Origin of the sequence: Pedobacter sp. UBA5917 (assembly GCF_002432345.1) — a bacterium.
Lineage (GTDB): Bacteria > Bacteroidota > Bacteroidia > Sphingobacteriales > Sphingobacteriaceae > Pedobacter.
Window position 1 is genome coordinate 1 of record NZ_DJDT01000315.1, and the last position, 49,828, is coordinate 49,828.

Annotated in this window: 47 protein-coding genes, 1 tRNA gene and 1 riboswitch; of the genes, 29 read left to right on the forward strand and 19 right to left on the reverse strand. The window is 39.5% G+C overall.

The features are described from left to right. Both B2V92_RS21850 and B2V92_RS21855 read right to left on the reverse strand, forming a co-directional pair. Positions 1-398: ParB/RepB/Spo0J family partition protein (locus tag B2V92_RS21850; RefSeq protein WP_293312122.1), on the reverse strand; the 398-nt coding region annotated here is incomplete at its 3' end. 7 nt (positions 399-405) lie between these two features. Then, positions 406-1,209, reverse strand: coding sequence for a ParA family protein (locus B2V92_RS21855; RefSeq protein ID WP_293312123.1), 804 nt, complete (start codon positions 1,207-1,209; stop codon positions 406-408). Positions 1,210-1,391: 182 nt separating this feature from the next. Here B2V92_RS21855 and B2V92_RS21860 point away from each other — a divergent pair, with 182 nt between their 5' ends. From B2V92_RS21860 to B2V92_RS21870, 3 genes are all read left to right on the forward strand, one after another. Continuing rightward, positions 1,392-1,913 carry an NADPH-dependent FMN reductase gene (locus B2V92_RS21860; protein ID WP_293312124.1) on the forward strand — a complete coding sequence of 174 codons (522 nt, stop codon included), beginning with the start codon at positions 1,392-1,394 and terminating at the stop codon, positions 1,911-1,913. A 638-nt stretch (positions 1,914-2,551) separates the two neighbouring features. Then, complete coding sequence (locus B2V92_RS21865) at positions 2,552-4,303, forward strand: HAMP domain-containing sensor histidine kinase (protein ID WP_293312125.1); 1,752 nt, start codon at positions 2,552-2,554, stop codon at positions 4,301-4,303. Positions 4,304-4,451: 148 nt separating this feature from the next. Beyond that, positions 4,452-5,672 (forward strand): hypothetical protein, encoded by a 1,221-nt coding sequence (locus B2V92_RS21870; RefSeq protein WP_293312126.1) that lies wholly within the window; start codon positions 4,452-4,454, stop codon positions 5,670-5,672. Positions 5,673-5,846: 174 nt separating this feature from the next. On the opposite strand, the gene B2V92_RS21875 is transcribed toward B2V92_RS21870, so the two are convergent. From B2V92_RS21875 to B2V92_RS21900, 6 genes are all read right to left on the reverse strand, one after another. Further along, positions 5,847-6,683 carry a DUF4249 family protein gene (locus B2V92_RS21875; RefSeq protein ID WP_293312127.1) on the reverse strand — a complete coding sequence of 279 codons (837 nt, stop codon included), beginning with the start codon at positions 6,681-6,683 and terminating at the stop codon, positions 5,847-5,849. 1 nt (position 6,684) lies between these two features. Next, entirely contained in the window at positions 6,685-8,973 is a 2,289-nt protein-coding gene (locus tag B2V92_RS21880; protein ID WP_293312128.1) for a TonB-dependent receptor plug domain-containing protein, read from the reverse strand. 239 nt (positions 8,974-9,212) lie between these two features. Next, a complete protein-coding gene (locus B2V92_RS21885) occupies positions 9,213-9,692 on the reverse strand; it encodes an acyl-CoA thioesterase (RefSeq protein WP_293312129.1) in 480 nt (159 codons plus the stop codon). Positions 9,693-10,061: 369 nt separating this feature from the next. Beyond that, positions 10,062-12,206, reverse strand: coding sequence for a glycoside hydrolase family 97 protein (locus tag B2V92_RS21890; protein WP_293312131.1), 2,145 nt, complete (start codon positions 12,204-12,206; stop codon positions 10,062-10,064). Positions 12,207-12,800: 594 nt separating this feature from the next. After that, positions 12,801-14,054: a DUF2130 domain-containing protein gene (locus B2V92_RS21895; RefSeq protein ID WP_293312133.1), complete on the reverse strand. Its 1,254-nt coding sequence runs from the start codon at positions 14,052-14,054 to the stop codon at positions 12,801-12,803. An 89-nt stretch (positions 14,055-14,143) separates the two neighbouring features. Further along, positions 14,144-14,524, reverse strand: coding sequence for an OsmC family protein (locus B2V92_RS21900; RefSeq protein ID WP_293312135.1), 381 nt, complete (start codon positions 14,522-14,524; stop codon positions 14,144-14,146). 114 nt (positions 14,525-14,638) lie between these two features. On the opposite strand from B2V92_RS21900, the gene B2V92_RS21905 reads away from it, so the two are divergent. The 10 genes from B2V92_RS21905 to B2V92_RS21950 all read left to right on the forward strand — a co-directional run bounded on the left by B2V92_RS21905 (position 14,639) and on the right by B2V92_RS21950 (position 21,828). Then, on the forward strand, positions 14,639-15,004 hold the full coding sequence (locus tag B2V92_RS21905; protein WP_293312136.1) for a YtxH domain-containing protein: 366 nt from the start codon (positions 14,639-14,641) through the stop codon (positions 15,002-15,004). Between the two features lie 553 nt (positions 15,005-15,557). After that, complete coding sequence (locus B2V92_RS21910; protein ID WP_293312138.1) at positions 15,558-16,304, forward strand: YdcF family protein; 747 nt, start codon at positions 15,558-15,560, stop codon at positions 16,302-16,304. 315 nt (positions 16,305-16,619) lie between these two features. Continuing rightward, positions 16,620-17,156, forward strand: coding sequence for a hypothetical protein (locus B2V92_RS21915; protein ID WP_293312140.1), 537 nt, complete (start codon positions 16,620-16,622; stop codon positions 17,154-17,156). A gap of 21 nt (positions 17,157-17,177) precedes the next feature. Further along, on the forward strand, positions 17,178-17,843 hold the full coding sequence (locus B2V92_RS21920; RefSeq protein WP_293312142.1) for a hypothetical protein: 666 nt from the start codon (positions 17,178-17,180) through the stop codon (positions 17,841-17,843). Continuing rightward, on the forward strand, positions 17,824-18,621 hold the full coding sequence (locus B2V92_RS21925; RefSeq protein WP_293312144.1) for a sensor histidine kinase: 798 nt from the start codon (positions 17,824-17,826) through the stop codon (positions 18,619-18,621). Before B2V92_RS21920 ends, B2V92_RS21925 begins: the two co-directional genes overlap by 20 nt. 122 nt (positions 18,622-18,743) lie before the next feature. Next, complete coding sequence (locus B2V92_RS21930; RefSeq protein WP_293312146.1) at positions 18,744-19,397, forward strand: response regulator transcription factor; 654 nt, start codon at positions 18,744-18,746, stop codon at positions 19,395-19,397. Between the two features lie 285 nt (positions 19,398-19,682). Next, positions 19,683-19,988: a hypothetical protein gene (locus B2V92_RS21935; protein ID WP_293312148.1), complete on the forward strand. Its 306-nt coding sequence runs from the start codon at positions 19,683-19,685 to the stop codon at positions 19,986-19,988. A gap of 55 nt (positions 19,989-20,043) precedes the next feature. Then, on the forward strand, positions 20,044-20,595 hold the full coding sequence (locus tag B2V92_RS21940; RefSeq protein ID WP_293312150.1) for a hypothetical protein: 552 nt from the start codon (positions 20,044-20,046) through the stop codon (positions 20,593-20,595). A gap of 7 nt (positions 20,596-20,602) precedes the next feature. Beyond that, on the forward strand, positions 20,603-21,424 hold the full coding sequence (locus B2V92_RS21945; protein ID WP_293312152.1) for a hypothetical protein: 822 nt from the start codon (positions 20,603-20,605) through the stop codon (positions 21,422-21,424). Next, entirely contained in the window at positions 21,409-21,828 is a 420-nt protein-coding gene (locus B2V92_RS21950; protein ID WP_293312154.1) for a thiol-disulfide oxidoreductase DCC family protein, read from the forward strand. The genes B2V92_RS21945 and B2V92_RS21950 overlap by 16 nt, the downstream gene beginning before the upstream one ends. 165 nt (positions 21,829-21,993) lie before the next feature. Here the strand turns inward: B2V92_RS21950 and obgE are convergent, their stop codons facing one another. After that, on the reverse strand, positions 21,994-22,989 hold the full coding sequence (gene obgE / locus B2V92_RS21955) for a GTPase ObgE (protein WP_293312197.1): 996 nt from the start codon (positions 22,987-22,989) through the stop codon (positions 21,994-21,996). A gap of 193 nt (positions 22,990-23,182) precedes the next feature. Continuing rightward, positions 23,183-23,758, reverse strand: coding sequence for an adenylate kinase (locus B2V92_RS21960; RefSeq protein ID WP_293312156.1), 576 nt, complete (start codon positions 23,756-23,758; stop codon positions 23,183-23,185). A 343-nt stretch (positions 23,759-24,101) separates the two neighbouring features. Between B2V92_RS21960 and B2V92_RS21965 the strand changes: the two genes are divergently transcribed. Both B2V92_RS21965 and B2V92_RS21970 read left to right on the forward strand, forming a co-directional pair. Next, positions 24,102-24,686, forward strand: a complete 585-nt coding sequence (locus tag B2V92_RS21965) for a hypothetical protein (protein ID WP_293312158.1) — start codon at positions 24,102-24,104, stop codon at positions 24,684-24,686. A 24-nt stretch (positions 24,687-24,710) separates the two neighbouring features. After that, complete coding sequence (locus B2V92_RS21970) at positions 24,711-25,115, forward strand: nuclear transport factor 2 family protein (protein ID WP_293312160.1); 405 nt, start codon at positions 24,711-24,713, stop codon at positions 25,113-25,115. 167 nt (positions 25,116-25,282) lie between these two features. Here B2V92_RS21970 and B2V92_RS21975 read toward each other — a convergent pair whose 3' ends face one another. Genes B2V92_RS21975 through B2V92_RS21990 form a run of 4 tightly spaced genes read right to left on the reverse strand, consistent with a single transcriptional unit; the run spans position 25,283 to position 29,468 of the window. Continuing rightward, positions 25,283-26,386, reverse strand: a complete 1,104-nt coding sequence (locus B2V92_RS21975) for an alkene reductase (RefSeq protein ID WP_293312162.1) — start codon at positions 26,384-26,386, stop codon at positions 25,283-25,285. A gap of 4 nt (positions 26,387-26,390) precedes the next feature. Beyond that, positions 26,391-27,386, reverse strand: a complete 996-nt coding sequence (locus tag B2V92_RS21980; protein WP_293312163.1) for a bile acid:sodium symporter family protein — start codon at positions 27,384-27,386, stop codon at positions 26,391-26,393. A gap of 16 nt (positions 27,387-27,402) precedes the next feature. Continuing rightward, a complete protein-coding gene (locus B2V92_RS21985; protein WP_293312165.1) occupies positions 27,403-28,437 on the reverse strand; it encodes a methionine synthase in 1,035 nt (344 codons plus the stop codon). Positions 28,438-28,463: 26 nt separating this feature from the next. Further along, on the reverse strand, positions 28,464-29,468 hold the full coding sequence (locus tag B2V92_RS21990; RefSeq protein ID WP_293312167.1) for a DUF1852 domain-containing protein: 1,005 nt from the start codon (positions 29,466-29,468) through the stop codon (positions 28,464-28,466). Positions 29,469-29,648: 180 nt separating this feature from the next. Continuing rightward, positions 29,649-29,830: riboswitch (cobalamin riboswitch) on the reverse strand. 174 nt (positions 29,831-30,004) lie between these two features. On the opposite strand from B2V92_RS21990, the gene B2V92_RS21995 reads away from it, so the two are divergent. After that, the gene (locus tag B2V92_RS21995; RefSeq protein WP_293312169.1) at positions 30,005-30,466 is read left to right on the forward strand and encodes an Lrp/AsnC family transcriptional regulator; all 462 of its coding nucleotides are present in this window, start codon (positions 30,005-30,007) and stop codon (positions 30,464-30,466) included. 154 nt (positions 30,467-30,620) lie between these two features. Here the strand turns inward: B2V92_RS21995 and B2V92_RS22000 are convergent, their stop codons facing one another. Continuing rightward, entirely contained in the window at positions 30,621-32,234 is a 1,614-nt protein-coding gene (locus B2V92_RS22000; protein WP_293312170.1) for a Na+/H+ antiporter, read from the reverse strand. A gap of 384 nt (positions 32,235-32,618) precedes the next feature. On the opposite strand from B2V92_RS22000, the gene B2V92_RS22005 reads away from it, so the two are divergent. After that, positions 32,619-33,434 carry an alpha/beta fold hydrolase gene (locus B2V92_RS22005; protein ID WP_293312171.1) on the forward strand — a complete coding sequence of 272 codons (816 nt, stop codon included), beginning with the start codon at positions 32,619-32,621 and terminating at the stop codon, positions 33,432-33,434. 1,136 nt (positions 33,435-34,570) lie between these two features. Here the strand turns inward: B2V92_RS22005 and B2V92_RS22010 are convergent. The 3 genes from B2V92_RS22010 to B2V92_RS22020 all read right to left on the reverse strand — a co-directional run bounded on the left by B2V92_RS22010 (position 34,571) and on the right by B2V92_RS22020 (position 36,200). Continuing rightward, positions 34,571-34,644, reverse strand: a tRNA-Arg gene (locus B2V92_RS22010). Between the two features lie 99 nt (positions 34,645-34,743). Next, entirely contained in the window at positions 34,744-35,208 is a 465-nt protein-coding gene (locus B2V92_RS22015; protein ID WP_293312172.1) for a redoxin domain-containing protein, read from the reverse strand. Positions 35,209-35,297: 89 nt separating this feature from the next. After that, complete coding sequence (locus B2V92_RS22020; RefSeq protein WP_293312174.1) at positions 35,298-36,200, reverse strand: SDR family oxidoreductase; 903 nt, start codon at positions 36,198-36,200, stop codon at positions 35,298-35,300. Positions 36,201-36,295: 95 nt separating this feature from the next. Between B2V92_RS22020 and B2V92_RS22025 the strand changes: the two genes are divergently transcribed. The 3 genes from B2V92_RS22025 to atpC all read left to right on the forward strand — a co-directional run bounded on the left by B2V92_RS22025 (position 36,296) and on the right by atpC (position 38,846). Next, on the forward strand, positions 36,296-36,814 hold the full coding sequence (locus tag B2V92_RS22025; RefSeq protein ID WP_293312175.1) for a hypothetical protein: 519 nt from the start codon (positions 36,296-36,298) through the stop codon (positions 36,812-36,814). A 202-nt stretch (positions 36,815-37,016) separates the two neighbouring features. Next, positions 37,017-38,519, forward strand: coding sequence for a F0F1 ATP synthase subunit beta (gene atpD / locus B2V92_RS22030; protein WP_113950938.1), 1,503 nt, complete (start codon positions 37,017-37,019; stop codon positions 38,517-38,519). 81 nt (positions 38,520-38,600) lie between these two features. Next, positions 38,601-38,846 carry an ATP synthase F1 subunit epsilon gene (atpC, locus tag B2V92_RS22035; RefSeq protein ID WP_293312177.1) on the forward strand — a complete coding sequence of 82 codons (246 nt, stop codon included), beginning with the start codon at positions 38,601-38,603 and terminating at the stop codon, positions 38,844-38,846. A 205-nt stretch (positions 38,847-39,051) separates the two neighbouring features. Here the strand turns inward: atpC and B2V92_RS22040 are convergent, their stop codons facing one another. Beyond that, positions 39,052-40,002 carry an alpha/beta fold hydrolase gene (locus B2V92_RS22040; RefSeq protein ID WP_293312179.1) on the reverse strand — a complete coding sequence of 317 codons (951 nt, stop codon included), beginning with the start codon at positions 40,000-40,002 and terminating at the stop codon, positions 39,052-39,054. A 593-nt stretch (positions 40,003-40,595) separates the two neighbouring features. Between B2V92_RS22040 and ilvE the strand changes: the two genes are divergently transcribed. From ilvE to ilvC, 9 genes are all read left to right on the forward strand, one after another. After that, the gene (gene ilvE / locus B2V92_RS22045) at positions 40,596-41,486 is read left to right on the forward strand and encodes a branched-chain-amino-acid transaminase (protein ID WP_293312181.1); all 891 of its coding nucleotides are present in this window, start codon (positions 40,596-40,598) and stop codon (positions 41,484-41,486) included. Between the two features lie 132 nt (positions 41,487-41,618). Then, on the forward strand, positions 41,619-42,197 hold the full coding sequence (locus tag B2V92_RS22050; protein WP_293312183.1) for an O-methyltransferase: 579 nt from the start codon (positions 41,619-41,621) through the stop codon (positions 42,195-42,197). A gap of 241 nt (positions 42,198-42,438) precedes the next feature. After that, positions 42,439-44,121 (forward strand): dihydroxy-acid dehydratase, encoded by a 1,683-nt coding sequence (ilvD, locus tag B2V92_RS22055; RefSeq protein WP_293312184.1) that lies wholly within the window; start codon positions 42,439-42,441, stop codon positions 44,119-44,121. A gap of 48 nt (positions 44,122-44,169) precedes the next feature. Then, complete coding sequence (locus tag B2V92_RS22060; RefSeq protein WP_293312186.1) at positions 44,170-44,760, forward strand: ORF6N domain-containing protein; 591 nt, start codon at positions 44,170-44,172, stop codon at positions 44,758-44,760. A 21-nt stretch (positions 44,761-44,781) separates the two neighbouring features. Continuing rightward, positions 44,782-46,530 (forward strand): biosynthetic-type acetolactate synthase large subunit, encoded by a 1,749-nt coding sequence (ilvB, locus tag B2V92_RS22065; protein ID WP_293312188.1) that lies wholly within the window; start codon positions 44,782-44,784, stop codon positions 46,528-46,530. A gap of 46 nt (positions 46,531-46,576) precedes the next feature. Beyond that, the gene (gene ilvN, locus B2V92_RS22070) at positions 46,577-47,215 is read left to right on the forward strand and encodes an acetolactate synthase small subunit (protein ID WP_293312190.1); all 639 of its coding nucleotides are present in this window, start codon (positions 46,577-46,579) and stop codon (positions 47,213-47,215) included. A 60-nt stretch (positions 47,216-47,275) separates the two neighbouring features. Then, on the forward strand, positions 47,276-47,686 hold the full coding sequence (locus B2V92_RS22075; protein WP_293312192.1) for a glyoxalase superfamily protein: 411 nt from the start codon (positions 47,276-47,278) through the stop codon (positions 47,684-47,686). A gap of 13 nt (positions 47,687-47,699) precedes the next feature. Continuing rightward, the gene (locus tag B2V92_RS22080) at positions 47,700-48,161 is read left to right on the forward strand and encodes a DinB family protein (protein ID WP_293312194.1); all 462 of its coding nucleotides are present in this window, start codon (positions 47,700-47,702) and stop codon (positions 48,159-48,161) included. 149 nt (positions 48,162-48,310) lie between these two features. After that, positions 48,311-49,792 (forward strand): ketol-acid reductoisomerase, encoded by a 1,482-nt coding sequence (ilvC, locus tag B2V92_RS22085; RefSeq protein WP_293312195.1) that lies wholly within the window; start codon positions 48,311-48,313, stop codon positions 49,790-49,792. Positions 49,793-49,828: the final 36 nt, after the last annotated feature.

Here is a 49,828-nt window from a genome sequence, read left to right on the forward strand (position 1 = left end):
TTCTCGATCAATGCCATTTCCAGCATCTGCTGATCGTTGGCACTGCGGATATAGGCAGGAATCTGTGCTAAACCGGCCAGTTTCGAAGCCCTGAACCTGCGTTCGCCCGAAATGAGCTGATATTTATTGGCGCCCAGTTTCCTAACCGTAATCGGCTGGATGAGGCCCTGTACTTTTATCGAATCGGCCAGCTCGTTTAAAGCTACCTGATCGAACTCGGTACGTGGCTGGTATGGATTGGTTTCAACCTCGGTTAAACTCACGTGACTGATATTGCCAATCTGCTCGGTTTCGCTCACAGCATTTACCTGCTGTTTCGGCGGGTGAGAAGATTCGCTATCATCTAAAAGCGCACTTAACCCTCTTCCTAAACCTGTTTTTCGCTGAAAAGATGTCATCTATAGTTTATAAAGTTGCTGTTCCAATATTTTCTTCCTCCTTTAACAGGCCATTTTTCTTTACAATTTCGCGGGCAAGGTTAAGGTAGTTAATGGCACCTTTACAGTTGGCATCGTGCATAATTACCGAAACACCATAACTAGGCGCCTCACTTAAACGGGTATTACGCTGGATAATGGTATCAAAAACCAGTTCGTTAAAGTGTGTTTTCACTTCTTCTACCACCTGGTTCGATAAACGTAAACGTACATCGTACATGGTTAACAGAATACCTTCAATTTCCAGATCGGTATTTAAACGGTTCTGTACAATTTTAATTGTATTCAACAATTTGCCCAAACCTTCCAAAGCGAAATACTCGCATTGTACCGGGATAATAACCGAATCTGCGGCGGTTAAAGCATTAATGGTAATTAAACCTAACGATGGAGAACAATCGATAATGATAAAATCGTACTGATCTTTAATTTTCTCCAGAACCGCTTTCATTTTATACTCGCGGTTGTTCAGGTTAATCATCTCGATTTCCGCACCAACCAGATCGATGTGGGCAGGCAGTAAATCTAAATTAGGTGTATCCGTTTTCTGTATGGCCTGTAAAGGATCAATATCATTAATGATACACTCATAAATACTATCTTTAATATTCCGGGGATCGAAACCGATACCTGAAGTCGAATTTGCCTGAGGATCAGCATCAACCAGTAAAGTTTTGTATTCTAGTACGGCCAAACTCGCAGCCAGGTTTATAGATGAAGTTGTTTTACCAACACCACCTTTTTGATTTGCTAATGCAATAATTTTGCTCATCGTATGTATCCGAAATTTACTAAACGTTTATTTGGGCTGTGTTATTTATGCGTTAAAATTGTTAAAAAGTTCTATTTTTGCCTTGTTTACGGCCTTTTTCACAATCAGCTAAGATACAAACTATATGGCAATTTTAGCAAGAAGCGCGTTTGGGTTTTACACATCTTATCAACAATTTGTACATGATCACAATTATAGCCGCAACCAACAGGCCCAATAGCAATACGCTAAAAGTTGCCAAATATTACCAAAGGCAGTTAAAAGAAAAAAGTATTGATGCCCATCTGTTCAGTTTGGAGCACCTGCCTATTGATGTGCTGAATACCGACATGTATGGCAAAAGATCGGAAGCTTTCCAGGAAATCCAGGACATGATTTACAAAACGGAAAAGTTCCTTTTCGTCATGCCCGAATACAACGGCAGTTACCCCGGTGTGTTAAAAGTGTTGATCGATGCCAGTAATTTCCCTGATAGCTTTTACGATAAAAAAGCTGCCTTAGTGGGCATTTCTTCTGGTAAATATGGTAATATCCGTGGTGTAGATCATTTTACGGGCGTTTGCCATTACATCCACCTTAATATTTTACCCTTACGCCTGCATATCCCCAATATCAAAACCGAATTAGACGCGGAAGGTAATTTTACCCATCCCGACACGATAAAATTCACCAACGAACAAATCGAAAAGTTTATCAATTTTTAATAAGGGCCTTTTTCCGTGCTTTGAAAGGCCGCATGCCGTTCCGTAGGAACGATTCATGGGTAGCCAATTGCAAAATTGGCGTTTGGTGATTTAAACATTCATATTTTTACCGGCCGTGCCACCTAAACCTGATGGTAGCGGCACGCAGTAAAGCGTACAGCAGGACTACATTAACCTAAATACCACTGAACCTGCTTTCCAAAAAAGAAAAAACCCTTTATTCGTCCGGCGTGAAGCCGGACGCTAACATGTTTACGGATATATTTCAAAATGGAAAAAAGCCTTCCAAAATGAAAAGGTTTATTTGTACCAAAAAGCAGCACAAAAACCGTATCTAACTCAAAAACAACAATTTAAAACATAACAATATTCACTGGCATAACAATTGGCAACAAGCTATCGAGATGCTATTTATTTAACCTTTGTTATGTAAATTAGTTGATCAGGAAACAGATTTAATTATAACCTATTTTTACCACAGAAAAGGAGAGAAAAATCGCTTTGCGAACCTTAGCGAAAAACTTTCCGTCCTTTGCGGTTAAACTATAAGATCATGAAACCATCAATGATTTTCAAATATCACACCATAAATAAGCAAATCATGATCGCTTCATCACCATTAAAAAAAATATAAACAGATGAAAATAAAAACCAAGCTCCGCCTCGGATTCGGGTTTCTCTTTATAATCGTTTTATCCTTCGGGTTAATTGCCGTCTTTTTTTTGAACGAGCTATCGGATAAATCGAAAGTAATCCTTAAAGACAACTACAAATCGCTGAAATATGTTGCCGCTATGCGCAATATCATTGATCAGAACCAATTTCCACTAAACAGTCAGCAAGAGACTCTTTTTTCTGAAAACTTAAAAAACGAGGGTAAAAACATTACCGAACCAGGGGAAAAAGCTGCCTTCAACCAATTGGAAACCGCTTTTACCCAATTAAACGGCACACCACCATCTACCTCCAAAGAACATACCATTAGGGATTTACGCATCGCATTTCAAAACATCGAGCAGGTAAACATGAAGGCCATTTACGATAAAAACGAACTGGCCAATCAAGCTTCGTCAAGGGCAAACCTGTACATTATGATTGCCGCTACTTTAAGTTTTATTATCCTATTTACATTTATCGTCAACTTTCCGGGTTTTGTGGCCAACCCCCTTGCCGAATTCAGCGCAGCCATTAAGCAGATCAGCCGAAAAAACTATAAACAACGCTTGCATTTCGAGAACGGCGATGAATTTACCGAACTAGCCGACTCGTTTAACGGCATGGTGCTCAAATTAAATGAATGGGAAAATAGCAATTTATCGAAAATAAAGTCGGAAAAATCGCGTATCGAAGCCATTATCGCACAGATGCAGGATGCCATTATCGGTTTGAACGAAAAAGGCGAAGTGTTGTTTTTAAACCACCTGGCAGCAAAACTGATGAACCTTGATGAGGATAAAATAATCGGACAGAATGTTGCCGAACTGATGCAAAAAAATGAACTCTTAAAACGCATTATCAAACCGGAAACAGATGATAAAACCTTAAAGATATACGCTGATGATAAAGAGTCTTATTTCCTTTTAGAAAACCGCGAAATTATTATCCCGAACTATGAGGAACAGGAAGAAAAAACCTTAATTGAATCATCAAAATCAGCCGGCAGTGTTTATATTTTGAAAAACATTACCCAGTTTAAAGAGCTGGATGAAGCCAAAACCAATTTTATAGCTACGGTTTCGCACGAATTAAAAACGCCCCTATCTTCTATCAAAATGAGCTTAAAACTGCTTAATGATGAACGTGTAGGCAGCATGAACGAGGAACAGCACGAACTGCTGAACCATATTAAGGAAGATAGCGACAGACTTTTAAAAATTACCAGCGAGCTGCTCGATCTTTCGCAGGTGGAAACCGGAAACCTGAAGCTCACTTTTGCCTTAACCAAACCTGAAGATATTGTACAATACGCTATAGATGCGGTTAAATTTCAGGCCGAGCAAAAATCCATCAAGCTCGAATTAAACTGCGATAATAACCTGCCCCATGTAAATGCCGATATCCAAAAAACAGCATGGGTAATGGTCAACTTTTTATCCAATGCGCTACGCTATAGTTCCGAAAAATCGAAAGTGGTGATTGATGTGCTGCAGAAAGACGATTTTATCGAGTTTTCGGTACAGGATTTTGGGAAAGGAATTGACGAAAAATACCAGAAACGTTTATTCGACAGGTATTTCCAGGTACCAACCGATGGTCAGAACAAATCGGGATCAGGTTTAGGATTGGCCATTTCAAAAGATTTTATCGAAGCAGAACAAGGAAAAATATGGGTTGTTAGTGCCATTGGCGAAGGCAGTAAATTCTGTTTCAATTTACCGGTTGTAGCGTAAAAAATATATTTCCGTATATAATGAATATTACGGAAATATATTCTACTGAGAAACAACTATTTACTAAGTTAATAGTTAAAATTGAACGAAACAATTAGTTGTATTGACCTAATATTTTTATTTTCGGCCTTTAAAATAAAACCGAAAAATGAAAAAACGTCTCTTAATTTTAACTGCTTCTGCAGTTATCCTGGCTTCTTCGTGCAAAAAAGAAACCGAAGAAGAAAAGCCCGTTGAACCTGTAAAACTGGAGTATTCTAACCTTAGTGTTGAAGAACACAAAAAAACACTCGAAAAAAACGGCACTGATTTTATCGCATCAATTAACACATTACCTGACGAAAAATTTATTAGTGTATTAAAGTATTTTTTCCAGCTTGATGGCGATGTACCTACCTACACCCTACCTTTCAGTTCGCTGTTCTCTGTATATAGTTCTGCACAGAGCGGAAATTTATATGGGATTTTCAATGCAGTAGTTACACCGAATACCAAAAACCTAAGTGAGTATTATGCTACCTACACCTGGGATTTTACACAGAAGAGATGGGTTAAAACCGCTTCATCAAACAAACTCGAAATCAAGTTTCCTTCAAACAAAGATTCGAAAACCAACAATGCTGTGTTATCTTTCACTTATACCCCTTCTACCATTACATCAACCATTGAAGGCCAAAAGTATAACCTGCCAAGCAACACCCTTATATCATTAACTGTTGATAATAAGGAAGAAGTTAAGTTTACCGGCGATTATGCTTACAAAAGTGATGGTAACCCAACAAAAGCTGATATTAAATTGGCAATGGGATCGTTTAACCTAAACGTTGGTGTAAGCAGTGATGTTAAAAACGTAAGCTCTACTTTAACTTTAACCAAAGGCAATACCAGCTTGTTAAGTTTAAAAACCGAGGGTAACGGTAACGCCGATGTAAACTCGATTATTAATGCAACTAAAATTGATGGTATTTTGGATAAAGCCAACGCTACCTTCGAAATTATGAACATTAAACTTGTTGGTGTAGTGGATAGCAAATCGATCACCACCGAACAAGCTGCCATTTTTAATTTAACGGGCGAAGCAAAAAACATTAAAAATGTAGATATACTTAACAAGTACACCTCTATTTATGCTGCCTATAAAAATGAAAATGCCATTATTGCAAAGGTAGCTTTTGCGCCAATTACCGATACATACACTTATAGCTACTGGGATGGCACTAAAATAGTTAACTATAGCTACTCAAGGTATACCAACGAGCCACGTTTGGTTTTTAAAGATGGTTCGAAACTTAGTTTAGAGGTATTTACCGATACAGGTTTCAGCAAGTTGATTACCGAATTGGAAAATTATGGTAAACGTTTCGAATAATATTTGATAATAAAGTTATTGATACAAAAACTTCTAGTCGTAGCGCACTGCTACGACTTTTTTTATACTTAATAGTTCCCAGTAGGTGTTTCCTGTAGATTAAAGTGCAAAAGAAATCAAGTTTCAGGACATATTGCTTATTTAAAACTTGACTTTTTAGCTTATCAAAACCATTTATTTCGCGGTGATGCGGTAAATTGTACTTCCATAACCGCACCAAATCCCTATCCCGTTTCCTTCAATATTCGATTTTAATGCATTTGTACTCCCCATTAAGGGATTGGCAGCATTGAGCAGTTCGTTTTGGAATCCCTGCCAAAAATCGAACCCACTTTTCGGCAGGGTAGCAAATTTGAGTTCAACCACGTCGCCAGCAACGAAATAAGAATCGTATTCCTGCGTAAGGTTGTTATAAGCTCCCCTGTTTAATTTAAGATCGAGCGTTTTGCCGTCAAAATACTGATCATCCTGATTGGATAACAGGGTACGCGTAAAAGCAGGATCTTTTTCAAGTCTGGTGTAAATTTTATAATAATTTTTCTCGTTCGGAGTATCGGTAAACCGGATGCAGAGCTGCCGATCCATTCCATCACGGTTTTCGAACCAGATGCTATCCAGGTTTTTCCGTGCCGGCACCATGGTTTCGGCTGTTAGGATATTCCCGGCGTATTCTATTTTCAGTTTGTAATTTCTACCTGCTTTTCCTTTTAAGCTAGAGCCTTTGTAAAAGAAATAAGGGAACAGTTTTCTATCGTAACTCCCCGTAAGGATCTCTTCTTCCAGCCCATCGCTAACCGTAACCTTCGCATATTTGATGATAATTTCTTCAATCTGTGCCGAATCCAAACGTGTATAAAATGGCAGGTTGTGCGTAATACTGATATTGGCATAACCATCCTGTTCAATACTACCCTCCACCACAAACCTGGGCTGATAACCTTCGGTTTTTGTTTCCTTTTTACAGGAAAGAACGATAGCTAAAAGTACAATTGCAATGATATATTTTCTCATTTTAGAACGAAATTTTATAGGCAACTGCCGGTAAAACAGGAAGAAGGGCAATTGATTTTTTTTGGATAGAAACTGAAGACTTTAAATCCCCCGAAAACTGGAAATAATCGAAAATCGGATTTTTACGGTTGTAAACATTATACACGGAAAATGAAAGTTCGCTTTTGTATTTTTTCCTTTTCTGAAACTGGTAGGTAGCAGCAACATCCAATCGGTGATAAGCCGGCATTCTTGCTCCATTAAAAGCCCCATACTCGTTTATAATACTACCTGCTACAATATATCTACCTACGGGTGCAGTATAGGCATTACCCGTTGAATAGGTAAAAAACGAGCTTAAATTCCATTTTTTTGATATCGGATAGTTTGCAGATAAGTTTAGCTCATGTGTGCGATCGTACCTGAAAGGAAATTCTGTACCATTGTTGATATCCGGAAATGATCTCCGGTTCCGGGAAATGGTGTAGCCCAGTGTTCCGGTAATTTTACCGATGTTTTTTTTAAGAAAAAATTCTGCTCCCAACACATACCCTTTACCCGAAAAGGCATTTTCTTCTATCTGTAGATTATCCAACAAGTTGCTGAGGCCGCCATTAAATTCGATGATGTGATTCATTCGTTTATAGTAAAAATCAACATAACCCTCAAAAGCATTGCCCCAGTTTTTAAATAATCCTAAACTCAGTTGTATTCCCTTTTGGGGCACCAGTTTATTGGTACTTGGCATCCAGAAATCGACAGGGAAATTAGATGCGGCAACAGGGATAAGGTGCGCAGTTTGGATATTCCTCGAAAAAGAAAGTTTAATATCGGTTGCCCCGTTCAGTTTGTACTGAACATTAAAACTCGGCTCCCAAAATAAAGTATTAAAATCAGGTTCGTTAATTTTGTCGTCAACCTGTTTAACAACATGGTAATAGGTGAACCTGCTGCCTAGCAAAAAGCTAAAATATTGGCCCAGATCAAATTTATCGCTAAAAAAAAGTGCTGTTTCTGAAGAATGATACACATTGGCAGCACCGAAATCGAGCTTTACACTACCGGTAGCAACATCTGGGGTATTTGGAACGAAACGATGAGACGTGTGGGCTATTCCCAGTTTAATATGCTGTTTTTTTAAGGTTAATCCAAGGGTAGATTGCAGATCAAAATCGCGGATGGCAGAATTGATTCTGGCATTTGTGCCATCCTGATCGAGCCTGAAATTAAACCTGTAATCCGAATAGGCAGCGGTGGTATTTAAAGTGCTATTTTTAAACGGCTCGGTTTTCCATTCAACAGATCCTGACCGGTTCCGCCAATCAACTGCATTTGCAATCCCGAACCGGCCAAGTTCAAAACCGAAACGATCGCCCCCGATATAAAAAGTTGCAAAAACATTGTTTTGTGTATCCAATTGTAAACTACTGGAAAAATTTACATCGTAAAAATCATAACCCAGGTTATTCAAAGATGTACGTTCTTTAGAAAAGCTGTTAACAATAGGCCAGATGGAATAATTCATAAAGGTTTTTCTTAATGAGGTTTTTATGGTCCACCGTTTGGTTAAAGGAACCGACAAATGAGCATCAGCTGCCAGAAAACTTACCGCAGCACTTCCCGATAAAGTATCGGCGATACTTTTATCACTGCCTACATCTACCACTGCGGCTAATCTGCCTGCATATTCAGCAGGTATGCCTGATTTGTAAACCTTTGCCTCGTTAACGGCCGAAGTATTAAAAACAGAAAAAAAACCTAAAAGGTGCGAAGGATTATAAATGGTAGCATGATTAAACAAAACCAGATTCTGCCCTGAAGAACCTCCCCTGATGTACAAACCCGAATTTCCTTCGCCCCCATTGGTTACACCTGGTAGTGTTTTAATTTCATTTAACAGATCGGGATTCGCAAACAAACCAGGCTTTTTGCCCAGATCGCTATGGGTAATCAACTCATAATTATTCAGCCTGGCTGCATTGCGGCTCCGGTTTACCTGAACCTGATCTAAAAGGTTTTCCTTGGGGATTAAATAAATATCTCTCTTAAGTACCGAATCTTTCGGCACAATAATTACAAGCGTTTTATAAGATAAGTGTTTAAAGGAAATCTCGACTGTACCAGATCCGATTTCAAATTTAAATCCCCCTTCTTTATCCGAATAAAATACCTGGTTATGGTATTTGATCATCACTTCTGGTATCGGTGCCCTGGTAGATAAATCGAGTGCCCTCCCCGAAAAGGTTTTGGTTTGTGCAAAAGTAAAACAGACGAAAAGTGAAAATATTAACGAAAAAGAGAGTTTGAGCATTAACTAGTTTTGTTTGGGCAGCGTTAAAACTACAAAGATAGTTATTTTAAGATGAAAAATGGAAGAGGTAAGATGGAAAATGGATGATAGGCTGGAACCAATGAACCAAAATCAGTTTACAGTGGGCAGTTTTCAGTTAAAAATTTAACAATCCTGCAATTAAACAATTTAACTAATGACCAATGAACTAGTGAACCGATTTAAACACATTAACCCACAGCACGCCAAACGCTGCCCGCTTAGCGCTCTACATACGGCTCCATTTCCTTATCTATGCTTTTACGCAGTTCCATTAGTTTAATGGCATAGCCATGCATCGCGATTTCTTTCTCGGTTTTCGGTTTAAAATCCGGGATTGGTTGGGGGTGTCCGTTATCATCAACAGCTACAAAAACGATAATGCAGTGCGTATTTTTAACGAAATCGCCTTTACCAACAGGTTTAGAAAAAGCATCAACAGCAATATGCATACTGGTTTTGCCCGTGTAGATAATTCTAGCTTCCATTTTAACCAGATGACCGATATGCACCGGATGGAAAAAACGGATACCACCCACATATACCGTTACACAATAACTCTGGCTCCATTGCAGGGCACAGGCAAAAGCAGCCTGATCGATCCATTTCATCATCATACCTCCATGCACCTTACCACCGTAATTAACATCAGAAGGTTCGCTTAAAAATTGAAGTTCGATATGGTTTTTAGTTTTTGGCATGATGGTATTTTGCTTGGTTTAATGGTGTTGCTAAGATATTATAAATTAGATGAGCCACAAAATCATTTAACCACAGATGGAGATACTTAATCCGTGTTTCTCCGTGGCAAAAAAATAGCCATGAGATTAGAAAAGCGTCAGTTGGTAACAACTGACGTCACGGATAAAATAAGAAAGTCGTAGCGAGACGCTACGACTAAGGTAAAGAGACACTTGATCCGTGTTTATCTGTGTCTATCCGTGGCAAAAAATAAACATGAGATTAGAAAAAACGTCAGTTGGTAACAACTGACGCCACTGATAAAATAAAAAGTCGTAGCGAGACGCTACGACTAGGGTAGTGTCAATTGGCAACAACTGACACCACGTTTACTTCGCCATAATACTAATCGCATATCCCCCACCTGGTGCACAATACTGCGTCAATCTCGTTTTGCTGGTTACCTCCATTTTACGGATGGTATAAGCTTTCGGATTGGTTTCGTAATGCGCATCCTTTGCATCAGCATAAATGGTTGCAGTATATTTTTTCCCCGGATCAAGGAAACTGAAATCTATTTTAGAAGTGCGTGCCTCTTCATCATTGGTACGGCCAACAAACCAGTTATTTTTTCCTTTGGCTTTACGCGCAAAAGTGATGTAATCGCCCGGTTCTGCTTCCAAAACTTTGGTATCGTCCCAATCTACCGCCACATCTTTAATAAACTGGAAAGCATCCATATACTTATTATACGTTTCGGGCAGGTCGGCAGCCATTTGCAGCGGACTGTACATGGTAACATAAAGCGCAAGCTGACGGGCGAGCGTGCTGTGTACGAAAGAAGTATTTTCAGGGTTATAGGCACTTACCTTCGTTTCGAAAATACCCGGAGTATAATCCATTGGTCCGCCGATTAACCGTGTAAATGGTAAAATGGTGGTATGATCGGCATTGTTACCGCCAAAAGCTTCATATTCGGTTCCCCTGGCCGATTCGTTCCCGATCAGGTTCGGGTAAGTACGTGCCAAACCGGTTGGACGAACAGCCTCATGCGCATTTACCATAATTTTATATTCAGCTGCCTTTTGAATGGCATACAGGTAATGGTTGTTTAACCACTGACCATAATGGTGTTCTCCCCTTGGGATCATATTGCCTACATAACCACTTTTAACCGCATCGTAACCATTGGCTTTCATAAATTTATAAGCGGTATCTAAATGACGCTCGTAATTACGTACCGACGAAGAAGTTTCGTGGTGCATAATCATTTTAATGCCTTTACTGGCAGCATAACGGTGCAGCTCCTGCACATCGAAATCAGGGTAAGGTGTTACAAAATCAAAAACATAATCTTTTGTTTTACCGAACCAGTCTTCCCAGCCTTCGTTCCATCCTTCTACCAAAACCGCATCGAGTCCGTTTTTAGCAGCAAAATCAATGTATTCTTTTACATGGGCAGTATTTGCGGCATGTTTTCCATTGGGCTTTGTTTTCGAGTAATCGGTTACCCCCAATTGCACACTGGTTAAATCGTTATAGGCCCAGGTACTTTTCCCGGTAATCATTTCCCACCAAACACCAACATATTTAGTCGGTTTTATCCACGATACATCTTTAAATTTTGTGGGCTCGTTAAGGTTATAGGTGATTTTAGAAGTTAAAATATCGGCAGCTTTATCGCTCACAATAATGGTACGCCATGGCGATACGCAAGGCGCCTGCATGTAACCTTTATCGCCAACCGCATCGGGCGTTAACCACGATTCTAAAACCATGTTTTTATCATCAAGATTTAACGACATTAAAGAATAATTGACCAAAGCAGCTTCGTGGATATTGATATATAAGCCATCTTTACTTTTCATCATCAATGGTGTTTGTAAACCTGTTGGCGAAAAAGTAGTTTGTGACGCATTTGGTGTTACCGCAGCTTTCATTTTACCCCTAACTTCTGATAAGTTCGAAGTTACCGTGCTATATTCCTGTGTATCATAATCGCCCGGAAGCCAGAATGCTTTATGATCTCCGGCCAATGCAAACTGTGTTTTCTCTTCCTTTATGACAAAATAATCTAAATTTTTCTGCTCCGGGAATTCATATCTAAAGCCTAAACCATCGTTAAATAAACGCAAACGTACAATAATGTAATGGTTGGTTTCTTTTTGGCTTAGGGTTACGGCCAGTTCATTGTAATGGTTTACAATTTCTTTTACTTCGCCCCAAACCGGTTTCCAGGTTTCGTTAAAAGTGCTGGTTTTGGTATCGCTAATAGCGAAACCATCCAATAACGATTTACCTTCTTTAAGTGCTAACCCGAGTTTGCTGGTTTTAATCACATCCCTGCCCTTATATTTTAGGCTATAGGTAGGTACTCCCCCTTCGGCCAAAGCAAACCTGGCTATCAGATTACCATCCGGCGACTTCAATTCTTTTTCGGGAACGTTCCCGAAAACATTGCCAAAAAAAAGCAGCGCGAATATTAAAGTAAGAATTTTAGAGGGGTTAAAAAATTGGTTTAGTTTTTTATTCATGTCATCGTTTATTTATCATTATTACTGTTTATATCAATTAGAAATTGATTGTTTTGGTTTCTCTACTACTAAAATACTTACTATGCTCCGGTTCGTGTCGCCACAAACCATTTTCTAAGTTTTTGCTTTCTTTAACACTCCAAATGTATTTAATTAAATACAAATCATATCAAAGAAGACTCGAAACGTATCTAATTAGATACAAATTATATCAAAAAAGACTGAATTCATATCAAACAACACTCAAAACGTATTTAATTACATACAAATCGAATCAAGCAAGACTCTAAACGTATCTAATTAGATACAAATTATATCAAAGAATACTGAATTCATATCAAACAACACACTTCTGGTTGTAGCGTCCCGCTACGGCCTCCGTTATCAATTAGCATTGTCTAAGTGCAAAATGGATCCTGAAACAGGTTCAGGATGACGATTTCGCATTTCTGATTGTAGCGTCTCGCTACGACCTCAGTTAGCAATTATCATAGTCTTAGTGCAAAATGGATCCTGAAACAAGTTCAGGATGACGATTTCCATACCAATTCCAGACCTCGCAGGTTTTTGAAACCTGCGAGGTCAAAATCAACATTACTCCAAAAGCAATGCATCATCATCTTCATCCGTTAAGCTCAGCTGAATACTATCACTGCCGGCAATACCTTCTATCGAACCCCGGATGTGTGTTGCATTTAACAATACTTTTTCCAGTTGTTTTTCGCGCGCTTTCCATAAACGTTCCATCGCATCACGCTCACGCTGGATGGATAATTTCATGCTCATAAAGCCTTCCCTAATCGCTTTCCACTGTTCAGAAAACTCTGCTCCGGTTAAATAATCGTACAGCATGTGCATTTTATCGCCACGGTTTTCCTGCGATTTCATTGCGCTCGATAAGCGTAAAATCCCATCACGCAACACATAAGCTACCGCATTTACCTCTTCGAACGAACAGATCCAAACACCATCGCGCTGGCCGAAACTGCTCATGCCTTTAGGATAACACTGACTTACAATTACCGCAACATCAACGCCCATGCTCCGCATGTCTTTTTTCAGTTTTTCAATCCAGTCGCCACCAAAATCCTTGGTGCGTTTACTTTCATAGATAATTTTACCACATTCCTGTCCAAACTGGTTGCGCACCACCTGTACACAATCGGCACCACGTACACCCTTGCCTACCTCTTCAATTAAATCGAAGGGAAAATTACTGCGGAGCAGTTCTTCCAAAATCAGTTCCTGTACCTCGCCCTGTAACTGCATACTGCCCTGCTCGGCCTTACGTTTCATCTCTTCGGCAAGTTTTTTCTGGTCGTCGAGCTGTTTTTCAAGTTCCTTTAAACGCAGTTGATGTTCGGTATCTTTAATGCTGTTTTTTTCGGCTTCCTGTTTACGGATCTGCTCTACCAGTTCGTTGCGCTGCTCCTGCATTTTACGCTGAAAAGCCAGTTCCATTTCCTCCTCTTTTACCTTTAAACTTTCTTCGCGGCGCAAAAACTCCAGTTCTTTCTCCCTTGCAAGCCTTAATTTTTCGGCATTATCTTTTGCATTGCCTTCCAGCATCTGCAGTTTGGTTTCAAAATCGGCCGAAATACTTTTACGCAGATTTTCTTCCAGGTTATCTTTAAGCCTGGTTTTCTCTTCGGCAAGTTTAACATCAAAAGCTTTTAACTGCTGCTGTTTCTCTGATTCGAAAACCTGCAGTTTGCGCTGGTACTCTTCATCTTTCTGCCTTGCATAAGCAGCCGCTTTCTCACGTAATTCCTTTTTATAATCTTCGGCCATAGCTTCTTCCATCGGAAAAACATGGGCACAGTTGGGGCATTTTATTTCGGTAGGCATAAATTATTTATTTTCGAAAGCAGATACTGCATTCACAAAGATATTAAAGCTTTTTCACGATTGGATAGGCGAGTTTTGCACCATTTTCCTTAAAGTACTTTCGATCTTACTTCGTGGCCAACTGTCAGGATTTTACTTACCGGACATTTACCCGCAATATCTTCCAACCTGCTTTTTTGTTCATCGGTGAGCTGTCCGGTACAGGTAATTTCTTCAAAAAATACCATTTCGCCGTTTTCGGTATCGGTATTTACCACAACCTCTATTTTATCAACCGGCCATTCTTTCCGATCAACATACATTCTTAAAGTAATGGCCACACACGATGCCAAAGAGGCCATCAATAATCCCTTAGGTGCAAAACCTTTATGCGTTCCCCCCAGTTCTATCGGCTCATCTACGATAATATCATGAGAACCATTGCTTACCGAACACGCATAGTGCTCTTTATTTATTACTGCTTTTACCATTTACCGGATATTTTAAAATATTAAACTTACCAAATATTATGCTTTGTTACGATTAGATTGAGATTTTACGAAACATTATAACGTAGCATTTGTTCTGTTTAAAAATGCTACGTTATGAAATACAGAAAGTTAATCGGAAAATATTTAAAGCACGAATCAGATAATAGTGCTAAAATAGCACTTGCCCTTGTGGCCGGTTTGGCTGCAGGTGCGATAATCAGTATTTTATTTGCGCCCGATAGCGGTGCAGGTACCCGTGGAAAAATTGCCGGTGGCGCACGAAACCTGCGTTATGGGTTCCAGGATAAATACAACCTCTTAAAAGAAAAGGTTTTTGGTGTAGAAGCCATTGAAGAGGATATTGTTGAAAACGAAATACCACATTTTAAACATACCGTAACGAAGAAACGTAAATCGGATGTGAAAGACATTTTAGAAAACGCCCATGAAAATGGTCAGGTACAGGAAGGACAGGGATAGGAATTTTAACAAAATGGCCGTCATATCGATCCGATAGCTATCGGATGAAGCGTAGTGGAATGGAGATCCTTCGACTCCGCTCAGGATGACAAAGTAGATCTTTTGACTTCGATACACTCCTTTACCATTGACAGACTTTAAATAAAAACCGTCATCTCGACCGAAACGCAGTGGAGCGGAGAGATCTATCTACGGTAGATTTTTCCACTCCGTTGCACTTAAAGCATGATAACATCAAAGTAAATAATGACAACCATATCTATTTTTTACCATATAAGACATTTAAGAGCCATATAAACTCATATTTCTTATATGATGAAAACTTATGCGTGGCAGATTTACTTACAAAAGAGAATATCTTTACAGCTTAGATGTTCTCAGGTGGCTTAGGTGGTAAATTAAATAGCTTATTCTTTTTTATGACCACCTCAGCCACCTAAGCTCACCTGAGTTTTACAGGGTGCATAATAATATATAGCCTAAGCTATGTGGTTTGCCCGAAATAACGGCTTTGCCCTTGTAATTTCTTAGCTTTACAGAATAATAACCTCACATGTTTTTTATCCTCTCGAAAATTTTATTATTCCTGATCAAACCTATTGTATGGATTTTTGTGCTTTTAGTATTGGCACTTGCAACCAAACGCGCCAAAAGAAAAAAGCAATATTTAATATTAAGCCTAATTGTCTTTTTCTTCTTTTCGAATGATTTTATTATTGGTAAAATATTGAACAGTTACGAAGCGGGATATCCTAAAATACAGCAATATGATGTAGGAATAGTACTTGGTGGATTTTCGGGTTTAAACAAACGCAATAACGAAATTGCTTTTAGCGGGGCCAGCGACCGCTTATTCCAAACCATAACCCTTTATAAAAAAGGACAGATCAAACAGATTTTATTGAGTAGTGGAAGCGCCAACCTGATCGATAAAGAAGTGAAAGAAGCAGATTTGGCTGTAAAATATCTAAAGTTGATCGGCATTCCTGATTCCGCTATACTCATCGAAAACCAGAGCCGAAATACCATCGAAAATGCCAGATATAGCTTAGCATTAATTGAAAAAAAGAATCCACAGGCTAAAATTTTGGTGATTACCAGTGCATGGCACATCCCAAGAGCAAAACTGATTTTTGATAAACAGACCAAACGTAAAATCGAATACTACCCCACTGATTTCCGCGGCAGAACCGAATTCGACCTAAGCGATTTCATTATTCCCAGCGCCTCTGCATTGGGTACATGGGAGTTGTTATTTAAAGAATGGATCGGTTTAATTGTTGACCGCTACAGAGGTTAATTGCGATTATGGTTAATCGGTTAACTGTTTAAATCGGTTAATCGTATGCTATAGCTCCCCAATTAACTAGTTAAGCCCCTGAGCGTAGTTGAAGGGTATACAGCTAAACTAGCTCCACAATTAACCAGTTAACCAATTTATACAATTAACCCTATTAGACATCCTACTCAGTTAACCAGTTAACCCCCTGAGCGTAGTCGAAGGGTATACACTTAACCATAAAAAACAACTATCTGATTAATAACAATCTATAAAATCTATAAACAAATAAGATTTACACAGGTATTTTAAATTTTACGATTAAAGCATGTTTTTATGTACAAAATTTGTATATATTTAGACAATAAAATCTACATTACAAACATGCTCACTAAAGAAAAACAAACACAGAAATTTTACTGGTTAAAGTACGAAATCAGCGCTATCCAAACATTGATCCTGAATTCGCCAGGCATTGATCAATTCGTATTCTGCTATTTTTTCCCGGATACAGATCAAAAAGAGAAACCTTTACAGTTAATTGCCTACGGTTATATGGCAACAAGCAACCAGTACAGCAGCTACTTCGACAAACTGGAGGTTTACAACAACAGCGCCCTGGATTTAAGCGGCCCGATTGTGATGAGTAACAACATCATCTCGCTTGCCGATATCCAGTTATTGATCAACACGCCCGATGTTAATGGCGACAAACCAGATTACCTGGTGTTTATCCCAAATGTTAACCGGGGACATGTTTTTTATAACGTCAAACGTTTTAAAAGGATCGATACCGGAGATGTTGAACTGTTCCGCGATAACGATATTGATCCGATTGTGACTAATCCTTCGCCACCAGCTACAATAAGTTAATCATTAACCTTTTTATCCCAAATGCTTAAAATATTCCAATTTATTCTTGATTGGTCTGAAGTATGGGCGTTATTTATCCCTTTATCTGTATTGCTACTCAAAAAACAACCGGCTAGGCTTAAGCTGGTTGTTTTTTATGTATGGATAGCGCTGATTATTAACCTTTCAATAGATCTCGTCTGGAAATTCAGGAATATCCTGCCCGCAGCTTATAACTCCAACAATTTTTTGTACAATGTGCACTCAATTGTCCGTTTTTACCTGTTCAGTGCTTTTTTTATCCGTTTAGATCAGCCGTTTTTGGTTAGCCTGAAAAAACTTCTCCCTATCTGTTTTACAATCTTCATTATCATCAATTTCACCTTTTTCGAAAACTTTTTTGATTACTGGAAACTCAGCAGCCGTTTGCTCTCAACCGAAGCCATCCTTTTATTGTTCTACGTGCTTCAATATTATTTGTTTAAAATAAACGAAAATGTGGCCACTAAGATTACCAATAGCGATTTCTGGATTATTACAGGTTTAGGAATTTTCGTTGCGCTCAATTTTTTCATTTTCCTGTTGTATAACGAGCTTACCGTGCGTCTTCAAAATTTTGCCATTAGCCTGTGGAGCGTGCACAATATCTCCTATATTATTTTCAACCTATTTATTGCCAAAGGATTTCATGAGTCAGGAAAACAATAAAATCACCCTCATGTTAATGGCTGGCATTGCAGGAATGCTCATGCTGTTTATTAGTCTTTTACTTGTTTTTATCTTCACGCAGCGCAAAAAACTTCAGTACCGGCTTAACCTTCAGGCATTGCAGAACGCCCAGAAAAACCAGTTGATAGAAGCAGCGGTAAGAAGCGAAGAAATTGAGCGGCACCGCATAGCCGAAGAATTACATGATGAGGTTGGGGCCATATTGGGATCATCAAGCCTCCATTTTTACGGGATCAATATTGAAGATTGCGACGAAATCAGCAAAGAAATGTACCAGAAAGGGAAAAACCTGCTCGATGAAGGTATCCACAAAATCAGGGGCATTTCGCATAACCTCCATTCAAGCATTTTACAGGAACTTGGTTTAAAGGAGGCCATTTCCCATTTCTGTGGAAAAATCAGTCATAACAGTATTGTTAAAATAGATTTAAACTTAACCGACCAGCATCATACCAAAGCAAGCCGGAATGATATCAGTATCTACAGGATTATACAGGAACTGATCCATAACATCACCAAACACGCAAAAGCCAATTTTATCCATATCCAATCGGCCAGCGTAAGCAATCATCTGGTTTTTACCATTTCACATAACGGCAATGGCCTTACCCAGGATCAATTTGAGAAACTCAGGTTTATAAAAGATGGACTAGGACTCAAAAATATCCAGAACAGGATGATCCTGCTCAGGGCCGAGCTCCGGTTTTGGCACCATCTGGATAAATACTTTATTGAAATTAAAGTACCTGTTGAATAAAGCAGGCAGTATTATAAACAGATGCATAAAGAATAATTAATACAATTAAGTAGTATTACTACACATATTATGTCTGCTTTTTTATAAAAGATTGTTAATTTTAGGTTCCCAATTAAATAACAATGCTCAAAATAAGGATAGCCATAGCAGATGATTATAGCATTTTTAGAGACGGATTAAAGGTTGGCTTTAACCGCGACAAAAATCTAGAGGTAATATTTGAGGTATCGGATGGGCAGGAACTCATGCAGAAACTTGAAGAAGTGCAGCCCGATGTAATTTTAATGGACCTGAAAATGCCTTTAATGGATGGAATCGAAGCCATGAAACTGATCCGTAAAAAATATACCAGCGATATTAAAATATTGGTTTTAACCATGTACGATGATGTTAAATTCATTATCCACCTGATGGAAAACGGTGCCAACGGTTACCTCTTAAAAAATACCGACCCTAAAGAAATCAGAAAAGCCATTTATTCGGTACACGAAAGCGGGTACTACTTTAACGACATTGTAACCAAGGCATTATTAAAAAAACTAACCCTTAAAGGCACCACCAGGCTATCGCTCGATCAGACGATAGAATTTTCGGAACGCGAACTCGACGTGTTAAAAATGATCTGTGATGAGAAAACTGCTACCGAAATCGGCACCGAACTTTTTTTAAGTCCACGTTCGGTTGAAGGCATCAGAATGCGCATGATCGAAAAAACCGGTGTACGCAATACTGCCGGCCTGGTGATGTTTGCCATTAAAAACGGTGTTGTAGAATAACCCCGCCCATCTTTTATTTTCCAGAGATTTCATTATTAAAGTAATTCCCCTGAGTTAAATTATAGGGAAATGGCCCTGCATTATCGATTTGGGCCAATACTTAACGTTTTGCTTTAAACATTGCGGCAATTTACCCTAGTAACTACGTAGAAATACTCTATTTTCTGAATGGGTATTATCACGCTGTTAAAAAAACATTGCCGTACCGACCTTTATGTTGTGCAAACGAAGCTTCAAAACCAAAGCACATTAAACATTATTTATTTACCTCAAAAAAAAACGAAAATGGCAAAGTCAAGCTTAACCAAGGCAGAATTAGCAATTCTTGATGCCTTAATCGCCGATCTACAAGGCGACAACGAAATTGTTGAATCAAATTCAGCATCACCACTTTTTATTGCTGCAATAGCACGTACAGCTGTAAAAGCAGTTAAAGTAACCGTAAAAGCTACTCCGGTAGTTACACAGGTAGTAGAAGCAGTTGGTGCGGCCAGCTCTTTAAACGAAGCAGAAATCAGCAGTCTTTCTAAAGAAGCCAATAATGGTTTATCATTAGATAACCTGATCGAACTCCGTAAAAAATTCAATTAACCATTCAGGGAGAGCATCTATACGTGCTCTCCTTTTTTCTAACCTATTTGAAATAATGATACTGAAACTAGACCCTACAGTTATTTACGAAACCGTAGTAACTGTTTTTCTGGCCTCTTGGTTTTTAGCAACCATATTGTGCCAGTTTAAGGAGACCAAAATATCCTGGTTGATCAGGTATAAAATAGATTTTTTCAACCTCATCCCCTTATGGACATTTTTTGCCCCCCACCCCGGCAAAAGGGATTACCATTTATTGTTTAGGGATAAGATAAGCGATGCTGATTACAGCGAATGGCAGGAGATGGAGATTACCGAAGAACGCACTTTTTGGTCGTGGTTATGGAACCCTGAAAAGCGCGACAAAAAAATATTATCGGATGTGGTACAGAGCCTTGTGGCTAGTATCCCCTCCTACCGAGAAAAAACAGGCAACCTTAATTTACTGATGTTTTCTACACCTTACATTATCGTACTGCATGCGGTTAGCCAATACAAAAAAAGATCGCAAGATTGTTACCGCCAGTTTATGCTTGCCGAATCGTCCGGTTATCAAAAAGAAACCGAACCGGCGTTAATCCTATTATCTGTTTTCCACCAAATGTAAATTAGCCATGATTTTACTTAACGACATATCGCAAACTGTACTCATTATACTCAGTATAGGTTTATTAATTTCTACCCTCGAGTACCTCAAAAAAGTGGAGATTTTTTCTCCAAACGGACTGTTATCCTGGAATGTAATGCAGTTAAAATGGACAAAACAGGATCAAAAATCATTCTTAAAACCTTTTTTTAAACTATTCAGCGCACAGGGGCTCACTGTTCTTTTCGTGATCAGGTGTTTACTGATTATTGGATTATTCTTTTTCCCCTTGCAGAGCACAACCGGCTGGGTATTGATCAGTTTGCTGGGTGCCAGTTTACTGGTGGCATCGTTGGCTACCTATTACGGCAGCGATGGTTCTGACCAGATGAGCATGCTGATTATCATTACCCTGATTTTATGCAATTTACCGGTTTTGGCCAGTAGCAAATTAAGGGATATTGGATTATGGTTTATCGCCCTGCAGGCCTGTTTATCTTACGCAGTTGCCGGTATTGCCAAACTGGTATCCTCAGAGTGGCGCTCGGGAACAGCTATAAAAGATGTTTTCTCCACCAAAACCTATGGATCTAAAAAAGCGACGCTCTTTTTACAGAAATACCCTGCGGCAAACCGTTTTTTATGCTGGAATGTAATCATTATGGAAAGCATATTCCCGTTGTGCCTTTTTTTACCCTGGGAGTTTGCCCTTATATTCCTGATCTGGGGATTTATATTCCACTTCTTTACTGCAGTAATTATGGGATTAAATTCATTCTTTTGGGCTTTTATGGCCACCTACCCGGCAATTTATTTTGTTAACCACCAAATGTCATGGCACCTGTTTTAAATACACGCAAAGATATTATCCTGTTTGATGGAGTCTGTAATTTTTGCAACCGGTACATCAATTATATCATCGCACATGATGGGAAAAACAGGTTTAGTTTCGCACCCTTGGAAAGTGAAACAGCATCAGCATTAGGAAGGCAGTATCAGCTTAATTTTAGCAAACTCAATAGCATTGTTGTAATCAGCAAGGATAGGTTCCTAACCGAGTCGAAAGCGGTACTGCATATCCTTAAAAATTTAAATACCTGGTGGTCGCCCTTTGTCAATTTGGGCTACCTGATACCGGGTTTTATAAGAAATTGGCTGTATAAAACATTTGCCCATAACCGTTATGCCCTATTCGGACAGGCAGATAGCTGCATGGTACCAACAGAAGAAGTGAGAGGCAAATTTTTAATATAAATCTGCCTAATCTATGATTGCAGAGTTCTTTTAATCCATAGCCGTCACCCTGAATTTATTTTAGGGTCTATTTTGCAAGAAAAATGCTGGCCACTTACGTAACTATTACGCCTTTAGAAACAATAAAAATGAACAAGTTCGGCATGACGACCACTCGGGATAAAATTACCCTTCAATCGCTTTCCAGAGCATATCTTTCAATTCGAGAATATTTTTTTCCGCTACTGATGAGATAAATATCGATGGGATTTTCGGGAGATCCTGTTTCATTTCTTCCATCAGTTCGTCATCCAGCATATCCGATTTGGTAATGGCCAGAACATGTGGTTTCTGCATCAGTTCGGGATTGTACGATTCGAGTTCGCTTTTAAGGATTTCATATTCTTCCTTAATACTTCTGCTGGTATCGGCCGGAACCATAAATAACAGTACCGAATTACGTTCGATATGGCGTAAGAAACGGTAACCTAAACCTTTTCCTTTTGACGCGCCCTCGATAATTCCGGGGATATCGGCCATTACAAAAGATTTGCCCCCGCGGTAACTCACAATACCGAGGTTAGGAACAATGGTTGTAAATGGATAATCGGCAATTTCCGGTTTGGCCGCAGATACAACAGACAGTAAAGTAGATTTACCGGCATTCGGGAAACCAACCAAACCAACATCGGCCAGCACTTTTAATTCTAAAATGTTCCAAACCTCCTGTCCCTGCTCGCCAGGCTGTGCAAAACGGGGTGTTTGCTGCACAGAGTTTTTAAAATGCGCATTCCCTAAACCGCCACGGCCACCCGCTGTTAAAATTTTGGTTTCGCCATCTTTGGTAATTTCGAAAAGTACTTCTCCTGTTTCGGCATCTTTGGCAATGGTACCCAGCGGAACCTCCAGGATTTCATCTTTACCCTGTTTACCAAATTTATGCGAACTGCCTCCTGCACCACCATCCTCTGCGATAATGTGCTTGCGGTATTTAAGGTGCAATAATGTCCAGATATGGATGCTTCCTTTAACGATAATGTGGCCGCCACGACCGCCATCACCACCATCAGGTCCACCCATTGATGTTAAAATATCACGATGCAAATGCGCCGAACCTGCTCCGCCCTTACCAGAACGGCAACAAATTTTTACATAATCTACGAAATTCGAACCCTGCGACATATTGTTATTATTGAATTGTTTTAATGTTTTAACGTTGAAATGTTGTGGTAACACTTTCGTTAAAATTAAAGAGTTATAACGTTTTTAACATTATAACTCTTTGTATGTTTTTTGAAATATCAGGTCATAAATTAATACGACCACTTTTCTTGATACTTTCTACTTGATACCGGAGTACTAATCCGGCTTGATACTAATAGTGGTACTGATCGATTACCGCACAAAGATCGTTATATACGGTTTCAATTTCACCAATTCCGTTAACCTTGTTCAACTTACCCTGCTCCTCATAATAAGGTAATACGTGGATGGTTTTATCAAAGTATTCCGAAATACGTTTTTTCAATTTTTCAGCGTCATCATCTGGTCTGCCACTAATTTTATGGCGCTCAGCAATACGCTTGGTTAGCTCGTCCTGATCAACATCTAAAGCAATTACACCGGCAACTTTACTGCCTTTACGCTCTAAAAACAAATCAAGCTCAATCGCTTGTGGAACGGTACGCGGAAATCCATCAAACACAAATCCTTTTGCATCAGGATTTTTATCCACCTCTTCTTCAAGCATTGCAATTGTAATCGCATCTGGTACCAATTCCCCATCAGCTAACAATTGACTAACTTTTTTTCCTAATTCGGTTTCTCCTTTAACGTGTGCTCTAAAAAGATCGCCTGTTGAAACGTGTACCAACTGATATTTTGAAATCAGTTTTTCAGATTGGGTGCCTTTACCCGCCCCTGGAGGGCCAAAGAGAACTAAATTAAGCATTCAAGTTGTTTAGGTTGTCTTCAAAATTAAAAAAGCCTTATTCCTACGGCTCTGTTAAAAGTAACGTTCAAATCACTGATTAATAGGATTAGACATTGTTTACTTTCAAGGCTGCAAATATATAATTATTAATTTAGATGCCATTTATAATTAAGATTTTATTTAAAAAAGCGGTATTTTAATGACATTTATCTTATTCTACAAAGAATCTTGTGCCATATTTATATTTTACAGAATATTCTTGAAATAATAGATTACCGAACCAAACAAGTAGCTATGTTTAAAGGCACTAAAGGGCAGAAAATCCTTATATATTTAATCAATACGTAACCAAAATGATATCATGTTAATAAAAACAATCGTACTGGATGGTATAAAATCAGGAAAAATCTCACTCGCCTTCCGTAAATGGAATAAACCTTCGGCAAAAAAGGGAAGTTCAATAAAAACCGCAGTCGGAATAATCGAAATTATTGATGTAACGATCAAAAAACCGGAAGAAATCACAATTAATGATTTAAAACAGGCAGGTTTTTCAGGCATTGAGGAGCTTGAAAAAAGCTTTCCGGCAAATGCTACAGGTAATTTATACGAAATCCGGTTAAAATATAAATCAGAAGATCCCCGTTTGCAGTTAAGGAAAAAAACAAGCTTATCGCCTGATGAATTTATGCTGCTTGATGAAAAATTAAACAGGCTCGATAAAAATAGCAAAAAAGGAGACTGGACTATTGCGGTGCTCAAAGCTATAGCTAACCACCCCAGGCTAAAAGCCGGAGATTTAGCGCTGAAATTAGGCACGGAAAAAGAATGGCTAAAACTTAATATACGAAAACTGAAAAACCTTGGGCTAACCATCAGTTATGAGCCGGGATATACGCTTTCTCCTCTGGGAGAATATTTTTTAAGCATAAAACTAAAAGATTAAACTAAAAATAGCATCAATCATATCATGACAACAACAAACACGCAGCTACTGGTACAACAATTTTTAACCTGCTTAACCCAACGCGACATCACAAAACTGACCGCTCTTTTTGATGAGGAAGTAGACTGGTACATTCCCGGCAATGAAACTCTTGTACCATGGACGGGCCGAAGGAACAACCGCACTGAGGTACAATCTTTTTTTCAACTTTTATGGCAAAATACCGAACCTGTTTCGGCAAAGATTGACCATATCCTTACCGATGAAAGTGTTGCCATTATTACAGGCGAATTTTCGACCAAAATGCTGGCTACCGATAAAATAGTTGATTCTGTTTTTTTCATACAGATCACTTTTAAGAATGGATTGATAACCCGTTACCGATTACTGGAAGATAGTTATGCTGTAAGTTTAGCCATGAGCAGGTAAAAAGCCGGCAAATATTTTATCAACGCGGCAAACAACAGGGACAACAAAAACCCGAATCTTCATCATCATCCTCATAATCGGAAAAGGAAAAGTTCCCGGCAGGAGACGATGTGCGTACAAGCGCAGTAACATCAGTTGATTTATTTACAAATAATAGCTGTTGTTCATTATATATGCTGGGTTGCATTTTCTTCGTCCAAGCGAGAATAATCGATATACCCCTGTTTCCCGCCACCATACATTGTCGCCCTGTCCGGCTCAATAAGCGGTGCATTTTTCTCGAACCGCTGAGGCAGATCAGGGTTCGCGATGTATAGCTTGCCAAAGGAGATCAGTTTGGCAATGCCTTTTTCAAGTTCAGCTTCAGCCGAAGCCTTATCATACCCAGCATTCGCGATAACTGTCTGACGTATTTTCCTACCAAAGAATTCGATCTCGTCTTCAGCTGCATAATGTTCAGGCAGAGGAAAATTTGGGCTGTGCCTCATGAGTTCCACATAGGCAAAATCCAATTCGTTCAGTTTCTCGATAAGGTAGGTGTAGGTAGCGGCAGGGTCATCCAGTACCATCTCACCATAGGAATGGAATGGAGCTATTTTAATGCCCACCTTTTCACCACCCACCACGCGGATCAATTCCTGCATCACCTCCTGCACGAAGCGGATTTTGTTGGGGATGCTGCCGCCGTAAGCATCCGTCCTTTGGTTGGAACTTTCAGCTAAGAATTGGTTGGGCAGACAGCCATTGCAGGCGTGGAGCGTGACCCCATCAAAACCTGCCGCCATCGCATTTTTTGCCGCCCGGCCATAGTCCTTAATAGTTTGCCTGATCTCCCGGACCGTCATTTCCTGAGGTATCTCAAAATCCTTTCTGCCCAGGGAAGTAAAATGCTGCATCCCCAGGATGGGCAAGGGTGATGGCGCAAGCGGGAGCTTTCCGTTCCGGTCTATAGAATGTCCCATACGGCCGGTGTGCCAAAGCTGGGCTATTATCACGCCACCTTTATCGTGTACTGCAGTTGTGACCTTTTTCCAGGCGGCTATTTGTTGATCCGTGAAAATACCCGGCGTAAGCGGACTTCCGGTAGCCTCTTCACTGATCCTGATGGCTTCGCTAAACAGCAGGCCTGCACTTGCCCTTTGGGCATAGTAGATTTCCGTCATATCACCTACAAGGCCATTAATGTCCGAGCGCCCCCTGGTCATCGCTGCCATGGCTATTCTGTTTTTTAGGCTGACATTGCCCAACTTTATTTTTTCTAAAAGCTTCATAGGTCTATTTTTCTTCTTTTCGCCGGGCCATGCCCTGAGCGATGATGCTGGCGGCAATCAACTGCAGGGCATGGTAAAGCATGAGTGGCAGCAATACAATACCGGTGATGGTACTGTGCTGAAAGAGCACTTTTGACATGACGGTACCATGTACTAATGACTTTTTAGACCCGCAAAATAAAACCGTAATGCGATCTTCATCTGAAAAGCCAAACAAACGGCTGAGTAATCCGACGCAAAAGAATACGGCAAAAAACAAGGCTATCATCCCCCCAGCGAGTCCGGCAAGTTCAAGCGCGGTAAAGCCTGCGAACAAATGTTCAGAGAATGACTTACAGAAGGACGTGTAAATGATGGTAAGGATGATTGCCTGGTCGAAATATTTCAACTGTTTCTTATATTTTTCGGCAATGGCCCCAAAACGGGCGTTGAGGCTAATGCCGATGATGACCGGTAACAACACTTGAAGAACCAACTTGATGACAATATCCGTAACATCAAAATGTCCGGTCGCAGAAGCGATGAACAGCCCGACCCATAGCGGTGTCACCACTACGCCGATCAGACTGGAAATGCTCGCATTGAAAATGGCCGCGGGAATGTTGCCCTTGGCAATGGAAACCATGACCACCGAAGAGGAAACGGTGGATGGTAGAGCTGCCAGAAAAAATATACCCAACCAAAGCACTTCGAAATTGGTGCCGGCAAACAGCGGGCGGGATGCCAAAACGACAAGCGGGAAAAACAAAAAGGTGGTCAACTGGACAATGATATGCATTTTCCAGTTGGCAAGCCCGGTTTTTAATTTCTCCACACTCAATCTTAGACCATAAAATAAAAAGATCAACGAAACGCCTACGCCTGCGATCTGCTCCAGTGAAACAGGTTTTCTAACCATGCCCGGCTGCGGCAAAAAATAGGCCAGCAGGATCATAGTGCCTATCATGAGCAGGAAACCGTCGAAACCTGCTTTACTTAATATTGCTAATAACTTCTTCAATGTGATTTATATATTCTTAACCCGCATTTTCTTTGCGTATGATCTCTGCGCCTGCGCTCAAAGCACATAACTTACCTCTGGCTACCGCTCTTGACAATGGAGCCATACCACAGTTTGTACTAGGGTAGAGTTTCTCAATATCCACAAATTCAAGCGCTTTACGCAGGGTATTGGCTACCTCTTCAGGCGTTTCGATCGTGCCGGTTGCCACGTCAATGGCACCCACCATCACTTTTTTACCGCGAACAAGTTCCATCAGATCTAAAGGCACGTTTGAGTTGTGACATTCTAATGAAACAATATCAATTTTAGATTTTTGAATTTTCGGAAAAACTTCTTCATATTGACGCCACTCTGAGCCCAGTGTCTTCTTCCAATCGGTATTAGCCTGTATGCCATATCCGTAGCAGATATGCACCGCAGTTTCGCAGGTTAACCCTTCAATGGCCTTTTCTAATGCTGCCATTCCCCAATCGTTAACTTCATCAAAAAAGACATTGAATGCAGGTTCGTCAAACTGGATGATATCTACTCCAGCATCTTGAAGTTCTCTTGCCTCTTCATTGAGTGCTTTGGCAAATTCCCAGGCTAATTTTTCACGACTTTTGTAATGGCCATCATACAACGTATCTACCATGGTCAATGGTCCGGGTAATGCCCATTTGATCAGTTTGTCGGTCTGTTTACGAAGGAACTTGGCGTCTTCAACAAAAACTGCTTTCTGGCGTGCAACATCGCCAACAACCATCGGAACACTCGCATCATAACGGTCACGGATTCGCACAGTTTTGCGGTTTTCAAAATCTACGCCGCTCAAATGCTCGATAAAAGTGGTTACGAAATGTTGGCGTGTCTGCTCACCATCACAAGCGATATCCAGTCCTGCCAGTTCCTGTTCCTGCAATGTAATGCGCAGTGCATCCTGTTTTCCTTCAATCAACTGATCGCCTTCCAATTTCCATGGTGACCATAGTTTTTCGGGTGGTGCAAGCCAGGCAGGCTTGGGCAGACTTCCAACAATTGAGGTAGGCAATAATAATTTCTTAGTCATAGAATAATTTTAATGTGTGGTATTAATTAAAGTGAGAAATTGGCAGACCATTGCTCAAGGATATCCTGGTAAGGCTTGATGAAATGCTCTTCGGCATATTTACCCTGTTCAATGGCCAACCGGCTGCGCTCTTCGCGGTCATATTCCACTCGGGTCAGTGAATAATCTTCGTGCTTAAGACTTGGCTGATAGACTTTTCCAGCAGCCGAATTTGCATTATAAATTTCCGGGCGATAGATCTTCTGGAAAGTCTCCATCGTGCTGATTGAGCTGATCAGTCCAAGGTCAGTATAATCAGAAAGCAAATCTCCGGAATGATAAAAAGCCATCGGCGCCACAGCGTCTGGAGGCATGAAAAAACGAACTTTCAAGCCCATTTTAGCGAAGTATTCATCAGTGAGAGAATACTGGTCCTGCTGGTACTCAAACCCCAGAATGGGATGCTGGTACTCCGTGCGGGTATAGGTTTTATTGCCCGATACACTCAGGCAGATGATCGGCGACATCTTAAAGTGCTCTTTATAAGTTAACGAATTCACAAAGCACTTATAAAGTTTTCCATGCAGATCTCCAAAATTTTCAGGAACAGTAAAACTAGGCTTATCCTTATTGTAGTCGATCAATAAAACACTAAAATCATAATCACGCACATAAGAAGAAAAATTATTTCCTGCAACACCTTCGATTTGCTGACCAGTCCTACGGTCAAAAATATTCGTTTTTAAAACTTCGATCATCGGCAGATCGTTAATACCGTTCTTATCATCGATACGCATTGTTACGGTGAGGATTTCGAGTTCTACAAGGTAACGGTCACCTTTTGGATTATCCAGATGAGCCAATGCATTAAATCGATTGTTGATCATATTTAAGGCATTACGTAAGTTTTGCTGGCGGTTAGCTCCTCTGGCCAGGTTTGCAAAATTGGTTGTCAGACGCGTCTGACTTGAGGGGTGATAGTTTTCATCTAAACAAGTGCTCTTTAGCGTGAAGACAAATTCATTCTTGATGGTATCTTGGATATTTTCCATGTATTTCTTTAACTTTTTAAATGGTTAATGATCATTAAAAAGTTCTTGGTTATTCAGAATACTACTGGCAAAAAAAAGGATTTGAGAAGGAAAGATAGACACGAACAGGCACAGCCAACCCCTGAGGGTTTGCACCTTATAAGCTATACAATCTGACCAATAACCTCTTTACGCGGAAGTATCGTCAATTCAGAAAAGGCAGGTATCCTGACTTGTAACGGCTTTTACCGGCCTTCCCGTTTGCACAGTGACCATTATTGGTAAAACCTTTTGTGTTACTTACAGTTGCGCGACAGCTCGTGATTTGCACACGATTCCCTATTAATTCACCGCTAAGTAAAACCTTTTCCGATTGTTGAAATATGTAAAGAACTTTAATTATTACAAATCAGCTTTAAACTTCAACAAAGATACATTTTAAGATTATAAAGCTTTAAAAAAGAAAATAATCAGATAAATTATCTTTATATTGAAATAATTAAAGCATATTATACTTTTAATAAACTATTTTTACTACCTGAAAAGAAAATTATTCTATGAAGGATTTAGATGAAACGGATTTATCGTTGCTGAAGTTATTGTGCAACAACTCAAAGTATACCAATAAGGAGCTTGCCGAACTTGTAAACCTTTCTCCCTCTCCCGTTTTCGAACGGATAAAAAGACTGGAAAACAGTGGCTATATCAAGAAGTACATTGCAATTCTTGATGCAGAAAAATTCAATCAGGGTTTTATTGTTTTCTGTAACATCAAACTCAAACAGCACGACAAAAAAATAGGCAACCGCTTTGTAGAGGACATTCTTAATATTGAGGAAGTTGTAGAGTGTTATAACATTTCGGGTGATTACGATTTCATCCTAAAAGTATATGCAAAAGACATGAAACATTATCAGGATTTTGTTTTCAATAAACTGGGCTCGGTAGAAAGCATAGGCAGTACGCACAGCACTTTTGTAATGGCCGAAATCAAAAACACGCACAATATTAGTTTTTAGGTGGAATAGATTTGCCAATGACAGAGTTTAATAAAATGACTCGTCATTGCGAGGAGGCACGACGAAGCAATCTTAAAACGATCGCTATAACCCATAGTTGTAAGATTGCTTCGTCGGCTGAAAAAGCCTTCTCGCAATGACGAGCCTGTTCCCCCTATTTTTTCCTCGCATGCGGTATTTTGGTATCCGACAGATCGATCTGCATCTCCTGTTTTCTGATTACCTCATCGCTAAACGTTTTTTCTTTACGGATTTTATGTAGTTCCTGCCTTTGGATGCGATAAATATCACGTAAAACATCGTTATAAACCTCCATTTCGGCATTTTCAATTTCTTCGCACTCCATCGATTCCAACCTCCTTGAGGTATGGCCTAAACTGTGCTCCAGCTCATTTTTCAAACCTTTAACCAATCCAATTCCTTCCACTTCGTTGGCATATTGATCTTCTAAACGTGATAAAGAAACATTTAAAAGCCTCAGTTTAATATTTGCTTCCTGCTGCTCATCCGGAACAAGCGGATCGATCTCATAAATATTGATCGCCCTGATAATATAGGGTAATGTTAATCCCTGAAAAACCAGGGTAACCAGTATCACCACAAAAGTGATAAAGATGATGAGGTTACGGTGAGGAAAATTGATATTCGCTGCAGTGGTTATGGGTAGCGATAATGCCGCAGCTAATGAAACTACTCCCCTCATGCCTGCCCAGCCAATAATTAACGGACCTTTCCAACCGGGATGCACTTCGCTTTGTCTCACTTTTTTTGATAGCCACCGTGGTATAAATGCTACCGGATAAATCCATGCAATTCTTAAAACGATTACCAGTGCACTGATCACCAAGCCATAACCTGTTGCCTCCCAGATCGAATAGCCCTCTAAACCTGCCATAATTACAGGAAGTTCTAAACCGATAAGGATAAATACCAATGCATTTAAAATAACGGCCAAAGTTGCCCAAACATTTACAGCTTGCAAACGGCTCTGTCCATCTACAAAAATCTCGTGCGAGCGGTAAGATAAAAACAAACCACCACTTACCACAGCCATTACCCCCGAAAAGTGGAATTGCTCTGCCGCCAGGTACATAAAATACGGCGATACAAGGGTTAAGGCCGAATCGATACTTGGCGTGGTTGGCAAAAACCGATGGATAAGATACATTACATGTGCTACTGCCAAACCGATTACAATACCCATTACGGTACTCAAAAAGAAATCGGTGGCCGCATCCGAAAACGAAAACTGACCGGTAATCACCGCAGCCAGTGCAAAACGCAGTACAATTAAGCTGGATGCATCATTAACCAAACTTTCGCCCTCTAAAATGGTTGTAATCCGTTTTGGTACGGTAATATTTTTTAATACCGAGGTGGCCGCAATGGCATCTGGAGGTGAAACAATACCGCCCAACAAAAAACCCATAGCGAGCGTAAAACCCGGAATCATCGAAGAAGTTAAAAAAGCAACTGCCAGCGAGGTAATGATTACCAAACCGAAGGCCAGTAAACTGATCGGCCTGCGCCACCGCCAGAAATCGTTCCAGGATGTGTACCATGCAGCCTCATACAACAAAGGTGGGAGGAAAATCAGGAAAATGATCTCCGGATCTATAGACATGGCCGGAATACCCGGAATATAACTAATGCCCAAACCCGCAATAACCAAAAATATGGGGTAGGAAATTTTAACCTTCTGCGCCAGCATAATCAGCATAAAAGCCACCGAAAGCAGAATAATAAATTGGAGTAACGTGTAGTGCATGGCCTTTTCCGATCAGAGAATAAACCACAAATATAATCAACAAAATACCGGTATACTCAAATGAAAAACATAAAAAACAATATTTAAAATAGACGGCGTAACATGATGCTAAATCAAGCTGACAGTTTTTAAGCTACGCTCCCTCCTTCGTCATTTACAAAAAAAAAGGTTAAGAAACGTAGATTAAACAAATCTCCAGGCTTCACGGTTATTTAACTAAATAATATCAATTTAGTCTAACTAAAGCAAACAGAAACAGCTAACTTACAAAAGCTAAATAGCAGATACAATAATTGATTTTTGACCAGGACAGTGCAATTCTGCATTGTGATACTCAATTGAAAATCAGAATTAAACAAAATCATCCATTTAAAAATTAAAACTATGAGTACCATTAAAGTAAAAGACGGAACCGAAATTTATTACAAAGACTGGGGAACAGGGCAACCGATCGTTTTTCATCATGGCTGGCCTTTATCTGGCGATGATTGGGATACACAGATGATATTTTTTGCTAACCAGGGTTACCGGGTAATTGCACACGACAGACGCGGACACGGAAGATCGGGCCAGGCATCAGAAGGGCATAATATAGACACTTATGCGGCTGATGTTGCAGAACTTGTTGAGACACTGGATTTAAAAGACGCCATCCACATCGGGCACTCAACCGGTGGCGGCGAAGTAATCCGTTATGTAGCTAAATATGGTAAAGACCGTGTAGCAAAGGCAGTTTTGATCAGTGCAGTAACGCCGATTATGATCCAAAACGAGAATAATCCGGACGGTGTGCCGTTAGCGGTATTTGATGAGATCCGCCAGGGCACAGGCTTTACCAGGGCACAGTATTTCTACGATTTCCCTATCGCGTTTTACGGCTGGAACCGCGAAGGCAAAAAAGTAGACGAGGGTGTTAAACACAATTGGTGGCGCCAGGGCATGATGGGTTCGGTTAGGGCGCATTACGAAGGAATTAAAGCCTTTTCTGAAACGGATTTAACCGAAGACCTTAAAAGTGCAAATGTACCTGTTCTGGTTTTACATGGCGAAGATGACCAGATTGTACCTTATCACCAGGCACCAAAAGCAGCTGCACTTCTGAAAAATGGCAAATTAATTTCATACCCGGGTTTCCCGCATGGCATGCCAACTACCGAAGCAGAAACAATAAATAAAGATATTCTGGCTTTTATCAAATAACAATGTAGCAAGCCATCTCCAGAACGGGATAAATCAGCTTTTAAGTGGTTTGTAGTATAAACAATTTTGTAACAATGGGATTTACACTTGAAGAAGCAAAGGCTAAAGCAACTGCGAGTGTATTACAAAATTCTGGGATGCAACTTTTAAAACTCGGAAGTGTCCCTTATCAACCTAACACATTTGTAAACTTGTAACCTACCTAAAATGCATAAATACTTCATTAGTTCAATAGCTATATCTTTAGCGCTTAGCTTCATGTCTGTTAGCAATCGGAACATAAGCGTACCGAAATTGCCAATTATAGACACGTCAAATATCAAGGGTTATAGGTCTTTACAATCGTTTAACGCAGATACTTTAGGATATATAAAATATAATTTTGTTGATAATAAGGGACGCTTCGTAAACAAACCTTTACAAGTGCTACTAAGCTCACTTGAACTGCCAATATTCAGGTATTACAATGGAAACCCACACGACTATTACGACAAGACTAATGATGTGCCAGATATATATATAAATATTTATCCTGATGTCGTAGAATGGCAAAAGAAACGGCAGGACCCTGCCATTTTGCTCATTGCTTTCAACAAAACCATACCTGCTGATAGCGCCTATTCTTTGGTTAGACGAACTCGCATGAAATGGACAAGCGAGGCAATCAGTTTCTATGGGAACAGGTCCGTTAAAAACATCCAATTGGTAAAGTTCCAGTAGCGTTTTTTTTAACTGCATTGTTAACGGTGAGAAATTAAAATAATTCAGTTTTTCACTCAACTAGATGGAGATCTTGAACTTAAGTTTCTTGGTCTCCATCTTTAATTGTCAAAACAATTAATTAATTAACTTCTCATAAACTTTAAGTTAGCGAGCAAGTAGAAGATGATCTAAATATTGAAGGACTGGCAGAATTAGCTGCAATCAACCTTAAAAACCTGCCTGAATTCTATGCCACAGCTGATTTCTACATAAATAAATCATTGTGGATGCGATATATGCTGATTTTTTTGACAGAGAAGCACCGTGAACACCTGAAGTAGATAAAGCTGTTCAGCTTATTTTTCAGATTAACAGAGAGTTGAGACATAAAAAAACCGGAGCAAAATCTTTAAGTGATTTTTACTCCGGTTTTGTGCACTTGTAGGGATTCGAACCCCAAACCTTCTCATCCGTAGTGAGATGCTCTATCCAATTGAGCTACAAATGCGTTTCCGTATCGTTAACGGACTGCAAAGGTATAACTTGATATTTTAATTTCCAACTAAATTTAAAAAAAATCTCAAAATATTTCTTTGCAGATCATGCCCTATGCGCTCAATGCGTCATTAATTGCTTTGAAATCAGGCAAATCCTTTGCATTTTCCAAAACTTCGGCATAAGCAATTTTTCCTTCTTCATCGATTACAAAGGCGGCCCTTTTAGAAACGCCCCTCAATCCGAAGGCAAATTCATCATAAAAAGCACCGTAAGCTGCCGATACCTCTTTGTTAAAATCAGATAATAGCGGGAACTGGTAACTTTGCACTTCTTTAAATTTACCCAATGAGAAAGGAGAATCCACAGAAATACCGATAACCTGTGCATCTATGCCTTCGTAATAGCTAAAGTTATCCCGCATGGTGCACAACTGTTCGGTACATGTTCCGGTAAAAGCCATCGGGAAAAAGTGGATAATTACTTTTTTGCCTTTAAAACCTGAAAGGGAAACTTCTGTTAATTCAGAACTGTATAATTTAAAATCCGGGGCGGTATCGCCTACTTGTAATGCCATTGTTTATTTTTTTAGTAAATAATATATTGTTAAATGGTTTTATTGCTTAATTGTTTTTAGACTCTTGACTTAGGACTACCGACCCGGGACTAACCAGCCATCTGTTGTTCCAAAATTACCAATCCTTCTTCAAAAGAATGCGGATTGTAACCTAAATCTTTAATTGCCTTATCCAGCACAAATCCCGTTTTTACAGGTCGCTTTGCCGTTTGATTTAAACTTGCTGAGCTAATCTCATTTATAAAGGAATGATCGAGTTTCCAATAATCGGCAACTTTCCGCACTAAATCTGCAATGCTCATGTAATCTTTGCCCGATATGTGGTAAATTCCATTGGCATTTTTCTCAACAGCCAGCAAACAGGCCTCGGCCAGATCCTCGGCCAGGGTAGGCATACGCCATTGGTCGTTAACCACATTTATAGGCGATGCTTTCTCCAACGCACCTTTCGCCCACAATACGATATTGCTACGGCTCATGTCACTGGTAATTCCGTAAACCAGTATCGTTCTTAAAATTACCCACTTTGCTTTTGAGTTTTTAATCAACTCTTCGGCCAGCACTTTCGATTCGCCATAATAACTTACCGGATTAACAGCAGCATCTTCTTTATAAGGCCCATCTGCCCCATCAAAAACAAAATCGGTGCTCAAATGGATCAACTGTATGTTTTTTTCTTCGCATATCGATAACAGGGTGTTAACAGCATCTACATTTAATTGATGGCAAAGTTCTTTATTTGCTTCGCAGGTATCTACGTTGGTCATTGCCGCCGTATGGATAATTACATCAGGACGGTATTTTTCGATAACTTCTCTTACCTGTCGGGAATCGAGTATGTCCATTTCGGCATATACATATCCTTCTTTAACAGGATAACGGTTTCCCCCTTTTGATGTTGCAACCAGGTTTACCCGCCCTTCGGCCAGTACTTTTTCTGTTATTTTTTGTCCTAAAAGCCCATTACTGCCGGTAACAAGTATTTTTTTCATCCCTTAGATTAAATGTTATTTGTCTCTTACGATTAATTGTAATAGGTTTGTGACGAAATTTTCAGACTGATCAAATTCACGAACCAAATATAATCATGAAACCCATTTTAACCGCTCTATTATTTCTATTTAGCTTTAAAGCCATTGCCCAAGATTCAACCTTAACCAAACCGCCGATAAAAAAAAACAGTATTTATGCCGAGCTGCTTGGAAATGGCGGTGTATATTCAATCAACTACGACAGGATATTCCAATTAAGTAACGAAGTAAAAATTGTACCGAGGGCTGGTTTTTCAACCCTGGAAAATGTTTTGATTTTTCCATTGGAAATAAATCTACTCTTAAGCAAAAGCAGTACATCAAAGAATTTCTTTGAAACCGGTATTGGTCTAACCATATTAAAACCATTAAACGGCTTTTCTGGACAATTGCTTACCATTAATGGGTATGAATATAATTTCGATAACAAAGCCGTTAATACCCCGGTAATTTTAAGGGCTGGTTTCAGGCATCAAAAACCGACAGGTGGTTTTATGTACAGAACTGGCGCCCTCCTGTTAACAGGAGACGAAACCCAGTTGACTATCGGAATTGGATTGGGGTATACTTTTTAAAGTCGTTATCCAGATTTAATCGTTTGAAAATGACAGTTTTTCGATCAGTTTTTTCGTTAAAAGTTAACAACATTTAGGATGTTAAAAAATTTTGTAATATATATTTAAAATTCAGTAAGAATAACTTAACTTTGCCAACCGAATTGGAGCCCCTATAAACAGCTTTAATTCATTGACTGTAATAAATTTACTCACAACAGATATGCCTAACTTAGGAAAAATAGCACAAATTATCGGCCCTGTGGTTGACGTTAGCTTTGCTGATGATGCCCATCTACCTAAAATTTTTGATGCGTTAGAGATAACGAAAGAAAATGGACAAAAAATTGTTTTAGAAGTTCAACAGCACTTAGGTGAAGACCGTGTACGTGCAATTTCGATGGACTCTACCGACGGTTTGGTTCGTGGTATGAAAGTAGTTGATACTGGCGCTGCGATTAAAATGCCAGTTGGCGACCAAATTAAAGGTCGTTTATTTAATGTAGTTGGAGAAGCGATTGACGGTATCAACACAGTTGATAAAACCGATGGTCGTCCTATCCACGCAACCCCTCCTAAGTTTGAAGATTTATCTACCGAAACTGAGGTGCTTTTTACAGGTATCAAAGTAATCGACTTACTAGAGCCTTATGCTAAAGGTGGTAAAATCGGTTTGTTCGGTGGTGCTGGTGTAGGTAAAACGGTATTGATCATGGAGTTGGTAAACAACATCGCTAAAGCCTATGCTGGTTTATCAGTATTCGCAGGTGTTGGTGAGCGTACTCGTGAGGGTAACGATTTACTTCGTGAGTTTATCGAATCAGGTGTAATCAACTACGGCGACGAATTCTTACACTCAATGGAAAAAGGTGGATGGGATCTGAACGCTGTTGATACCGAAAAATTAAAAGAATCTAAAGCAACATTGGTTTTCGGTCAGATGAACGAGCCTCCTGGTGCACGTGCACGTGTAGCATTATCAGGATTAACCGTTGCCGAATATTTCCGTGATGGTGATGGCGAAGGCGCTGGAAAAGATATCCTTTTCTTCGTTGATAACATCTTCCGTTTTACCCAGGCAGGTTCTGAGGTATCGGCCCTGTTAGGTCGTATGCCATCTGCAGTAGGTTACCAACCAACTTTGGCAACTGAGATGGGTTTAATGCAGGAGCGTATCACTTCAACAAAACGTGGTTCAATTACATCAGTACAAGCGGTATATGTACCTGCGGATGATTTAACTGACCCGGCTCCGGCAACAACTTTTGCCCACTTAGATGCAACTACAGTACTTTCGCGTAAAATCGCCGAGTTAGGTATTTACCCAGCGGTAGATCCATTGGATTCTACTTCACGTATCCTTTCTCCTGCCGTATTAGGTGATGAGCACTATAACACTGCACAACGCGTTAAAGAAACTTTACAACGTTATAAAGAATTACAGGATATCATTGCGATCTTGGGTATGGACGAGTTATCTGAAGAAGATAAATTGGTAGTATCAAGAGCACGTCGTGTTCAACGTTTCTTATCTCAACCTTTCCACGTAGCCGAGCAGTTTACAGGTTTAAAAGGTGTATTGGTTGACATTAAAGATACCATCAAAGGATTTAACATGATCATGGATGGTGAAGTTGATGAGTATCCTGAAGCTGCATTTAACTTAGTTGGTAGCATTGAAGATGCAATCGAAAAAGGTAAAAAATTATTAGCAGAAGCGAACTAAGAGAGACGTGAGACACTAGATATGAGATATGAGAGAGACTTGGTCTCAAATCTCGTATCTCAAATCTCAAATCTATTCAAGATGAATTTAGAAATATTAACTCCAGATAAAAAAGTTTTCGAAGGTGAAGTAACTGCGGTTACGGTTCCTGGTACTTTAGGTTCTTTTCAGATTTTAAGAGACCACGCCCCTATCATCTCTACTTTAGAAGATGGAGAAGTTATTATAAAAGCAAACAAAGCCGAAGAGCAGCGCTTTTTTATCAAAGGCGGTGTAGTTGAAGCAATCCATAACAAAGTTGTGGTTTTAGCCGAAGGTATCGCTTAAGCAAAAAATCAACTCATTTATAAAGCCTCCCGATTTAATAATCTGGAGGCTTTTTTGTTATCTTGGGGTTTTAAACAATTATAATCAAAGTTAAGCTCTAAAAGATATCTAGCGCTTATCTAAAATCATAGCCGTCACCCTGAATTCATTTCAGAGTCTACTTTGCAGGAAGCATGCATTAGATAAAGTAGCTAAAACTTAGTTATTATTTAACAAACCCACAAACCGCATCGATAAATGTTTTATTATTTTCGTAATAGAGCATGTGCGAACCTGCTAACTGTACCACTTTCTGGTTGGCAAACCTGTAATTCTTATAATAATCTGGTCCAACGGCATGGTCCTCCTTCCCTGTTATAATCAAAACCGGGATTTTAATTTTGTCGGTTAACAAAGCATAATCTCTAAAGTATTCAGGGTATTGCTGCACTTTTGTAGCATCTATTAACGGCATAAAGAGCGTCATGCCAAAATCCGATGTACGTTTATATGAATTTTCGATGCTATCCATTTTGATAATGGTATTTACATCGTTGGCAATATATTTATAGCCAAGATGTGCCGCACTCAATTTTTTCCTGACCAATGCTGCCCCACTCATCAATTTTGCAAAATCTCTTTCATTTATAACCGTATCCTTTTTCAATAACCGGTAACCATATGCTATCTGTTCCTGCATCTGATCTGTGTTCATAAAATGGGCTATCGTATTGGCCATAATCATACCCGATAAGTTTTTGGGATATTTTAATGCATAATTAATAGCCAGTACCCCACCGAATGAATGGCTGAGTAGATACACTTTCTCTAGTCCTAATTTTACGCGCAATTCTTCTATATCCTGCACCACACGGTTTAAACTATAATCCTTCGCATTTTGAGAATGTCCCGATCCCCTTTGATCCAGGTAAACCATGGTTAGGCATTTCTCCAGCGCTGATCCTCCCATTTTCTCAAATGACAGAAAATCCTGACCGGGCCCGCCATGTAAATAAATACAAACCGGTCCCTTACCGGCAACTTTTAGGGCCAATTTTATGCCATCGGATGTTACAAAAGTCTGATCGCCCATTTTCAGATGTGCATTCCTGTCAGTTGAAGAACAGGCCGCACATAGCGTAACTAGAACAATAAAAACGATATAAGTTATTTTCATAGGAATATTTCTGAAATCAAATTACACAACTATTTTCAATTAATGGCGAAAAAGGCTTATTATCAACGTCAGACGGTTTCGTTATTACCTCAAATTTTAATACCAAAATACCCTACGAATTTTCAACTTTCCGAGGGCTTTTATTCATTTTAGGCAGAATATTTAAAAATTTATAATGCAAGCATAATAAACATACCGTATACCGTTTTGATATTTGGTCTACAGCTATCGGCATTAAATAACTATTCCGATCCGCAGCAAGAATTATATTCCGATAAATACAAAAAAATAAGAATTATATTCCGATTCAACTTTTTTCTGATTTCTCTTGCATATTAATGAACCAAAAACTAAATTGGTTTTTATAAACAATGAGATTATCATGACGATTCAGAACAACATATTAACAGCCGTTCTTACTACAAATGTGGTGGGCAATGTTGTGTTGTTACCAGTCATTTTAATTAACCTTCTACTCCTAGGCATTTTGCTAGGGAAGAAAATGGGCAGCTTTTAAATAATTTTAAAAAACTAATATTTAAAGCGTCCCGGTATAAACGGGACGCTTTTTTTAAATAACAAAACAGCGTATTATGAAGTACTATAATGCTAATACGATTATTTACCTCGACGGAAAGTTTGAAAAGGCTGTAAATAGCAGTACCGATCTTTATGGTCAGTCGTTACACTATGGCTATGCGGCATTCGAGGGTATTAGAGCCTATAAAACGCACAACGGCAACCGTATTTTCAAAGCTGCCGCCCATTTCGACCGTTTGGAGCGCTCTTGTCAGTTGGCTAATATTCCCTTCCCTTGGGATAAACAGGAACTGATTGCTGCAACTTATAAACTGTTGCAGTTAAACAAACTGAAAGATGCTTATATCCGTCCTTTGGTTTTTTGCCATCCGAACATGAAACTGAATGAACCCAGTGGGGTTTCAATTTTAATCTGCGCCTGGGAGTGGGACGCTTATTCGGGCAACAAATTATTAAAATTAACGGTTTCAGATTACGAAAGGCCAAATCCTAAATCAGCTCCGATGGAGGCCAAATTGAGTGGAAATTATGTAAACTCAATTTTAGCTACCACTGCTGCTAACATTAAAGGTTACGACGAAGCGTTGCTTTTGGATATGCATGGTTTTGTTGCAGAAGCATCAGGGGCAAATATCTTCCTCGAAAAAGATGGTAAATTATACACACCCTCATTGGGGAATATTTTACCGGGTATTACGCGCGCAACTGTAAAAGAGCTTTGTAACGTACTGGATATAGAATGCATTGAGAAAAAATTAACCATTGAAGATTTAAGAAAGGCTGATAGTGCTTTTTTATGCGGAACAGCAACCGAAATTGCAGGAATCGCTTCGATTGACGATATCGTTTTCCGCTCTTTATGGAGAGAATCTATCGGTTATACCATACAACGGGCCTATAAAAACCTGGTGCTCGAAAAAGTGAATTACGAGGTGATTATCTAGCGATTAGTATATTGGTTAATGGCTAAATAGTTAAATGGATCATGGTTGATAGCGAATCTGACTATTAACTATTGACTAAAAAACCATTATCCCAAACAGGAATTTAAACAATAAAAAACACTCAAAAAGCAGATGACCGAAGATATCAATCAACATTACCCAAAAGCTTATCAGCAGATAGATGCTGCTACTAAGGCTTCGGGATTTGATATGGCATCTGACGTATTAACCTGCTCTTTGCTTAAAACGCTTGCTGCCTCTAAACCTTCGGGCAAATTTCTGGAGCTTGGCACCGGAACAGGCTTATCCACTTCGTGGATATTGGATGGGCTTGATGAGGCCAGTACATTGACTTCGATAGATAACGATGCTAAATTTTTAGCCATTGCGGAAGATTTCCTTGGAAACGACGATCGTTTAACCCTGGTTGATACCGATGGCGCCGAGTGGATTGAAAAGAATAAAGACAAAAAATTCGATTACATATTTGCAGATACCTGGCATGGAAAATATTTGCTTTTAGACGAGGCCATCGCCATGCTCAATAAAGGTGGCCTTTATATCATAGATGATATGTTACCTCAACAAAATTGGCCTGAAGGACATCAGGAAAAAGCGATTAAGTTGATCAAAGATTTAGAATCACGTGATGATCTGCACCTTACCAAACAGGTTTGGGCAACGGGAATTGTAATCGGCGTAAAAAAATAGAGAAATACAGTAAAATAGTTCTTTGCATTTTTCAGGAAGTTAGTATGTTTGTGTTCAGTGAACAGCATGAATATAAACACAAACATTATTAGCAACTTAATTATTGTCATTTCTCAAAAGAGAGGTGGAAATCGTTGCGTATAATATAAAAATATACAATATCGAAACCGCCTCCGAAACGAGGCGGTTTTTTTTTGCCTCAAAATATTTAAAACTAACAGAACCATATACAATTTAAACAATGAGCGAATTAAACAAGTACAGTAAAACATTTACACAAGATCCAACGCAACCGGCTGCACAGGCTATGCTTTACGGAATCGGTTTAACCGATGCTGATATGGCTAAAGCACAGGTCGGTATTGCAAGTATGGGCTACGATGGTAACACCTGCAACATGCACTTAAACGACCTTGCAAAAGACGTCAAAGCTGGGGTCTGGAAAAATGATTTAGTCGGCTTGATTTTTAATACCATTGGAGTAAGTGATGGGATGAGCAATGGTACCGATGGCATGCGTTATTCGCTTGTAAGCCGCGATGTAATTGCCGATAGTATCGAAACCATTTGTGGTGGACAATATTATGACGGGATTATCTCTATCCCTGGTTGCGATAAAAACATGCCTGGTGCAATTATGGCCATGGCCCGTTTAGATCGCCCTTCAATCATGGTTTATGGTGGCACAATCGCCCCTGGCCATTATAAAGGCGAAGAATTAAATATTGTTTCGGCTTTTGAGGCATTGGGGCAAAAAATCTGCGGTAACCTTTCAGAAGAAGATTATCAGGGTATCATTAAACATACCTGCCCCGGTGCAGGTGCATGTGGCGGTATGTATACAGCCAATACAATGGCTTCGGCTATTGAGGCTTTGGGTATGAGTTTACCTTACTCTTCTTCAAATCCGGCCATAAGTCCGGAAAAAAAACAGGAATGTTTAGATGCCGGTAAATACATTAAGGTTTTATTGGAAAAAGATATTAAACCTTCCGATATCATGACGAGAAAAGCATTCGAAAATGCGATCCGTTCGATTATTGTATTAGGTGGTAGTACCAACGCTGTTTTACACTTTATTGCCATGGGTAAAGCCATCGGTGTAGAAATTACACAGGATGATTTCCAGAAAATGAGCGATGTAACACCGGTACTTGCCGATTTTAAACCTAGTGGAAAATACTTAATGCAGGATTTACACCAATATGGTGGTATCCCTGCTGTACTAAAATATTTGTTAAATGAGGGTTTATTACACGGCGATTGTTTAACCGTAACCGGAAAAACGATGGCTGAGAATTTGGCTGATGTGAAATCGATTATGGATTACGATCAGAAAATCGTTCAAAAATTAAGCGAACCAATCAAAGCAACCGGTCACTTGCAGATTCTTTACGGAAACCTTGCCGAAAAAGGTTCTGTAGCTAAAATCAGCGGTAAAGAAGGCGAAAAATTCGAAGGTCCTGCACGTGTATTTGATGGCGAGCATGATTTAATTGCCGGTATTTCAAGCGGCCGCGTTCAACCCGGTGATGTTATCGTAATTAAAAATTCAGGTCCGGTTGGCGCGCCGGGTATGCCAGAAATGTTGAAACCAACTTCGGCCATTATCGGTGCTGGTTTAGGTAAATCGGTTGCTTTAATTACCGACGGACGTTTCTCTGGTGGTACGCATGGTTTCGTGGTTGGGCACATCACGCCTGAATCATACAAAGGTGGTTTAATCGGATTGGTAGAAGATAACGACCGGATTTTGATCGATGCCGTGAACAATATCATCAGTTTGCAGGTAAGCGAAGAAGTGATTGCCGAGCGTAGGAAAAACTATGTTCAGCCAGCATTAAAAGTAACAAAAGGTGTTTTATATAAATATGCTAAAACAGTATCGGATGCGGCCAGTGGTTGCGTAACCGACGAATACTAAAAATCAAAAAATCATCCCCTAGATTAATTGATTACTAAAAAATAGATTATGCAGATAATTAAAAGTATTCAGAACAGGATTTATGAAATCAGGGGAGAAAGAGTAATGCTCGATTTCGATCTCGCATCACTTTATGAAGTGGAAACAAGAGTATTAAATCAGGCCGTAAAACGTAACATTAAACGTTTTCCAGATGATTTTATGTTCCAGTTAACTTCGGCAGAGTTTGAAAGTATAAAATTTCAAATAGATGCAATTAATGAGAATGTTTCATCACAAATTGTGATAAGTGATCAACCCAACTTGATGTCACAAATTGTGACTTCAAGTTGGGGCGGCACCAGAAAGCTGCCTTATGCCTTTACAGAGCAAGGAGTAGCCATGTTAAGCGGTGTTGTAAATAGCGACAAAGCCATTAATATGAACATTGCCATTATGAGGGCTTTTGTTGATGTGCGTAAAATTTTATTGAAACAAAGCACTATCAACGAACAGTTAACAGAAATTAAAGAACGCATAGGCGAACACGATGTTCAACTAAATGAACTTTATGATGCAATGGAAAATTTAATCGACGAGAAAATTGCTCAGATAAAGTGGAATGACAGAGAAAGAATAGGGTTTAAAATTAAAGAATAATAGAACCGCAAAAACATAACTATGGAAACTGCACAAGAAACAATACAACAAACCGAGGCGAAAGCAGGAACCTCAAAAACCTTTAAAGGAACAGGCTCGCAGGTTTTGTTGAATGGATTAATTGAAGAAGGTGTAACCACTATTTTCGGTTATCCAGGTGGCGCAATCATGCCTATTTATGATGCCCTTTACGATTATGCCGATAAATTAGAACATATATTGGTGCGTCACGAACAGGGCGGTATCCATGCTGCCCAAGGTTTTGCAAGAGCAAGCGGTGAGGTAGGTGTTGTATTTGCAACCAGTGGACCAGGCGCAACCAACCTGGTTACCGGTTTAGCAGATGCTCAAATCGATAGTACGCCATTGGTTTGTATCACTGGTCAGGTTTTCGCACACTTATTAGGTACCGATGCTTTCCAGGAAACGGATGTAATCAACATTACTACCCCTGTTACCAAATGGAATTATCAGGTTACCGATGCAAAAGAAATCCAGGAAGTATTGGCTAAAGCTTTCTACATTGCCAAAAGCGGCAGACCAGGCCCGGTTTTAATCGATATTACCAAAAATGCGCAGATACAGTTAGAAGAGTTTCCTGAATATGTAAAATGTAACCACATCCGCAGTTACCGCCCGAAACCGAAAGTTAGGGTTGAGTATATTGAGCAGGCAGCAGCATTAATCAATTCAGCTAAAAAACCTTTTATTCTATTCGGACAAGGTGTAATACTAGGTAAAGCAGAACAAGAATTCAAAGCTTTTATCGAAAAAACAGGAATTCCGGCTGCATGGACAATCATGGGCGAAAGCGCTATCCCAACTTCACATCCTTTAAACGTAGGTATGTTGGGTATGCACGGCAATTATGGTCCAAACGTATTAACCAACGAGGCTGATGTACTTATAGCCATCGGTATGCGTTTTGATGACCGCGTAACCGGTCGTTTAGATAAATATGCCAAACAGGCCAGGGTAGTACACCTTGATATCGATCCTGCCGAAATTGATAAAAACGTTAAGGCTGAAGTTGGTGTTTGGGGCGATTGCAAAGAAACCCTACCCCTATTAACCAACCTGGTTAATGAGAATAAACACGAAGATTGGTTAGCAAAATTTAAAGAATATAACCAACAGGAGATAGATCAGGTCATTACTCCCGAACTTTACCCAACAGGCGATGAAATGACCATGGGCGAAGTATTGCGCAACATTAACGAAATATGTGGTGGTGATGCGGTAATTGTTACCGACGTTGGCCAGCACCAGATGGTAGCCTGCCGTTACGCCAACTTTAACAATACCCGTAGCAATATTACTTCTGGTGGATTGGGTACCATGGGCTTTGGTTTACCGGCTGCCATCGGCGCTAAATATGGTGCACCGGATAAAACAGTTATTGCCATTATCGGCGATGGCGGTTTCCAGATGACTCCGCAAGAATTGGGTACCATTATGCAATTTGGTGCTGCAGTAAAAATCCTGATCTTAAACAACCGTTTCTTGGGCATGGTTCGTCAATGGCAACAGTTATTCCATGATAAACGCTATTCTTTTGTAAACATCACCAGTCCTGATTTTGTGGCTTTAGCCAAATCTTACTACATCGAAGCAAGTAAGGTTGATGAACGTGCAAACTTAAGGCAGGCTTTAGAAACCATGATCAACCACGAAGGCTCTTATTTATTAGAAGTAATGGTTGGAAGAGAAAACAACGTTTTCCCAATGGTTCCACAGGGGATGAGTGTAAGCGAAATCAGGTTGAAGTAAGGTAGAGGCTATAAAGGTAGAAGGTTTAAGGTCAAAAAGAATTATCATGAGTACTGAAAATACATTAGAACATAAAATAACAAAAGCCGATTTTGAAGGAAAGCAGGAATACACCATCACGGTTTATGCCGAAAATCGTATCGGTTTATTAAACAGGATTGCGATTATTTTCTCTAAAAGAAAAATCAATATCGAAAGTTTAAATACCTCTCCATCAGAAATCGATGGGATTCACCGCTTCAATATCGTAATCCAGGAAGGTTACGAAGTGGTAAGGAAACTTGCCCGTCAGATTGAAAAACAGATTGAGGTATTAAAAGTTTATTTCAACACTAACGACGAAATTATCTGGCAGGAACTTGCACTTTACAAGGTTTCTACTGATGAAATTGCCGAAAAAGTAACTGTAGAGCGTTTATTACGCCAATATGGTGCAAGCGCGGTGGTGATCCGTAAAGATTATACCGTTTTTGCAGTAACTGGTCACCGCGAAGAAACCGATGCTTTGGTAAAAGCCCTGGAACCTTACGAACTGATTGAATTTGTACGTTCTGCACGTGTAGCCATTATTAAAGATAGCGCAGGTTTCCACGAAAAACTTAAAGAATTCGAAGCTTTCGAACCGGGTGAGGAACTGGTAGAAAACGAGTTTTTAGAAAAAGGAGAAAAGATTTTCACCATGTAAGCGTAAAGCTAAAAGACTAAAGACTAAAGCATAGTACCCTTTGCGGTTAAAAAACAGAATATGAAATGTAATAAAGCCATACCCATTTTAAGAATATTCGATTACGATAAAGCAGTTGAGTTTTATGTAAACTGGCTGGGTTTTAAAATAGACTGGGAGCATACTTTTGAAGAAAATACCCCGGTTTACATGCAGGTTTCATTAAACGGTATTGAGCTTCATTTAAGCGAGCACCACGGAGATAGTTCGCCAGGCGCACATGTTCATATCGATTGTACAGGTTTAAAAGAGTTTCAGAAAGCACTCATTGATAAAAAGTACAAATACAACAGGCCAGGTTTGGAGAAAACTTTTTATGGAACATGGGCTGTAACCGTAAACGATCCGTTTTTTAACAAGATCACCTTTAACGAAGTGCTAAGTGAGGCTGAAAGCTTAAAGACTAAAGACCAAAGCGAAAACACTAATTAAGATAGAAAAAGAGATGAACGAAGTATTTAATTTCATAATAAACTCGCGCAAGGCCTTTATCCGTTTAATCGATAGTTTAACCATCGAACAACTGAATAAAATACCTGATGGTTACAACAATAATATCATCTGGAATTTTGGGCATATTGTGGTGAGTACACAAACACTTTGTTATGTGCGTACAGGGATACTGGCCGATGCAGCAGCTGTAAAGTTTAACGATTTCTACAAAAAGGATACAAAACCAACTTATACCGTAACAGAAGAAGAAGTTGCAGAATTGAAAGCCACAGCCTTGGCAAGCATTGAAAAAATTAAGGAAGATTATAATGCAGGAAAATTCGCGAACATCACTCCTTATACAACAGCAACCTATGGCAAGCAATTAAACAGTATAGAAGAAGTATTGATTACAACCGTGGGCCATGATAATGTACATTACGGATATGCAAATGCGCTGAAAAAATACCTTTAACATGGAAGAGGTATGATGGAAAATGGATGAGGGATTAACATGGAGAATAAAACAATAAAATCTGTGTAATCCCTAAATCTGTGTAATCATACTGAAAGAAAACAATATATAAAACGATAATTAAACTAGAAATTAACCAATAAAAAACAATGGCAAATTATTTTAACACATTACCTCTTAGAGAAAAATTAAACCAATTAGGTGTTTGCGACTTCATGGACAGTGCTGAATTTTTAGACGGCGTTAGCGCATTGAAAGGCAAAAAACTGGTAATTGTAGGTTGTGGTGCCCAAGGCTTAAACCAAGGTTTAAATTTAAGAGATAGTGGTTTAGATGTAAGCTACACTTTACGTAAGGAAGCAATTGAAGGTAAACGCGATTCGTGGAAAAATGCAACTGAAAACAATTTCACTGTTGGCACCTATGAAGAACTGATCCCAAATGCAGATGTGGTAATTAACCTTACCCCTGATAAACAACATACCGCTGTTGTAAATGCCATTATGCCTTTAATGAAAGAAGGTGCTACCCTGTTATATTCTCACGGTTTCAATATCGTAGAAGAAGGCATGCAGATCCGCAAAGATTTAACCGTTATTATGGTTGCGCCTAAATGTCCGGGTAGTGAAGTAAGGGCAGAGTACGTTCGTGGTTTCGGTGTACCTACCTTAATTGCTGTTCACCCTGAAAACGATCCTCAAGGTAAAGGCTTGGCACAGGCCAAAGCTTATTGCGTAGGTACTGGCGGACACAGGGCGGGTGTATTAAAATCATCTTTCGTAGCTGAAGTAAAATCTGATTTAATGGGCGAGCAAACCATCCTTTGTGGTTTATTGCAAACAGGTTCTATCCTATCATTCGATAAAATGGTAGAAAAAGGAATCGATGCAGGTTACGCTTCTAAATTGGTTCAATACGGTGTTGAAGTAATTACCGAAGCTTTAAAACAAGGTGGTATTACTGCAATGTTGGATAGATTGAGCAATGTAGCTAAAATCAAAGCTTTCGAAATTTCGGAAGAATTGAAAGATATTATGCGTCCGTTGTTCCAAAAACACCAGGATGACATTATGAGTGGCGAATTTAGCCGTACCATGATGGAAGATTGGGCAAACGGAGATAAAAACCTATTAAAATGGAGAGCTGAAACAGGCGAAACTGCTTTCGAAAAAACACCTGCTGGTGATGTTAAAATCGGTGAGCAGGAATATTTCGACAATTATACTTTAATGGTTGCTTTTGTTCGTGCCGGTGTTGAATTGGCTTTCGAAACCATGGTACAGGCAGGTATCAAACCAGAATCTGCTTACTACGAGTCGTTACACGAAACACCACTTATTGCCAACACCATTGCACGTAAAAAATTGTTCGAAATGAACCGCGTAATTTCTGATACTGCAGAATATGGTTGTTATTTATTCGATCAGGCTTGTAAACCGCTTTTGGGCGATTTCATGAAAAAAGTAGATACTGATCTTGTTGGTAAAAACTTTAACGAAGGTAAAGACGGTGCTGTAGATAACAGAAAATTAATTGATGTTAACGAGGCTATCCGCTCACACCAGGTAGAACAAATCGGCGCAACGTTGCGTAAAGCAATGACCGCAATGAAGGCGATTAAAACAGCATAGTAAACTTACAACCTCGCAGGTTTCTCAAACCTGCGA

What these genes read in the sequence shown, in the direction of transcription:
- B2V92_RS21920 (WP_293312142.1), top strand. Translation starts at nt 17,178, where the DNA reads ATGCTTAAAATATTCCAATTTATTCTTGATTGGTCTGAAGTATGGGCG.
- B2V92_RS21990 (WP_293312167.1), bottom strand. Translation starts at nt 29,468, where the DNA reads ATGGAAAATATCCAAGATACCATCAAGAATGAATTTGTCTTCACGCTA.
- B2V92_RS21875 (WP_293312127.1), bottom strand. Translation starts at nt 6,683, where the DNA reads ATGAGAAAATATATCATTGCAATTGTACTTTTAGCTATCGTTCTTTCC.
- B2V92_RS22075 (WP_293312192.1), top strand. Translation starts at nt 47,276, where the DNA reads ATGAAATGTAATAAAGCCATACCCATTTTAAGAATATTCGATTACGAT.
- B2V92_RS21865 (WP_293312125.1), top strand. Translation starts at nt 2,552, where the DNA reads ATGAAAATAAAAACCAAGCTCCGCCTCGGATTCGGGTTTCTCTTTATA.
- B2V92_RS21985 (WP_293312165.1), bottom strand. Translation starts at nt 28,437, where the DNA reads ATGACTAAGAAATTATTATTGCCTACCTCAATTGTTGGAAGTCTGCCC.
- B2V92_RS21970 (WP_293312160.1), top strand. Translation starts at nt 24,711, where the DNA reads ATGACAACAACAAACACGCAGCTACTGGTACAACAATTTTTAACCTGC.
- B2V92_RS21855 (WP_293312123.1), bottom strand. Translation starts at nt 1,209, where the DNA reads ATGAGCAAAATTATTGCATTAGCAAATCAAAAAGGTGGTGTTGGTAAA.
- B2V92_RS21860 (WP_293312124.1), top strand. Translation starts at nt 1,392, where the DNA reads ATGATCACAATTATAGCCGCAACCAACAGGCCCAATAGCAATACGCTA.
- obgE (WP_293312197.1), bottom strand. Translation starts at nt 22,989, where the DNA reads ATGTCGCAGGGTTCGAATTTCGTAGATTATGTAAAAATTTGTTGCCGT.
- B2V92_RS21910 (WP_293312138.1), top strand. Translation starts at nt 15,558, where the DNA reads ATGTTTTTTATCCTCTCGAAAATTTTATTATTCCTGATCAAACCTATT.
- B2V92_RS21885 (WP_293312129.1), bottom strand. Translation starts at nt 9,692, where the DNA reads ATGCCAAAAACTAAAAACCATATCGAACTTCAATTTTTAAGCGAACCT.
- B2V92_RS21945 (WP_293312152.1), top strand. Translation starts at nt 20,603, where the DNA reads ATGATTTTACTTAACGACATATCGCAAACTGTACTCATTATACTCAGT.
- B2V92_RS21870 (WP_293312126.1), top strand. Translation starts at nt 4,452, where the DNA reads ATGAAAAAACGTCTCTTAATTTTAACTGCTTCTGCAGTTATCCTGGCT.
- B2V92_RS21900 (WP_293312135.1), bottom strand. Translation starts at nt 14,524, where the DNA reads ATGGTAAAAGCAGTAATAAATAAAGAGCACTATGCGTGTTCGGTAAGC.
- ilvN (WP_293312190.1), top strand. Translation starts at nt 46,577, where the DNA reads ATGAGTACTGAAAATACATTAGAACATAAAATAACAAAAGCCGATTTT.
- B2V92_RS21930 (WP_293312146.1), top strand. Translation starts at nt 18,744, where the DNA reads ATGCTCAAAATAAGGATAGCCATAGCAGATGATTATAGCATTTTTAGA.
- B2V92_RS21915 (WP_293312140.1), top strand. Translation starts at nt 16,620, where the DNA reads ATGTACAAAATTTGTATATATTTAGACAATAAAATCTACATTACAAAC.
- B2V92_RS21960 (WP_293312156.1), bottom strand. Translation starts at nt 23,758, where the DNA reads ATGCTTAATTTAGTTCTCTTTGGCCCTCCAGGGGCGGGTAAAGGCACC.
- B2V92_RS21935 (WP_293312148.1), top strand. Translation starts at nt 19,683, where the DNA reads ATGGCAAAGTCAAGCTTAACCAAGGCAGAATTAGCAATTCTTGATGCC.
- ilvB (WP_293312188.1), top strand. Translation starts at nt 44,782, where the DNA reads ATGGAAACTGCACAAGAAACAATACAACAAACCGAGGCGAAAGCAGGA.
- B2V92_RS22000 (WP_293312170.1), bottom strand. Translation starts at nt 32,234, where the DNA reads ATGCACTACACGTTACTCCAATTTATTATTCTGCTTTCGGTGGCTTTT.
- B2V92_RS21940 (WP_293312150.1), top strand. Translation starts at nt 20,044, where the DNA reads ATGATACTGAAACTAGACCCTACAGTTATTTACGAAACCGTAGTAACT.
- B2V92_RS21975 (WP_293312162.1), bottom strand. Translation starts at nt 26,386, where the DNA reads ATGAAGCTTTTAGAAAAAATAAAGTTGGGCAATGTCAGCCTAAAAAAC.
- B2V92_RS22025 (WP_293312175.1), top strand. Translation starts at nt 36,296, where the DNA reads ATGAAACCCATTTTAACCGCTCTATTATTTCTATTTAGCTTTAAAGCC.
- B2V92_RS21890 (WP_293312131.1), bottom strand. Translation starts at nt 12,206, where the DNA reads ATGAATAAAAAACTAAACCAATTTTTTAACCCCTCTAAAATTCTTACT.
- B2V92_RS21880 (WP_293312128.1), bottom strand. Translation starts at nt 8,973, where the DNA reads ATGCTCAAACTCTCTTTTTCGTTAATATTTTCACTTTTCGTCTGTTTT.
- B2V92_RS21925 (WP_293312144.1), top strand. Translation starts at nt 17,824, where the DNA reads ATGAGTCAGGAAAACAATAAAATCACCCTCATGTTAATGGCTGGCATT.
- B2V92_RS22080 (WP_293312194.1), top strand. Translation starts at nt 47,700, where the DNA reads ATGAACGAAGTATTTAATTTCATAATAAACTCGCGCAAGGCCTTTATC.
- atpC (WP_293312177.1), top strand. Translation starts at nt 38,601, where the DNA reads ATGAATTTAGAAATATTAACTCCAGATAAAAAAGTTTTCGAAGGTGAA.
- B2V92_RS21995 (WP_293312169.1), top strand. Translation starts at nt 30,005, where the DNA reads ATGAAGGATTTAGATGAAACGGATTTATCGTTGCTGAAGTTATTGTGC.
- B2V92_RS21905 (WP_293312136.1), top strand. Translation starts at nt 14,639, where the DNA reads ATGAAATACAGAAAGTTAATCGGAAAATATTTAAAGCACGAATCAGAT.
- ilvE (WP_293312181.1), top strand. Translation starts at nt 40,596, where the DNA reads ATGAAGTACTATAATGCTAATACGATTATTTACCTCGACGGAAAGTTT.
- B2V92_RS21950 (WP_293312154.1), top strand. Translation starts at nt 21,409, where the DNA reads ATGGCACCTGTTTTAAATACACGCAAAGATATTATCCTGTTTGATGGA.
- ilvC (WP_293312195.1), top strand. Translation starts at nt 48,311, where the DNA reads ATGGCAAATTATTTTAACACATTACCTCTTAGAGAAAAATTAAACCAA.
- B2V92_RS21965 (WP_293312158.1), top strand. Translation starts at nt 24,102, where the DNA reads ATGTTAATAAAAACAATCGTACTGGATGGTATAAAATCAGGAAAAATC.
- atpD (WP_113950938.1), top strand. Translation starts at nt 37,017, where the DNA reads ATGCCTAACTTAGGAAAAATAGCACAAATTATCGGCCCTGTGGTTGAC.
- B2V92_RS22040 (WP_293312179.1), bottom strand. Translation starts at nt 40,002, where the DNA reads ATGAAAATAACTTATATCGTTTTTATTGTTCTAGTTACGCTATGTGCG.
- B2V92_RS21895 (WP_293312133.1), bottom strand. Translation starts at nt 14,054, where the DNA reads ATGCCTACCGAAATAAAATGCCCCAACTGTGCCCATGTTTTTCCGATG.
- B2V92_RS22060 (WP_293312186.1), top strand. Translation starts at nt 44,170, where the DNA reads ATGCAGATAATTAAAAGTATTCAGAACAGGATTTATGAAATCAGGGGA.
- B2V92_RS22020 (WP_293312174.1), bottom strand. Translation starts at nt 36,200, where the DNA reads ATGAAAAAAATACTTGTTACCGGCAGTAATGGGCTTTTAGGACAAAAA.
- B2V92_RS22050 (WP_293312183.1), top strand. Translation starts at nt 41,619, where the DNA reads ATGACCGAAGATATCAATCAACATTACCCAAAAGCTTATCAGCAGATA.
- B2V92_RS22015 (WP_293312172.1), bottom strand. Translation starts at nt 35,208, where the DNA reads ATGGCATTACAAGTAGGCGATACCGCCCCGGATTTTAAATTATACAGT.
- B2V92_RS22005 (WP_293312171.1), top strand. Translation starts at nt 32,619, where the DNA reads ATGAGTACCATTAAAGTAAAAGACGGAACCGAAATTTATTACAAAGAC.
- ilvD (WP_293312184.1), top strand. Translation starts at nt 42,439, where the DNA reads ATGAGCGAATTAAACAAGTACAGTAAAACATTTACACAAGATCCAACG.